General features: G+C 60.7%; 40 protein-coding genes (2 of these 40 cut by a window edge). 13 read left to right on the top strand and 27 right to left on the bottom strand.

Annotation, left to right across the window (positions count from 1 at the left end; all coding sequences use genetic code 11):
- The 6 genes in view from napA to GOX63_RS13985 are tightly spaced (at most 29 nt apart) and all read left to right on the top strand, a layout consistent with a single transcriptional unit that may run on beyond the window.
- A protein-coding gene (gene napA, locus GOX63_RS14010; protein ID WP_170326571.1) for a nitrate reductase catalytic subunit NapA crosses the window boundary here: on the top strand, window positions 1-1,860 show its 3' portion. The gene continues 633 nt to the left of window position 1, outside the view; 1,860 of the gene's 2,493 nt are visible here — the last part of the coding sequence; its start codon lies beyond the left edge, outside the window; the stop codon is at window positions 1,858-1,860.
- A gap of 27 nt (window positions 1,861-1,887) precedes the next feature.
- The gene (napG, locus tag GOX63_RS14005) at window positions 1,888-2,706 is read left to right on the top strand and encodes a ferredoxin-type protein NapG (protein WP_170326572.1); all 819 of its coding nucleotides are present in this window, start codon (window positions 1,888-1,890) and stop codon (window positions 2,704-2,706) included.
- Window positions 2,703-3,620 (top strand): quinol dehydrogenase ferredoxin subunit NapH, encoded by a 918-nt coding sequence (gene napH / locus GOX63_RS14000; RefSeq protein WP_170326573.1) that lies wholly within the window; start codon window positions 2,703-2,705, stop codon window positions 3,618-3,620. The genes napG and napH overlap by 4 nt, the downstream gene beginning before the upstream one ends.
- Before the next feature lie 12 nt (window positions 3,621-3,632).
- Complete coding sequence (locus GOX63_RS13995) at window positions 3,633-4,070, top strand: nitrate reductase cytochrome c-type subunit (protein ID WP_170326574.1); 438 nt, start codon at window positions 3,633-3,635, stop codon at window positions 4,068-4,070.
- Between the two features lie 29 nt (window positions 4,071-4,099).
- A complete protein-coding gene (locus tag GOX63_RS13990) occupies window positions 4,100-4,801 on the top strand; it encodes a NapC/NirT family cytochrome c (protein ID WP_170326575.1) in 702 nt (233 codons plus the stop codon).
- A 12-nt stretch (window positions 4,802-4,813) separates the two neighbouring features.
- On the top strand, window positions 4,814-5,071 hold the full coding sequence (locus GOX63_RS13985; protein WP_170326576.1) for a hypothetical protein: 258 nt from the start codon (window positions 4,814-4,816) through the stop codon (window positions 5,069-5,071).
- Between the two features lie 67 nt (window positions 5,072-5,138).
- Here the strand turns inward: GOX63_RS13985 and GOX63_RS13980 are convergent, their stop codons facing one another.
- Together GOX63_RS13980 and GOX63_RS13975 are read right to left on the bottom strand one after the other, a co-directional pair.
- Window positions 5,139-6,173 carry an NADP-dependent oxidoreductase gene (locus tag GOX63_RS13980; RefSeq protein WP_170326577.1) on the bottom strand — a complete coding sequence of 345 codons (1,035 nt, stop codon included), beginning with the start codon at window positions 6,171-6,173 and terminating at the stop codon, window positions 5,139-5,141.
- A gap of 103 nt (window positions 6,174-6,276) precedes the next feature.
- Window positions 6,277-7,194, bottom strand: coding sequence for a GlxA family transcriptional regulator (locus GOX63_RS13975; RefSeq protein WP_254435959.1), 918 nt, complete (start codon window positions 7,192-7,194; stop codon window positions 6,277-6,279).
- A 98-nt stretch (window positions 7,195-7,292) separates the two neighbouring features.
- Between GOX63_RS13975 and GOX63_RS13970 the strand changes: the two genes are divergently transcribed.
- From GOX63_RS13970 to GOX63_RS13960, 3 genes are all read left to right on the top strand, one after another.
- A complete protein-coding gene (locus tag GOX63_RS13970) occupies window positions 7,293-8,453 on the top strand; it encodes an acyl-CoA dehydrogenase family protein (protein WP_170326578.1) in 1,161 nt (386 codons plus the stop codon).
- A 103-nt stretch (window positions 8,454-8,556) separates the two neighbouring features.
- Window positions 8,557-10,572, top strand: a complete 2,016-nt coding sequence (locus GOX63_RS13965; protein ID WP_170326579.1) for an acetate--CoA ligase family protein — start codon at window positions 8,557-8,559, stop codon at window positions 10,570-10,572.
- 3 nt (window positions 10,573-10,575) lie between these two features.
- Window positions 10,576-11,355 carry a carnitinyl-CoA dehydratase gene (locus GOX63_RS13960; RefSeq protein WP_170326580.1) on the top strand — a complete coding sequence of 260 codons (780 nt, stop codon included), beginning with the start codon at window positions 10,576-10,578 and terminating at the stop codon, window positions 11,353-11,355.
- A 4-nt stretch (window positions 11,356-11,359) separates the two neighbouring features.
- Here GOX63_RS13960 and GOX63_RS13955 read toward each other — a convergent pair whose 3' ends face one another.
- Window positions 11,360-12,601, bottom strand: a complete 1,242-nt coding sequence (locus GOX63_RS13955; RefSeq protein ID WP_170326581.1) for an acyl-CoA dehydrogenase family protein — start codon at window positions 12,599-12,601, stop codon at window positions 11,360-11,362.
- A 209-nt stretch (window positions 12,602-12,810) separates the two neighbouring features.
- Between GOX63_RS13955 and GOX63_RS24120 the strand changes: the two genes are divergently transcribed.
- Window positions 12,811-13,419 carry a GntR family transcriptional regulator gene (locus GOX63_RS24120; RefSeq protein ID WP_170326582.1) on the top strand — a complete coding sequence of 203 codons (609 nt, stop codon included), beginning with the start codon at window positions 12,811-12,813 and terminating at the stop codon, window positions 13,417-13,419.
- 6 nt (window positions 13,420-13,425) lie between these two features.
- Here GOX63_RS24120 and GOX63_RS13945 read toward each other — a convergent pair whose 3' ends face one another.
- The 13 genes from GOX63_RS13945 to GOX63_RS13885 form a co-directional block, all read right to left on the bottom strand.
- On the bottom strand, window positions 13,426-14,184 hold the full coding sequence (locus GOX63_RS13945; protein ID WP_170326583.1) for a methyltransferase domain-containing protein: 759 nt from the start codon (window positions 14,182-14,184) through the stop codon (window positions 13,426-13,428).
- Window positions 14,181-14,801 carry a pimeloyl-ACP methyl esterase BioG family protein gene (locus tag GOX63_RS13940; protein ID WP_170326584.1) on the bottom strand — a complete coding sequence of 207 codons (621 nt, stop codon included), beginning with the start codon at window positions 14,799-14,801 and terminating at the stop codon, window positions 14,181-14,183. The genes GOX63_RS13945 and GOX63_RS13940 overlap by 4 nt, the downstream gene beginning before the upstream one ends.
- A complete protein-coding gene (bioA, locus tag GOX63_RS13935) occupies window positions 14,798-16,084 on the bottom strand; it encodes an adenosylmethionine--8-amino-7-oxononanoate transaminase (RefSeq protein WP_170326585.1) in 1,287 nt (428 codons plus the stop codon). Before bioA ends, GOX63_RS13940 begins: the two co-directional genes overlap by 4 nt.
- A complete protein-coding gene (gene bioD, locus GOX63_RS13930; RefSeq protein ID WP_170546075.1) occupies window positions 16,081-16,701 on the bottom strand; it encodes a dethiobiotin synthase in 621 nt (206 codons plus the stop codon). Before bioD ends, bioA begins: the two co-directional genes overlap by 4 nt.
- On the bottom strand, window positions 16,698-17,831 hold the full coding sequence (locus GOX63_RS13925; RefSeq protein WP_170326587.1) for an 8-amino-7-oxononanoate synthase: 1,134 nt from the start codon (window positions 17,829-17,831) through the stop codon (window positions 16,698-16,700). Before GOX63_RS13925 ends, bioD begins: the two co-directional genes overlap by 4 nt.
- A complete protein-coding gene (gene bioB / locus GOX63_RS13920; protein ID WP_170326588.1) occupies window positions 17,828-18,808 on the bottom strand; it encodes a biotin synthase BioB in 981 nt (326 codons plus the stop codon). Before bioB ends, GOX63_RS13925 begins: the two co-directional genes overlap by 4 nt.
- Window positions 18,809-18,931: 123 nt before the next feature.
- On the bottom strand, window positions 18,932-19,933 hold the full coding sequence (locus tag GOX63_RS13915) for a sterol desaturase family protein (protein ID WP_170326589.1): 1,002 nt from the start codon (window positions 19,931-19,933) through the stop codon (window positions 18,932-18,934).
- A 62-nt stretch (window positions 19,934-19,995) separates the two neighbouring features.
- On the bottom strand, window positions 19,996-21,396 hold the full coding sequence (locus tag GOX63_RS13910; RefSeq protein ID WP_170546073.1) for a DUF4856 domain-containing protein: 1,401 nt from the start codon (window positions 21,394-21,396) through the stop codon (window positions 19,996-19,998).
- Window positions 21,397-21,601: 205 nt separating this feature from the next.
- Window positions 21,602-22,270, bottom strand: coding sequence for a PAQR family membrane homeostasis protein TrhA (gene trhA / locus GOX63_RS13905; protein ID WP_170546070.1), 669 nt, complete (start codon window positions 22,268-22,270; stop codon window positions 21,602-21,604).
- Between the two features lie 91 nt (window positions 22,271-22,361).
- Window positions 22,362-24,668, bottom strand: coding sequence for a fatty acid cis/trans isomerase (locus GOX63_RS13900; RefSeq protein WP_254435958.1), 2,307 nt, complete (start codon window positions 24,666-24,668; stop codon window positions 22,362-22,364).
- A gap of 112 nt (window positions 24,669-24,780) precedes the next feature.
- A complete protein-coding gene (locus GOX63_RS13895) occupies window positions 24,781-25,860 on the bottom strand; it encodes a PLP-dependent cysteine synthase family protein (RefSeq protein ID WP_170326592.1) in 1,080 nt (359 codons plus the stop codon).
- Between the two features lie 87 nt (window positions 25,861-25,947).
- Window positions 25,948-28,002 (bottom strand): FAD-binding oxidoreductase, encoded by a 2,055-nt coding sequence (locus tag GOX63_RS13890; protein WP_170546068.1) that lies wholly within the window; start codon window positions 28,000-28,002, stop codon window positions 25,948-25,950.
- A gap of 60 nt (window positions 28,003-28,062) precedes the next feature.
- Window positions 28,063-28,686 (bottom strand): glutathione S-transferase family protein, encoded by a 624-nt coding sequence (locus tag GOX63_RS13885; protein ID WP_170546064.1) that lies wholly within the window; start codon window positions 28,684-28,686, stop codon window positions 28,063-28,065.
- A gap of 126 nt (window positions 28,687-28,812) precedes the next feature.
- Between GOX63_RS13885 and GOX63_RS13880 the strand changes: the two genes are divergently transcribed.
- Both GOX63_RS13880 and GOX63_RS13875 read left to right on the top strand, forming a co-directional pair.
- The gene (locus tag GOX63_RS13880) at window positions 28,813-29,700 is read left to right on the top strand and encodes a LysR family transcriptional regulator (protein WP_170546062.1); all 888 of its coding nucleotides are present in this window, start codon (window positions 28,813-28,815) and stop codon (window positions 29,698-29,700) included.
- Between the two features lie 127 nt (window positions 29,701-29,827).
- Entirely contained in the window at window positions 29,828-30,496 is a 669-nt protein-coding gene (locus tag GOX63_RS13875) for a cupin domain-containing protein (RefSeq protein WP_170326596.1), read from the top strand.
- Between the two features lie 40 nt (window positions 30,497-30,536).
- Here the strand turns inward: GOX63_RS13875 and dld are convergent, their stop codons facing one another.
- From dld to GOX63_RS13855, 4 genes are all read right to left on the bottom strand, one after another.
- Entirely contained in the window at window positions 30,537-32,231 is a 1,695-nt protein-coding gene (gene dld, locus GOX63_RS13870) for a D-lactate dehydrogenase (RefSeq protein WP_170546059.1), read from the bottom strand.
- A gap of 18 nt (window positions 32,232-32,249) precedes the next feature.
- A complete protein-coding gene (locus GOX63_RS13865) occupies window positions 32,250-33,401 on the bottom strand; it encodes an alpha-hydroxy acid oxidase (RefSeq protein ID WP_170546057.1) in 1,152 nt (383 codons plus the stop codon).
- 12 nt (window positions 33,402-33,413) lie between these two features.
- Entirely contained in the window at window positions 33,414-35,477 is a 2,064-nt protein-coding gene (locus tag GOX63_RS13860) for a TRAP transporter large permease subunit (RefSeq protein ID WP_170546054.1), read from the bottom strand.
- A gap of 117 nt (window positions 35,478-35,594) precedes the next feature.
- Window positions 35,595-36,644, bottom strand: coding sequence for a TRAP transporter substrate-binding protein (locus tag GOX63_RS13855; RefSeq protein ID WP_170326600.1), 1,050 nt, complete (start codon window positions 36,642-36,644; stop codon window positions 35,595-35,597).
- 334 nt (window positions 36,645-36,978) lie between these two features.
- On the opposite strand from GOX63_RS13855, the gene GOX63_RS13850 reads away from it, so the two are divergent.
- The gene (locus tag GOX63_RS13850; RefSeq protein ID WP_170326601.1) at window positions 36,979-37,755 is read left to right on the top strand and encodes a FadR/GntR family transcriptional regulator; all 777 of its coding nucleotides are present in this window, start codon (window positions 36,979-36,981) and stop codon (window positions 37,753-37,755) included.
- A 32-nt stretch (window positions 37,756-37,787) separates the two neighbouring features.
- Here GOX63_RS13850 and GOX63_RS13845 read toward each other — a convergent pair whose 3' ends face one another.
- The 7 genes from GOX63_RS13845 to gntH form a co-directional block, all read right to left on the bottom strand.
- Window positions 37,788-38,954 carry an adenylate/guanylate cyclase domain-containing protein gene (locus tag GOX63_RS13845; RefSeq protein ID WP_170326602.1) on the bottom strand — a complete coding sequence of 389 codons (1,167 nt, stop codon included), beginning with the start codon at window positions 38,952-38,954 and terminating at the stop codon, window positions 37,788-37,790.
- 59 nt (window positions 38,955-39,013) lie between these two features.
- On the bottom strand, window positions 39,014-39,493 hold the full coding sequence (locus GOX63_RS13840) for an invasion associated locus B family protein (protein WP_170326603.1): 480 nt from the start codon (window positions 39,491-39,493) through the stop codon (window positions 39,014-39,016).
- Window positions 39,494-39,511: 18 nt separating this feature from the next.
- Window positions 39,512-52,825: an autotransporter outer membrane beta-barrel domain-containing protein gene (locus GOX63_RS13835; RefSeq protein WP_170546053.1), complete on the bottom strand. Its 13,314-nt coding sequence runs from the start codon at window positions 52,823-52,825 to the stop codon at window positions 39,512-39,514.
- 277 nt (window positions 52,826-53,102) lie between these two features.
- Window positions 53,103-54,380: a HupE/UreJ family protein gene (locus GOX63_RS13830; RefSeq protein ID WP_170546050.1), complete on the bottom strand. Its 1,278-nt coding sequence runs from the start codon at window positions 54,378-54,380 to the stop codon at window positions 53,103-53,105.
- Entirely contained in the window at window positions 54,373-56,034 is a 1,662-nt protein-coding gene (locus GOX63_RS13825) for a hypothetical protein (RefSeq protein WP_170546047.1), read from the bottom strand. The genes GOX63_RS13830 and GOX63_RS13825 overlap by 8 nt, the downstream gene beginning before the upstream one ends.
- Before the next feature lie 157 nt (window positions 56,035-56,191).
- Window positions 56,192-57,001, bottom strand: coding sequence for a transporter (locus GOX63_RS23810; protein WP_254435957.1), 810 nt, complete (start codon window positions 56,999-57,001; stop codon window positions 56,192-56,194).
- Between the two features lie 114 nt (window positions 57,002-57,115).
- On the bottom strand, window positions 57,116-57,671 hold the final stretch of the coding sequence (gene gntH / locus GOX63_RS13815) for a guanitoxin biosynthesis MBL fold metallo-hydrolase GntH (RefSeq protein WP_170546044.1). The gene runs 653 nt beyond the window's last position; the window shows 556 of its 1,209 coding nt (coding positions 654-1,209); its start codon lies beyond the right edge, outside the window; the stop codon is at window positions 57,116-57,118.

Genomic DNA, 57,671 nt, shown 5'->3' with positions numbered 1-57,671 from the left:
GTGCTGTGGGGCTCGAACATGGCCGAGATGCACCCGATCCTGTGGTCGCGCCTGACCGACACCCGCCTGACCAAGCCGGGCTGTGAGGTGCACGTCCTATCCACCTTCGAACACCGCTCGTTCGAGCTGGCCGACAATGGCATGGTTTTCGAGCCGCAGACCGACCTGGCGATCCTGAACTACATCGCCAACTACATCATCCAGACTGGCGCGGTGAACGAAGAGTTCGTCAAGAACCACGTCAACATCACCAAGACCGCCACCGATATCGGCTATGGCCTGCGCGACAGCCACCCGCTGCAGCAAGAGGCCGCCAACCCCAATGTCGGCAAGATGGAACCGATCAGCTTTGAAGAATACGCCAAAGCGGTCGAACCATACACACTGGAATACACTGCAGAGCTTTCGGGCGTGCCCGCCGACCGGCTGGAAAAACTGGCCAAGCAATATGCCGACCCGAACCGCAAAGTCATGAGCCTGTGGACCATGGGCTTCAACCAGCACACCCGCGGGTCGTGGGTGAACTCGCTGATGTACAACGTGCACCTGCTGGTTGGTAAGATTTCGGAACCGGGCAACTCGCCCTTCTCGCTGACCGGTCAGCCGTCAGCCTGTGGTACTGCACGTGAGGTCGGCACCTTTGCCCACCGTCTGCCCGCCGACATGGTCGTGATGAACGACAAACACCGCGAAATCTGCGAAACCGCCTGGAACGTGCCCGCTGGCACCATCCCGGCTAAGCCCGGCTTCCACGCCGTTCTGCAGCACCGCAAGCTGAAAGACGGCGATCTGAACGCCTATTGGGTCCAGTGCAACAACAACATGCAGGCCGCGCCCAACATCAACGAAGAGGGCTATCCCGGCTATCGCAACCCGGAAAACTTCATCACCGTGTCCGACCCCTATCCGACGGTCACGGCGGTATCTGCCGACCTGATCCTGCCCACCGCCATGTGGGTCGAAAAGGAAGGCGCCTACGGCAACGCCGAACGCCGCACCCAATTCTGGCGGCAGCAGGTGAAAGCGCCGGGCGAGGCCAAGTCGGACCTGTGGCAGGTGATGGAATTCTCGAAACGCTTCACCGTCGAAGAGGTCTGGGGCGAAGAGCTGCTGGCCACCATGCCGGAACATCGCGGCAAGACCATGTATGATGTGCTCTTTGCCAACGGCAAGATCGACCAGTTCCCGCTGTCCGAGACGGCAGAAGGCTTCGACAACGACGATGCGGAACACTTCGGCTATTACGTCCAGAAAGGTCTGTTCGAGGAATATGCCGACTTCGGTCGCGGCCACGCGCACGATCTGGCACCGTTCGAAATGTACCATGAGGCACGCGGTATGCGCTGGCCGGTCGTCGATGGCAAGGAAACGCTCTATCGCTTCCGCGAAGGCTATGACCCCTATGTGTCCGAAGGCGCAGGCGTAGAGTTCTATGGTCACAAGGATGGTAAGGCCAAGATCATCTTTGCCCCCTACGAACCCGCCGCCGAGGAGCCGGATGAAGAATATGATCTGTGGCTGTCCACGGGCCGCGTGCTGGAGCACTGGCACTCGGGTTCGATGACCCGCCGGGTGCCGGAACTGCACCGCGCCTATCCGAACGCTGTCGTCTACATGCACCCGCAGGACGCCAAGGATCGGGGTCTGCGTCGCGGGCAGGAGATCATCCTCTCAACCCGCCGCGGCGAGGTCACAAGCCGGGTCGAAACCCGCGGGCGCAACAAGGTACCGCGTGGTTTGGTCTTCATGCCCTGGTTCGACGAGCATCAGCTGACCAACAAGCTGACGCTGGACGCAACCTGCCCGCTGTCGAAAGAGACCGACTTCAAGAAATGCGCGTGTAAGGTCGAACGCGCGTAACCGGGAAGGATCGCAAAGGTAGTCCCCATGTCCCTGACCGGTACTCCTCTCTCGCCGCAACGGCGCCGATTCCTGCAGGATTCGGCGCGCACGGCAGGCGGCTGCGTGGTCGCCGGGTCATTGCTGGCCTGGTTGGCCCGCGATGCCCGCGCGCTGCCGGCCGAAGCATTGCGCCCGCCCGGCGCGTTGCCGGAAGAGGAGTTCCTGTCGGCTTGCATCCGCTGCGGGCTCTGCGTGCGGGACTGCCCTTACGACACCTTGAAACTGGCTGAACTTGGGGTCGATGCCGTTGCAACCGGCACGCCCTATTTCACGGCACGCGATGTGCCGTGCGAGATGTGCGACGACATTCCGTGCGTCGCCGCCTGCCCCACCGGTGCGTTGGACCCGGGGCTGGACAATATCGACGATGCTAAAATGGGCGTTGCGGTTCTGGTCGATCAGGAAAACTGCCTGAATTTCCTCGGCCTGCGCTGCGATGTCTGTTACCGCGTCTGCCCCGTCATTGACGAGGCGATCACGCTGGAAACCGCGCATAACGACCGCTCCGGTCACCATGCGATGTTCATCCCGACCGTCCATGCCGACCGCTGCACAGGCTGCGGCGTGTGCGAGAAAAGCTGCGTTCTGCCCGAAGCCGCGATCAAGGTGCTGCCCACGCGACTGGCGCGCGGCAGCAGCGCAGATCACTACCGCAAAGGCTGGGAAGAAAAAGAAAGCCATGGCGGTCCTCTTGTGGACGGCCTGATCGACCTGCCCGACCGCCTTCCAGGACCGGGCACGGACAATCTGGCCACTCCGGGCGGTTTCGCGCCGTCTTATGACCTACCGGGGGTAGGACAATGAGCGCCCGCACCCATCTGCCGGTCGGACAAGAGGCCGTTGCAACCAAAGGCTGGATCGGCGCGCACCGTTTCTTGCTGCTGCGCCGCATAAGTCAGGCGTTCTTTCTGGCCCTGTTCCTGCTGGGCCCTTGGTTCGGCATCTGGATCGTGCAAGGCACGCTGGCGGGGTCGCTGACCCTAGGTGTGTTGCCTCTGACAGATCCTCTGGTTCTGTTGCAAAGTCTCGTCGCCGGGCATTGGCCCGAACTGACCGCGCTGATCGGTGGGGTGATCGTTCTGGTCGCCTATGCGCTGATCGGCGGCCGTGTCTATTGTTCCTGGGTCTGTCCGATCAACCCGGTGACCGATGCGGCAAACTGGCTGCACCGCAAGCTGGACCTGCCAAAGGGCTGGCAGCCGAAACGCAATACCCGCCTCTGGGTGTTGGCAACGGTGCTGATCGTCTCGGGCCTGACCGGGGTGATCGCGTGGGAGTTGGTCAACCCCATCACCATGCTGCACCGCGGGCTGATCTTTGGTGCCGGTTTCGTCTGGGCTCTGATCGTTGCGATCTTCGTTTTTGACCTGGTCGTCGCACGCCACGGCTGGTGCGGCCATATCTGCCCGGTTGGCGCCTTCTATGGCCTGATCGGCAGCAAAAGCCTGCTGCGTGTCAGCGCCGCCAACCGGACAGCCTGCGATGATTGCATGGATTGCTACGCGGTCTGCCCCGAAAACCAGATCATTTCGCCCGCATTGAAGGGCAAGCCCGGCACGACCCCTCTGATCCTGTCGACGGACTGCACCAATTGCGGCCGCTGCATCGATGTCTGCGCCGTCGATGTCTTCAATTTTACTCACCGGTTCGACGATCATGTCGTCGCACCTTCCGATCCAGTTCCCGCGCCTGAGCCGCGCGAAGCCAGACCTATCTAAGGGAGTGCCAAGATGAAAAAATCAATCCTGACAGGCGGAATTGCCCTGATCCCCGTTTTGCTCCTGAGCGGGTTCGCCCTTGCCCAGTCAGCCGAGGTGGAAACCCTGCGTGGGGCAGATGTAGATGAGCCCATCCCCCTGCATCAGATCCACAAGGATGTCGAAGGACGGATGCAGCGTAACTATCGCCAGCAACCGCCGCTGATCCCACACTCGGTCGAGCAGTACCAGATCGACGTGCGCACCAATCAATGCCTGTCCTGCCATGACTGGACCAAAGCCGGTGACCGCAACGCGCCGACCCTGTCGATGACTCACTATCTGGATCGCGACGGCAACGAGCTGGACCGCATCGCAGGCACCCGGTATTTCTGTAACCAGTGCCACGTGCCTCAGGCGGATGCTCCTGCGTTGGTCGACAACGTGTTTGAACCCTCGCACAACAACTGATCCAACGCTTTACTGAAAGGAGCACCAATATGGCAGACTCCCCCGAAAATCGCGGTTGGATTGGCCGCATCTGGAACGCAATCTGGACACCGGCTGTCATGTTCAGTTCGGGCTTTCTGGTCCTGGCTGGATTTCTGGCCGGTATCCTGTTCTGGGGCGGGTTCCACTGGACATTGGAACTGACCAATACAGAAGAATTCTGTACCTCGTGCCACACGATGGAAACCAATCTGGGCGAATATCGCGAGACGATCCACTACAACAACCACTCGGGCGTGCGCGCGATCTGTTCCGATTGCCACGTGCCGCATGAGTGGAACCACAAGATCAAGGCCAAGATCATGGCCGTTAAGGACGTCTATCACGAGATGGTCGGCACCATCAGCACGCCAGAGAAATACGAAGAGCATCGGCTGAGCATGGCATCGGCCGTCTGGAAGAAGATGAAGGCGTCGGACAGCCGCGAATGCCGCAACTGTCACAACTTTGACTATATGGACTTCACCATCCAGGAAACCCGCGCCGCATCCGAACACCAGCGCGCGATCGACAACAACATGACCTGCATCGACTGTCACCAGGGTATCGCGCACACCCTGCCACCGAACTACCTTGAGACATATCAGGAAATCACCGAAGAGCTGGCTGGCGAACCCTCGGGCAAGCTGCAGCATCAGGTGGCGGATGGCAGTGCCGAGATTCGGTCATTCCTGACCGATCGCGCGGAATAAGAGGGGCAAGACATGCTGGAACTTCTGGGAACAATCGGGGCCAACATCATCAGCCTGCCGGGTATTCTGGGTCTTGCGCTGGGGATGATGACACGGCGCGTGTGGCTTGGTGCTCTGATGGGTGGCGTAGTCGGCGTGATAGAAACCTTGCTCTTTGCCCATTGGAGCTTTGCCAATATCGAAACAATCGAGATTTTGATTGCGGTAGTCGTTGGGCTGTGCGCGGGGTCGCTGGGCTCGGCCATCCGCATCAAGGGCACGACGGCGTAAATTTTCCAACTAGATCAATGTTCACCCGGTGCCAGGCATCGGGTGAACGTGCTTTTTGGGGACGACGTTACGCCCCTACATTGACCACCATTTTGCCGAAGTTGCCGCCGCTCAGCAGTTGGTTCAGGGCCTCGGGTGCGTTTTCCAGCCCATCGACCATGTGTTCCTTGTACTGGATCGATCCATCGGCAATCCATTCGGTCATGTCGCGGCGGAACTCCTCGTACACCTCACGCGTGAAGCTGTCGAAAATAATGAAACCCTGCATTTTCACCTTCATGCGCAGCAAGGTGCCCATGATTGCTGGACCCATGTCCGGCCCTTCGGGCAGACCCGGCAGGTTGTACCACGCGACAACACCGCAGACCGGCATCCGCGCAAAGGGGTTCAGCAGCGGAAGCACGGCATACAGCACCTTGCCGCCGACATTTTCAAAATAAACATCGATCCCGTCCGGGCAGGTCTGCTTCAACTGCTCGGCAAAGTCCGGTGCATTGTGGTCGATACAGGCATCAAACCCGAGATTATCGACAACATGCGCGCATTTTTCTGCGCCACCAGCAACGCCCACAACCCGACACCCTTTGATCTTTGCGATCTGCCCAACGGTCGCGCCGACCGGCCCTGCGGCGGCCGCAACCACCACTGTTTCGCCGGGCTTCGGCTCACCGATTTTCAACAGGCCTGCATAGGCGGTATAGCCGGGCATCCCGAGTATACCCAAAGCCCAGGACGGGTTTTGCGGGGATTTGCCAAGATTCATCACCTCGGTTCCATCAGAGATCGCATAGTCCTGCCAACCGCTGCCGGACAGGACATAATCCCCAGCCTCAAACCCTTCGAGGTTCGACGCCACAACCTGTCCCACGACCTGAGCGGTCATGACGCCGCCGATTGCCACGGGTTCGGCATAAGATTTGGCGTCGTTCATACGCCCGCGCATATAGGGGTCCAGAGACAGGTAGACGGTACGCACCAGCATCTCATTCGGTCCGGGGGTCGGAACCTCGGTCGTGGTCAGGCGCAGAGTATTTTCGTCCGGTTGGCCGCTGGGGCGTTCGTTCAGAACGATCTGTCGGTTGACGTCCGGGGATTGGGCCATGTCGTGACTCCTTTAATTGCAGGTCTCGTCCTGCGACTTGGGGTTGCTTTGCTACTGTGCAGAAAGCTTTCTGGTCCGCAATGTATTAAACCCTGCCCGTGCCTCAACTGCCGCTGCGGAACGCGGTCGGTGTTTGCCCGAACTCGGCCTTGAATGCCCGGGTCATGGCGCTGGCATTTTCATAACCGCAGCGCCCGGCGATTTCCGCAATGGACTGTTCCGTCTCTTCCGCCAGCTTGCGGGCAAGGTTCAGGCGCAGACGCCGGTACAGCGCTTGCGGCGTGGTTTTCAACTCGGCCTGTATCCGCCCTTCAAGCCGCTTTTGCGAGCACCCGATTTTGCGGGCAATCTCTTTGATCGGTAGTGGTGTTTCCAAATTCGCCTGCATCAAGGTCAGCGCCCGGTTGACCAGAGTGTCTTCGGACTTGAGCGGTAGCGTGTAATGATCCGCGCCGCCCCGGCTCATCAACAGATGCGCGACCTCCATCGACAGCAGCGGCCCGTGATCGCGGCGAATAAGCGCCGAGGCCAGATCAAAAGCCGCCATCGCTCCGGAACAAGTCAGCCTATTGCCGTCGATCACATAGCGCTCCTGCACAGCGTTGACCAAGGGAAAGGTCTCTTCAAACCGGGCCAGCTCATCCCAGTGAATCGTCGCGCGGTGATCGTTCAGCAACCCGGCCCGGGCCAACAGCCAGCTGCCGGTATCCAAACCGGCCAGTTGCGAGTGCTTTCCCGCGGCCGTCAGAATCGCACGAATGGTTTCGCGCGTATCCAGCCTGAGATACCCATAAGACGGCATGACCACTAGCACGTCTCCGCATTGTTCGTTCAGGGCCCCATCCGGCGTCACAGCAAGCCCACTTGAGCTTTGAACCGCCCCACCATCAATCGAACAGAATCGCCACGAATACAGACGCTGACGCGCCAGAGTGTTAGCCGCACGCAACGGCTCGACCATGTTGGCAAGGCAATGGTTCGAGAATCCGTCGAAAATCAGAATGTTATATTGGCGGGTCAAATTTTTTCCAATCCTGCACAAACCAGCACCAATTCTGCATGTCGCGACACTGCGCAATGCCGTTTCCTGCGTCAATCACCTATCTAAGGATACGCGCCATGCAGTTTGGTCTGTCAGAAGAACAGGAAATGATCGTTTCGACTGTTCGCAGCTTCGTCGAAAACGAAATCTACCCGCACGAGGCCGAGGTTGAACGCACCGGTCAGGTCCCACATGAGTTGGGCGAGCAGATCAAGCAGAAGTGCATCGATCTCGGCTTTTACGCCTGTAACTTCCCCGAAGAAGTCGGCGGCGCCGGTCTGTCCCATTTCGATTTCACGCTGGTCGAGCGGGAACTCGGTCGTGGTTCAATGGCGCTGACGCATTTCTTTGGCCGCCCACAGAACATCCTGATGGCCTGCAATGACGAGCAGCGTGAGCGTTACCTGCTGCCCGCCGTGCGTGGTGAGAAAATGGACGCGCTGGCAATGACCGAACCGGACGCAGGGTCCGACGTGCGTGGCATGAAATGTCAGGCGGTGCGCGATGGTGGTGATTGGGTCGTCAACGGATCGAAACACTTCATCTCGGGGGCGGAACACGCAGATTTCTTCATCGTCTTCATTGCCACCGGTGTGGATGAGACCCCAAAAGGCCCTAAAAAGCGTATCACCACCTTCTTGGTGGATCGCGGCACCCCGGGTTTTGAAGTCAAGGAAGGCTATAACTCGGTCAGCCACAAGGGCTACAAGAACTACATCCTGTATTTCGACAATTGCCGCCTGCCCGACGCACAAGTTCTGGGAGAGGTTGATGGCGGTTTTGCCGTGATGAACGAATGGCTCTACGCGACCCGTCTGACGGTTGCGGCCTTCTCGGTCGGTCGCGCGCGCCGTTGTTTTGACTACGCTCTGAACTATGCCGCCGAGCGCAAACAGTTCGGTCAGCCTATCGGCAAGTTCCAGGGCATCGGCTTCCAGATCGCCGACATGATCACCGAGATCGACGCCGCAGATTGGCTGACCCTATCCGCTGCGTGGCGCCTGGACGAGAACCTGCCCTCGAACCGCGAAATCGCCTCGGCCAAGCTGTACGCATCCGAGATGCTGGCGCGGGTCACCGACACAACGCTGCAAATCTATGGTGGCATGGGTCTGATGGATGACTTCCCGATCGAGCGTTTCTGGCGCGATGCCCGCGTTGAGCGCATCTGGGACGGCACCAGCGAGATTCAGCGTCACATCATCAGCCGCGATCTTCTGCGTCCCCTCGGCGCATAAGACCACGTCCCGGCGGTAAGTGGGTTCTGGCAGGTTACGCTCTCATCCTGTCCTGACCCGCTTGCCGCCGGGGGCATTTCCAACGACTCGATCAGGACTGTCGATGAACAAAGATCTTACCCGGCTGCTGCGCCCGAAAACCATTGCCGTCATTGGAGGCGGCGCTTGGTGCCAACAGGTTATTCTGCAATCGGAACGCATGGGCTATGCGGGTCAAATCTGGCCGGTGCACCCCAAGGCCACGGAAATCGCGGGCCATTCGGTCTATGGGCACCTCGAAGACCTTCCCGAAGCCCCTGACGCTGTGTTCATAGGCATTAACCGCCACGCCACGATCGAGGCGGTTCATATCCTGTCCAGCATGGGTGCCGGTGGCGCCGTCTGCTTTGCCTCGGGCTTTTCCGAGGCTTTGGCCGAGGATGACACGGGCGCAGACCTGCAGGACCAGTTGATCGCAGCCGCCGGGGACATGCCCATTCTGGGGCCTAACTGCTATGGGTTCATCAATGCGCTGGACGGCGCGCTGCTGTGGCCAGATCAGCATGGGGCGACCCCGGTCGAAAAAGGCGTTGCGATCCTGACGCAAAGCTCGAACATCTCGATCAACCTAACCATGCAGAGACGTGGCCTGCCGATTGCTTACATGGTGACCTGCGGGAACATGGCGCAGACCAGCCAGGCCGAGATCGCCTCGGCCCTGATCGACGATCCGCGTGTAACCGCTGTGGGCCTGCACATTGAAGGCTTCAAAGACATCCGCGAGTGGGAAGCGCTGGCCGCCAAGGCGCACAGCAAAGGTATCCCGCTGGTTGCGCTTAAAGTTGGCGCATCTGAACAGGCGCAAGCGGCAACCGTGTCGCACACCGCGTCTTTGGCCGGCAGTGATGCCGGGGCGCAGGCCTTGTCGGAGCGTCTGGGCATCCCGCGCCTGTCCGCCCTGCCCGATTTCCTTGAAACGCTGAAACTGCTGCATTGCTATGGTCCGCTGCCGGGCTGCAACATCGCCTCGATCAGCTGTTCTGGGGGTGAAGCCAGCCTGATCGCGGATATGGCTGTGGGCACGGGTCTGACCTTCCCGCGACTGACCGACGACAAAAAAGCCCACCTGCGCGATGCGCTCGGGCCCATGGTCGCGCTGAATAACCCGCTGGATTATCACACCTATATCTGGCGCGACGAAGACGCGATGGCCAAAGCGTGGTCCGGCATGACCGGCGACGACATCAACCTGACCTTCTCGATCGTCGACTACCCAACCACTGATGCGACCGACTGGACCTGCGCCTCGCGCGCGGCGATGAAAGTCCGCGCTGAAACCGGCGCGCGGTTTGCCATTGCCGCGACATTACCGGAACTGCTGCCCGAAGACGTCGCGCAAGAACTGATGGCCGGCGGCGTTGTGCCCTTCATGGGTCTGCGCGAAGCTCTGGCCGCCACCCGCGCGGCGGCTCAGGTCACGGCACCGTCCACGCATCCGGTCTGGCTGCCGGGCACCGCTGAGGCCAACCGGACCCTGACCGAGGGCGAATCCAAACAGGCGCTGGCCGATTGCGGTCTGCGCATCCCGCAAAACCGTACGGTGCGCGGCCCAGAGGAAGCCCAAGCCGCAGCAGAGGAAATGGACGCGCCCTTCGCCGTCAAAGGTGTTGGTCTTGCGCATAAATCCGAGCATTCCGCCGTTCGGCTGGGCGTTCAGGCCGAAGACGTGGCAGATGTTGCCGCCGATATCGGCACCGACGAGATTCTGATCGAAGAGATGATCACCGGAACCGTTGCAGAATTGCTGGTCGGTGTGGTCCGCGATCCGGCACACGGTTTCGTGCTGACCCTGGGCGCAGGCGGTGTGCTGACCGAGGTTCTGCGCGATACAGCATCCTTGCTGGTGCCCAGCACGCCCGACGATATCCGCGCCGCCCTTGGCAAGCTGAAGATTGCGCCGCTGCTGGCAGGCTATCGTGGCCAACCGGCGACTGATATGGATGCGATCATCACCGCGATTGAGGCCGTTCAGGCCTATGTCATGCAAAATGCCGACACGCTTGGCGAGGTCGAGATTAACCCGCTCCTCTGCACGCCCGACAAGGCCGTTGCGGTGGATGCCCTCATCAGAAAGGCCTGAGATATGGACCCGATCAAAACCCGCCGCGAAGGGGCGATCCTTGAGGTGACACTGGACCGGCCCAAGGCCAATGCCATTGACCTGGCCACCAGCCGCAGAATGGGCGAGGTCTTTGCCGAATTCCGCGATGACCCGGAGCTGCGCGTGGCCATCCTGACCGGCGCGGGCGAAAAATTCTTTTGCCCCGGCTGGGACCTGAAAGCTGCCGCCGATGGCGATGCCGTTGACGGTGACTATGGCGTCGGTGGTTTCGGCGGCCTGCAGGAACTGCGCGATCTGAACAAGCCGGTGATTGCGGCGGTAAACGGCATCGCCTGCGGTGGCGGGCTGGAATTGGCGATCTCGGCCGACATGATCATCGCCGCAGAACACGCCACCTTTGCCCTGCCGGAAATCCGCTCGGGCACCGTGGCCGATGCGGCCAGCGTTAAACTGCCCAAGCGCATCCCCTATCACATCGCCATGGAGCTGCTGTTGACCGGTCGCTGGTTCGATGCCGAGGAAGCCAACCGTTGGGGTCTGGTGAACGAGATCGTCGCTGCCGATCAGCTGATGGACCGCGCGTGGGAGCTGGCCCGCCTGCTGGCCTCGGGTCCCCCTCTGGTCTACGCCGCGATCAAAGAGGTCGTGCGCGACGCCGAGGACAGCAAGTTCCAGGACGCGATGAACCGCATCACCAAACGCCAGTTGCGCACGGTGGACGTTCTTTACGCCAGCGACGACCAGCTGGAAGGCGCGCGCGCCTTTGCGGAAAAACGCGACCCGGTCTGGAAGGGCAAGTAAGCGATCAGCGCTTCGGCGGTGTCAGCCACTGTGCTGACATGCCGAAGTTCGACTCTTTCAACTCTTGCTTTGCGATGGCCTGCAGATGCACCTCATCCGGGCCATCCGCATAGCGCAGTGCCCGCGCCCAGGTGTAGCTGTCGGCCAGCGGCGTATCCGGCGTCATGCCCATGGCGCCAAAGACCTGCATCGCGCGGTCGGTCACGGTGGCGTGCACATTCGGAGCCACCACTTTGATCAGCGAAATCTCGCGCCGGGCCGCCTTTGCGCCGACCTGATCAATCTTCCATGCCGCCTGCAGGGTCAGCAACCGCGCCTGATCAATCTCAAGCCGCGATTTCGCGATCCATTCGCGGATCACACCTTGTTCTGACAGCTGCTTGCCAAAGGTCTTCCGCTCCTGCGCGCGTTCGACCATCAGCGAAAGCGCCATCTCGGCCGCGCCGACCGAGCGCATACAGTGGTGAATACGCCCCGGCCCCAGCCGCGCCTGCGCCAGAGCAAAACCGCTGCCCTCTTCCCCCAGCAGGTTACTGGCGGGTACCCGAACGTCCTTGAAGACCAGTTCCGCATGACCTTCGGGATCGTGCATGTTCAAGATCGTGGGATTGCGTACGATCTCAAGGCCCGGTGTGTCCTTGGGCACGATCACCATGCTCTGCTGTTTGTGCCGGTCCGCGTTCGGGTCGGTCTTGCCCATGACGATGAACATCTTGGTGTTCGGGTGGCAGGCATTGGTGATGAACCATTTGCGGCCGTTGATGACATAGTCATCCCCCTCACGCCGGATCGAGGTGGTGATATTGGTTGCGTCCGAGCTTGCCACATCAGGTTCGGTCATCGCAAAAGACGACCGGATTTCACCATTCAGCAGCGGCACCAGCCATTCCTCGCGCTGCTCGGGCGTGGCGAACATGTGCAACAACTCCATATTGCCGGTGTCCGGCGCGCTGCAGTTGAACACTTCGGACGACCACGTCACCTGTCCCATCAGCTCGGCCAGAGGGGCGTATTCCAGATTGGTCAGCCGCGTGCCGGGTTCGTCGTCACGCAAGGCGGGCAGGAACAGGTTCCACAACCCTTCGGACCGGGCCAACGCCTTGAGGTCCTCCATGAAAGACACCGGGAAATTGCCCGCTTCGATCTCTTCCTTGTGGTCACGGATGCGTGGATAGACATTCGCCTCCATAAAACGTTTCAGCTGGTCGCGGTATTCCACGGCGCGCGGCGATGGGGCAAAATCCATTGTTATCCCTTTTCAGACTGTTACGTCAGACCATTCCCCATACCCTAGCCGCGCGATTGGCGTTTGTGAAACCTGCTTGCAGGGTCTGAGCCTCAAGTGCCGCCAGGTCATTCCGGTTCCCGTCAAAACACACCCGATCACAGCTCTGTTGCTCAACCTTCTTCATGACGGTAAGCGTCTGTGAACACATGCAATGAACCGAGGGTCAGGTGTCCGAGCAGCAGATCAAGAAATCGGATGACATCGCCGACAAACTGTCGACGCGGATTGTCCAGGGGGCGCTGAAGCCCGGTGAGAAGCTGCGGCAGGACCTTATTGCCCGCGAGTTCGGGGTCAGCCAGGTGACTGTGCGCGAAGCCCTGCTGAACCTTGCCTCAAGGGGGCTAACGGTTGCCGTGCCGCGCCGCGGGATGTGCGTAGCGCCGATGGATCAGAACGCCATTCAGGAGTTGCGGGTGATGCGCCGCGCGCTGGAACCGGTCGCGTTGCTGCATTCTGTGCCCAACCTGACAACCAATCAGATCGCGCTGATCGAGCAAGTTCACGAAGAATGCGACAGCGCCACCACGGCCGATGACTGGGAGGACGCCAATCAGCGGTTCCACATGGCCGTCATTGCCGCCTGCAACATGCCGCGCATGATTACCGAAATCAGGAATCTGCAAGTGCTGTATGCGTGGCATTTCAACAACCTGCACACCGCCAAATGGCGACAACGCGCCGACCCGGACCATGCCGCCATTCTGGCCGCCATCAAGGATCGCGACGCGGCCAAGGCCCATTCGGTGATGCAACGCCACCTGACACGATTGGCCTAAACCGGCTCAGCCAGGTTTGCGGGCGATGATCCATGTCGGGTGATAGGTCAGCGAAACGCCGGTTTCGCCCCCGAACTGCCGGATGTATTCATTGGTAAAGGTCATCAGACTGGACTTGGTCCAGGTTTTCTGTGCCCGTCCGTTTACGCCGGTCCGACGCAGGTGCTCCAACACCTTTCGGGGCGACGAAAAGTACATCTGTCGTTCCACTTCCCCGGCAGAGACGACTTCCACTAGACCCTCAACAGCAGCGGTCAGAGCATCCGGCCCACACAGCCCGGGGGCCTTGGCCGCTGATCCGACCTGAACCAGCTCGTGGTATTGCCGCGAACCAAATCCCGAAACGGCCAGCCAGCCTCCGGGCGCCAGCGCCATCGCGGCCCGACGTAGGAAAGCGGCGGGGTCGGGAAGCCATTGGATCATCGAGGCCGACGCGATCAGATTCGGTTGCGCGGGCCACGCCACAGTCTCAGCATCGCCACACAGGAAATCGGCCCCATGGGTGGCAGCGGTCATATCGGCCTCGGGCGAGAGGTCGTTGACTGTGAGTGTGTCAAACGCGAAGTGCTTGCAAAGCTGCCGCGTCAGGTGACCGGTGCCGCAACCGAACTCCAGAGCCGAGGCGAAATGCTGCGGTGCGCCACCCTCGCGCAGATCCTGTGCCAGACGGTCGGCGATCCTTGCCTGCTGGCCGGCCGAGTCATGGTAGGTCATGAAACTGCGGCTGAAACTGCGCTGGACACGGTCGGTCAACTGGGCGTTCATGTGATCCACTCCTTCCAGCCTTGACCGGCGGCAAAGGGAACATGCGGCGTGGAAACCTCGCATACAGCATCCTGTTGCCCGGCCCATGCGGCCCGTTGCGCTTGGGTCGGAATGATCCGGTCCCGCTGTGGAATCCAGATCCGATCAAAGTTGCGATCCGGCGCCGCGCCGCGTTCGATCACCGCGAAAAGCTCGGCCTGCGCGGCATCAATATCGATGGCGGGGGCAGACCCGTCCAATCCTGCGCGGCGGCAGAACTTGGCGAAGCTGGCGGTGCTTAGTTGATCTGCGGTAGCGCGGATCATATCAGGCGCGATGCCGTGTTCAGTATCGGCTGGGGACAGAGTGCCACTGACCGCGACCAACTGATCCGGTTGCAGCCCTGTCTGCGTCAGCCAGTGCGCCGCCGAGGCCACGCCAAAGGAAAAGGCGATAAGGGTGACCCGGTCATATTGCGCAAGGTCGCTCAGCGGGTTGTCCAGCCGGGTGTAGTCATCCACGAACAGTACATCTGACTCTCCGGAAAGAACCTGAAACGGCGCAGGTCCAAGGGCCCAGCCTCCGAAGACCAACAGCACCTCTTGGGTGCCCGAACGGGACAACCATTGCTGTCTCATGACACGCCTTTCGCCAGTGACACCATGGCCGATGTCACCTGGCTTAGTTCATCCGCAGAGATGATGTAGGGCGGCATGCAATAGATGTTCCGCGCAAAGGGCCGCAGCCAGACACCGGTTTCCGGCGCCAGCCCATGCGCGACGGACGGATCGACCCAGTCCTTCATTTCTATGACGCCGATGGCACCCAGGACACGCACATCTGAAACCCCGGGCAATCCGCGTGCCGGGGCCAGTTCGTGTTCCATCTGTTCGGCGATCCCAGCAACCTCGGATCGCCAATCTCGTATGGATAGCTGCTCCAGACTGGCAACCGCAGCCGCGCAGGCCAGCGGGTTGGCCATATAGGTGGGGCCGTGCATCATCACACCGGCTTCGCTTTCGCCGATCCGGCGCGCGACGGTCTCGGTCGTGACGGTGGCGGCCAGCGTGATATGCCCGCCGGTCAGCGCCTTACCCAAACACAGGATATCCGGCACGACTCCGGCGTGGTGCAACGCAAACAGTTCTCCGGTACGGCCAAAGCCAGTGGCGATCTCATCGAAGATGACCAGCACGTCATGGGCCTTGCACAGCTCATGCGCCCGCTGCAGCCATGTCGGGTGATAGAAATACATCCCGCCCGCGCCCTGAACGACGGGTTCAAGGATCAGGCCCGCGATCTGGTCGGCCTTGGTTTCCAGCAAGTCTTCCAGTGCGTTCAACCCGTTCAGGTCGCCATCCTCGGACCAGTCCTGACCAAAGGCGATCTGCGGGCGGGGCAGGAAATGCTGAACGGACAGCGCCCCCGCGAACAGCCCATGCATCCCGTTGACCGGGTCGCAGACGCTCATCGCTTTCCAGGTGTCGCCGTGATAGCCGCCACGGATGGTGGCAAACTGCGTGCGGCCCTTACGGCCCTGCGCCATCTGGTATTGCACCGCCATTTTCAGCGCCACTTCGATGGCCACCGAGCCGCTGTCGCTGTAGAAAATACGGTCCAGCCCATCGGGCAGAAGGTCGATCATTCTGCGGCCCAGCTCGATCGCTGGGGAATGGGTCAGGCCACCGAACATAACATGCGGCATCTGATCCAACTGCGCCTGCATCGCCGCGATGATGGCCGGGTGACGATGTCCGTGCACCGCGCACCACCACGACGACATCGCATCAATCATCTGGGTCCCGTCTTCAGCCGTCAGCCAAACACCCTCGGCCCCGGTGATCAGGTGCATCGGGCCGGGTTTCAGCACATTGGTATAGGGGTGCCACAGATGGCGGGCGTCAAACTCAAGCGGGGTCACAGGGCGCTCCGGATTGTGTCGACGTCAATGGCGCCGAAGGCGTCGGTCAGAGTGTCTCGGGACAGGGTGTCGATGAAAGGCAATCGGCCCAGATGACGGGTGTTGCCCATCTGGGCGATGGTCTGCTCGACATCCGGTTCAGCATCGCCGACAAACGCCACGCCGACCACATCGCACCCGGCATTGCGTAACGCCATCAGAGACAGGGTCGTGTGGTTGATCGTCCCCAGAGCTGTTCGCGCCACCAGCACAACGGGTGCCTGCCATTGGGCAATCACGTCGAGGAAAAAGACCTGGCGATTCAGCGGCACCATCAGCCCGCCCGCGCCCTCAACCACCAGAGGGCCGGACACCTGAGGTAAGGCCAGACGGGCCGGGTCGATCTCAATCCCCATATCCTCGGCCGACAAATGCGGCGAGGCGGGCATGTTCAGGCGATAGGCCTCGGACAGCACCTCGGCCCCGGTCAGCTCTGCGACGACTTCCGAGTCCGTTGCCTCTTCCAACCCCGACTGCACTGGCTTCCAATACCGCGCGCCAAGGGCAGCGGTCAGACCCGCAGCAAAGACGGTTTTGCCAATGCCGGTATCCGTGCCGACAACAATTACGGTACTCATGCGGCCTCGCTTTGGTGCTGGGCTAGTGTTTCGAACAGGGCGCTGATATCGGCGTTGGTCACATTGCCGGTGACCGAGATCCGAAGTCGCGAGGTGCCGCGCGGAACCGTCGGCGGGCGGATACCTCGGACGTCAAAGCCCTGCGCTTGCAAGGTTGCGGCCATTTGCATCGTCCGCGCTTCGTCCCCCAGAATGACGGGAATGATCTGACTGTTCAGCACATCCTGCGGAACGCCCGTACGGCGTGCCTCGGCATGCGCGTGGTGCAGTCGGGCGGTTGCGGCGGCGGTCAGGCTCGTGTCTGCTCGCAGATAGTCCAACACCGCCCGTACGAGGGCCGCATTGAACGGCGACGGTGCGGTTGCAAAGATGAACGGCCGCGCACGGTTGATCAGCGCGTCGATCATCACCCTAGACCCACAGATCAAGCCACCCGCGACCCCCAAGCCCTTGCCGCATGTGTGCAAGGTCAGAACCTCAGCCGTCAGGCCATGTGCCAGACCTTTTCCGTTCGAACCAAAAACGCCGGTGGCGTGGGCTTCGTCCACAACCAGAATGGCCCCGTGTTCGACGGCCAGTTCGGACAGTGCGGTCAAGGGCGCGATGTCGCCCTCCATCGAGTAGACGCTTTCCACCGCGATCCAGACCTGCCCCGATCCGCCAGTGGCCTGCCAATCCACCAGAACGCGGCGGGCATCTGCTAAGTCGTTATGGGCAAAGGACCGGGTTTCGGCTCGGCCCGTGCGCATCCCCTCATGGGCGCTGGCATGGACCAGATCGTCATACAGGATCAGATCCCCCGCCGCGGGCAAGGTCGAGAATATCGCCTGATTGGCCTGAAACCCACCTCCCATGAACAAAGCGGCCTCAGCACCGAAGAAGGCAGCAGCTTCTTCTTCAAGCGCCTCATGTTCCGGGTGATTGCCGCGCAACAGCCGTGACCCGCCTGAGCCAAGCGGCACACCCCGTTCCAGCGCCTTTTGCGCAGCGCGGTGCAACAGCGGCGAGTCCGCCAGACCCAGATAGTCGTTCGAGGCGAAGTCCAACCCACGCCTCGGGGCCAGCGCCCGGCGTCGATGCCGGGCGTCCAGCGTTTCAAGCATCGAGTGCAGGCGACTCAATGCTTTCATTCAGCCGCTTCCGCACAGCTTTGCCCGGCAACGGTTTCGGCCTGCAGCCCCAGCTTGGCAAAGAGGATTGCGTCGGTGTCTTCTTCGGGGTTCTCGGCGGTCAGCAGCGTTTCCCCAACAAAGATAGAGTTCGCACCGGCGAAGAAGCACATCGCCTGCATCTCCTCGGTCATGTCGCTGCGGCCAGCGGACAAGCGCACATAGGATTTCGGCATCATGATGCGTGCGGTGGCGATCACGCGCACAAAATCGATCGGGTCGATCGGCTTGGCATCGGCCAGCGGCGTGTCTTCCTGCGGCATCAGCATGTTGATCGGCACGGATTCAGGCGCAGGGCCCATATTGGCAAGGGTGACCAGCATATCGACGCGGTCGCCGATCTCTTCACCCATGCCCAGAATACCGCCCGAACATACTTTGATCCCCGCTTCCTGCACGCGGTTCATCGTATCGATGCGATCGGCGAAGGTGCGGGTGGTGATGACCTCGGGGTAATAGCGCTCGGACGTGTCGATGTTGTGGTTGTAGTAATCCAGCCCCGCATCGCGCAAACGGAAAACCTGATTGTCGTCCAGCATCCCCAGCGTCATGCAGGTCTCCATCCCCATGTCGCGGACTCCTTCGACCATCGCAACCAGCGCGTCCATGTCGCGGTCTTTCGGCTCGCGCCAAGCTGCGCCCATGCAGAACCGGGTCGCACCGCCGTCTTTCGCTTTGCGGGCCTCGGTCAGGACACGCTGAACTTCGATCAGTTTCGAAGCCGACAGCTTTGAGCCGTTCCGGGCCGATTGCGAACAATAGGAACAATCCTCGGCACAGCCGCCCGTCTTGATCGACAGCAGCTTGGAGGTCTGGACCTTGTTGGGGTCAAAATTCTCGCGATGCACGGTCTGCGCGCGGAACAGCAGGTCCATCAGAGGAAGTTCATATACGGCCTGCGCCGCCTCGCGGGTCCATGTGGGGGTGGTGTTTTCCATTTTATCGATAATCTGTCCAAAACTCCATGCCTGCAGTTTCTAATATCGATAAACCGGAAAATTTCAACTGCTAACTGTCCGGTCGGCGCGGAACCGCCCGGCGAACCAAAGCTGTTTGAGGGGTTACGCTATGGGATCGCGCGCTTGTTTCGACCGGCTTTGCAGTGCAGCGCGCACCTTCCCGACCCGCCGCCGCAGAACATTCGCTATGTCCCGAAAGGGGCGAAAATAGATATCGAGCAGGTTCGAGGCATGGGCCTCGGACGGTTTCAACCCGAAGGTCAGCTTGCTGTCCTGCTCGGACAGGTGCAACGACCCGAACAGCCAATCCCAGAAAGCGAAGGCAACGCCAAAGTTCTTGTCATGATGTTCGCGCGCAATCGAATGATGCACCTGATGCTGCGCCGGAGAGATCAGGATGTGCTCCAGCCAGCGCCAATAGCGGATCGAAACATGCGAGTGCCGCAGGTTCGAACCCGTCACGTGAAAAATGAACGACAGGACATTGACGCCCAGCACGGTGTACAGATCGACCGCGCCGCCGAAGAAGAACAGAAACACCGCCATCACCGTGCCCTGTGCGACCGCCGCGCGCAGACCGTACAGAACGCCCTCTAGCGGGTGTACGCGATAAACGGTGATCGGAGTCATCGTCTCGGCCGAATGATGAACCTTGTGGATTGCCCACAGCATCGGCCAACGGTGCATCCAACGATGCACGAGGTATTTGGTGAAATCATCCACCAGAAAGATCACCCCGGTGAACAGCGCGACAATCACCGCCTTTGGCGTGTCCGCGAACAGGCCGCGCTGCAGGAAATCGACGTCGTGCAACGCGTAAAACAGCGCGGTTGCGATTGCCAACTGCGACACCAGCAACGGCGAGATGAACAGGGTAAAAACCCGGTTGATCACGAAAATCTTGTAATCTGCCCGCGCCGATGGGGAGAACAGGATCGTACGATCAAACACCTCTCGCACCGCCGCGCGGATCGAGGAGCGTCGCACAGCCACCAGCCACACCAGCGCCAGCAGAACGGTCAAAAACAAATACCCCACGAAGACGCGCTTCTTGGGGTTGGAAAAATCGGCAAAGACCGCGCCTATATGATCGAGAAATTCCAAGGGGTCTCTTTCGATGGAAAGCCCGGCGACCCTGAGGCCGCCGGAACAGGATCAGATGATCCTTAGTCGGTTTCGGCAGCCTCGGTGGTGCCCAGCTTTTCGGCCAGTGCGGCCAGATCGGCGGTTGCGTCATTGGCGCGGCTTTCGATGCCGAACTTGTCGATCAGCAGTTTTTGCACTTTCAACATGTTGACCTGATAGTCATCCAGCGTCATCTCGCGCTCGCGAACAAAGTTACCGTCGGCATCGATATCCGAGACCATCTTGCCATCGGGCATCGCCGGGCTGAAGCCGATCATCCAGTTCAGGTCGATCGCAGTTGCGCCCAGATTGTTCTTGCCCGACTGCAACGCCATCGAGAAGCCCTTCAGCTCACCCCAGTGCTTGACGTAGTTGCGCAGGGCCTTGTCGCTGTCCTCGCCCGATTTCAGCTTGTCGATATCCTTGTAAACCGAACCGGCATATTTGAACGTGGCCTCGGCCAGCGTTTTTTCCCAGTTGGTTTCGATGACATCGGCATAGGCTTTCAGTTCGGCGCGCTGCGCGTCGGTCAGCTTTTCACCATTGGCCGAGGCGATCAGCGCGCGGCCATCGCGGAAAGCGTTGAAGATGGTCGCCATGTATTGGGTGTTCTGGTTGCCACCCTTGTCGGCACCGGCGGCATAATAAGCCGGGCCAAAGACCATCTCGGATTTCAGATCCACCACACCGTCGCCATTGGCGTCCGCAGCGGTCAGGTCTTTCTGCTTGGCCACGGCATAAATCTGTTCGGGCGACAGGCCGGCCGAATGCGCTGCGGCACCGAAATAGCCGAATGCCTCATCCCAGACATGCTCTTTGCCGGTGTAGTAGGCGCCCTCTTTGTAGGGCTGGTCGTTGGGCTTGGTGCCGGCGTCCAGCTTTTCGTCCAGATAGTTGTCGACCGCCTGATTATAGGCCATCGCACCCAGCGTGAATTTCGAGATCAGTTGCGCCCAGTCCATGCCGTTTACCGGGTCATAGCCCTGCTCGGATGCGGCAGCCATCTTGATCATCTGCAGCGCAACGTCGACGCCCGACTGGTTGCCCGGCCACGCGGTCATGGCGCCGTTGTAGAACTTGCCCGAGATGTTCTTACCCTTGGAAACTTCATTCACGGTCGCTTGCTTGACCGGGAAGCCGTCTTTCGACGCTGGCGCGATGATTTCCAGATCGCCTTCGGAGCCGTTGAAATAGGCCAGCATCAGCGCCTCGACCTCGGCCGCGTTGTTGCCGCCATCGCCTTTGGCGGCCGCTTTCTTCAGGCTGTCATGCAACACGTGGCGCGCGATCTGACCGGAATACGAAACCGAATTGGTCTTGTCGCCTTCATAGCCTTTCACGGTGACCGGGAACGGGCCATAAGCCTGATCGGCCATGGCGGCACCGCTGATCAGGGCCGCAGCAACGAGCGCCGAAGTGAATTTGAGCGTGGGTTTGAGCATGGGGAGTCCTCGTTCTGTCCGACTTTTTTTATCGGGTATTTTTCCTGACCCTTTTAGTCGATTACTACCAAGGCAAGTCAACCCCCGAAATGCTCATTTCTTGACCCATATCTCAGAAAGAAATCCTAGCGGCCTATGACAGGGAAGACACCCACGGCTTCACGCCAGATCATGAGTGTGAGGAGGTTACCTACCGCGCAATCCGTCAGGCAACCGGGTGTGGCGCCAGCAGAATCCGGGCAGAGATTGCGATGAAGAACAGGACCGTGCCGGTCAGAACAAACACGTGCCAAATAGTGTTGTGAAAGGGCAGGTGCTCCAGAAGATAAAAGACAACACCGAGCGTATAGACCACGCCGCCCGCGATCATCAGCCAAACGACCACCGTTGGCAGTTCGTTCAGCATGGAGGGGCCGGCCCAGACAACGGCCCAGCCCATCATCAGGTAGAGGACAAGCCCAAACCAGCGAAACCGGGCCGGATCAATCAGCTTAAGAACCGAGCCCAGCGTTGCCGAAGACCACAAACCAATCAAAAGCCCCGGCCCCTGCCCGCCCGAGAGCAGAAGGAACGGCGTGTAGGTGCCAGCGATTTTCACATAGATGCCCGAGTGATCCAGACGGCGCAGCAGCTCGGACCACTTGTCGCTTTCAATCATGTTGTAGAGCGCGGAAAATGTCAGCATCAGCAACAGCGTGACGCCATAGACCGAGACCCCCAGAATGGCCTCGGGTTCGGACCTGTGAAATGCGGTGATCGTGATCAGCACCGGGACTGCAACAAGGGCCAGAGTGACGCCCAGAATGTGCACAACTCCGTCGCTCACACGCTCGGCGCGGCTATAGGCAGGACGGATATCTGCAAAGGACCACATAGATTTAACTTAGGCGCCAAGGGGATTTCGGGCAAGTTATCGCCCCTCACGGTCGATCAAGCTTTGTGTCAGACCAACAAATGCGCCGCGCCTAAGTGGGGTCGTCCCCTGACTTCGGGTCCTTGTATCGGTTCAGATCGAAAATGCCCGCCTGAATAGGTTTCTGCTGTTGGAAAAGATCGTGAATCCGGTCGCTCAATGGCCAGAATTCAGGGCTGGTCCGACGTACGCCGAATTGCTCCACAGCAGCCATGTAGTCGCTTTGCGACCGAACGCCCTTCAGCACCATGACAAAAGGAGCCAATTGGTCCTGCCGGACGTGAAAGTAGAAGTTCGGATAGCTGCCGATCAGCCCCGGAAGGATCGTCAAAACATCGGCCGCCGGGTCCCGGCGCGCCTCTTCATCGAACAGGAAGGCGACGTTGTAATGCGCCTTGTCGTGCACAAGGGTGAACAGCGCCGTCTCTCCACCGCCTTGTTCGACCGCCAGAACCGACAGATCGGGCAGGTATTTCACCCACTCGCCGGTTTGATCGGCCAGCTCACGCAGCACGTCGTCGGGCAGACCCGATTGGCACGCCTCAGCCGCGCATCTGTTGATTGGGTCCGTCACCGGCCACAACCCGTTGCCACGGTTCAACAAGGTCAGAAGGAATTCCTGTTTCGGCTGGTCTGTCTGGAAAGAAATGCCGGTGGGGAAACTATCATCGACGCGGCGTCGGTGCCAATAAGTGTGCAATTCGGCCAGAACGCCCTGATACCAATGTTTGTGTATCTGGGGTCGGACGTCCCTTGGCATGAAGGCCAGAAAGGTATCCTCGCTCTCCATCCGTAGTTCATCCATGTAAAGCCGTGTGGACAGCTGATGCTCAACCCGCCCGAACACGTCGTAGCCCGCAACGAGGTCATAGTAGATACGCTCGAAGATCGGAAAATCGATGACCCAGGAGGTTTCGGGGATACCGCCGTGAAACCCGGTCATGGCCGACGCATTGTCGAAATGCCGGAACACCGTGATCAGGGCGTTTGTGTTGGTGCCATCGCCATCCCAGATCGAATTGTAATCGAACCCCGTCTGATACACCGGAGCGGCCCGGTATCGCGCGTCCCGAAACTCGAGATACTTGACCTGGTTCTTGTGCGAAAACCCCTGCAATGAGCCGAGCACACCGGCATCGGCCTCGGACACGGGCAATTCCAGAAAGGCGGCCCCCTCCTGCAGATAGCTGGGGTCAGTGACCGACAAATCCGCCTCCGGGTCAAGGAAACTGACCCAGAACCGATCTTCGATCACGTCAACGGCGGTCTCTCCATGACAAACGGGGCCGCGGATGAAACTGCGGACAAAGAACAGCGCATCATCAAGCAGGAACTGATAACGGCTGCGCGCGGGCATTTGCATGAAGGTGCTGAAGGGATTGCCGCCTTCCGCGTCCCCAAACGGAGGCAGGTCCGTCAGCGTCCAATCGGGGTCAAGAAACAGCTGTTGGTAGCGCGCCATGCGGTCCGGCCCAAGCGCATAGACCAGATGTTCCTTGTGCACGATCGTTTCCGTGACCTGTTGCAACCGATAGTAAAACGGCGCCGCACCCGGATCGTCGAACGGCCGCCGCGTGGCGATTACGTCGATTTCAGCCCCCGGCGGTGTGGTCGAGCGCACCAGTTGGAAGAACCGCCGTGGGTCGTCACCCCGGAAATGGAGCCGGGCCAGAAACAGGTGTTCATACAGATACCGGCTCATCAATTGGCTGCGAAGGTCGCGTTCGTTCAGGAACACTTCCCAATCCGCGACCTGGGCTAGGATCGCGTCGGGAATGTCGGGCGCGGTGGGTGGCAGGACCGCACCGCTGCGCGCCCAGCCCATGAGCGCCTGAAACTCGGCCTCGGCAAGCGGTGCTGTACCATAGGGCATACCTGCAAGCGGGTGGGCCGCGCTGAATGCGTCGAACTCATTCGATGTCGGGCAGACCAGAGGGCGATTGATCGCCAAACCAAGCTCGGCTGGAAGGGGAGCGCTGGTCGGCATCGGATTCTGATGGCCCAGTTCGAGATAGCGTTCCAGCAGACCCCCATCCTGCCCGCGAAGGACGGTGTGGAACCCCAGCGCCTGCCATTCGGGAACGGTCTGCGCGTCTATCCCCAGCCGGGTGGGCTGGACATCCTCCAAACGCTCGGTGTGATAGACGGCCTCCTTGCTGGCCCCGCGCAAAACGCCCATCGGGGAGGTCAGCTTCAACTGGCACGGCGCGTCATAGCAGCTATGGCACACGACACAGCGGCGATCCATGATCGGCTTCACCTCGGCCCAAGTCTGGGTCTGCGCCCGGACCGCAAACGGGAAGGCGCAGAGCAGGGACATCAGGATTGCGGCCTGCAGAAACAGTCGAGTTTTATGCATATGCGCCCCCTGCCCGATCCCGGGCTCCATCCCCCGTAACCTGCCAATATCATTGCAGTTACGGGAGGCGTTAGGCAAGGAACGCGTTCGGGCAGTCCTAGGCGTCCCGGCGTCAGCCGATGGTGTAGCCGGGCGTCGATTGCGCGATTTCGGTTTCCTCGTCTGTCATATCCACCGAGATGTCGCCGAACAAAGGTGTGCTCAGATACCGCTCACCCGTGTCGGGCAGCATACACAGAACAGACGCGCCGGGTTCGGCCTGTTCGGCGATTTCCATGGCCACGGCAAAGGTCGCGCCGCCGGAAATACCGGTCAGAATTCCCTCTTGGCTGGCCAGTTTCTGGGCCCATTCAACACCCGTCGGGCCGGGCACTGGGATCAACTGATCGAAGTAGCTGTTGTCGATGGATTCCTGCAGAACCGAGGGGATGAAATCCGGCGTCCAACCCTGAATCACATGCGGCTCGAACGCCGGGTGGCTGGAAACGGGATCATTATCCTTGCCCCGCTCGGTCGCAATGCCACTGCCCACCAGCTGCGCGTTAGCAGGCTCGGACAGGATGATTTTCGTATCCGGCCACTCGGCGCGTAGAACACGCGAGACACCAGTGATCGTGCCGCCGGTCCCATAGCCAGTCACAAAGTAGTCCAGCGGTTCCCCGTTGAAATCGCCCAGAATTTCCCGCGCGGTCGTGGCTGCGTGAATTTCGGCATTAGCCGGTGTTTCAAACTGGCGCGCCAGGAACCAGCCATGCTTTTCGGCCAGTTCGGCGGCTTTGCGATACATGCCGAAGCCTTTTGCCTCTTTGGGCGTCAGCACAACCTTGGCCCCCAGCATCCGCATCAGCTGGCGGCGTTCAGTAGAAAAGCTCTCGGCCATTGTGACTACCAGTGGGTAGCCCTTTTGCGCGCAGACCATGGCCAGACCGATACCGGTATTGCCGCTGGTCGCCTCGACCACGGTTTGCCCGGGCTTCAAGGCCCCGCTGCGTTCGGCGGCTTCGATGATATTCACCGCAAGGCGATCCTTGACCGAACCGGCCGGGTTGAACGCCTCGAACTTCACGAACAAGTTGACGCCTTCGGGCCCCAGATTGTTGATACGGATCGTGGGCGTGTTGCCAATCGTGTCGAGCACGCTGTCATAAATTCGGCCATTGCCCGAGGTGGTTCTGAGTTTTGGGTCGGTCATCGGAAATCCTCACTTGATCGCAGGTGCAATCTTATCTTTCTAACCCGCGTCCGCGCCAATGTCTCGAACCCTTTCTGCCAGGTCATGCTACAGATCCAGTATCACCTCAGCTGTCCCTTCGGCAGGTACGGCACAACAGATCAGCACCTCATCTTCGGAATGATCTGCCGACGGCTCAGTACGATAGGTGACTTTACCAGCGATTTTTCGTGTCAGGCAGCTGCCACATGAGCCCGAGCGGCACGAGAAGGACGGCTCCAGCCCCTGCGCCTCAGCCGTTTCCAACAGGGTCGGTCCACCATGTTCCCACTTCGCCTTGCGACTGCTGGCCTCAAATGTGACCCGCGCCACTTCGGCCTCGGGCTTTGGTTTGGGCTTGGCGCCATCGGATTGCCGTTTCAGAGCGGCGGGGCCGAAGCTTTCGGCAAAAATCCGACCGTCCCGTACGCCCAGCTCGCGCAGCATGTCGTAGATGGCCTGCATGAAGGACGGTGGGCCGCACAGGAAGAAATCATAGTCATCCAAGGGCAGCGTGTCTCGGATCAGCGCGGGCGTGATATAGCCCGTGGCATCAAAATCCACACCCACGCGCGCATCCTGTTCGGGCCGCGAGATAACCGAGACATAACGGATCTTGCCGTCGCCAGAGACTTCAGCCCGGCGCAAATCCGCATGGAAGGCCCGCTGCGCCAAGGTTTGCGCCGCGTGGAAAACGGTCAGCCTGCGGGTATGACGGGTGCGCAGGCCTTCGTTCAGGACGTGGCGAACCATCGAGATCATCGGTGTGATGCCGACCCCTCCGGCGAACAAAACGGCGGGGCGGGTCTCGTCCGGGTTCAGGAAGAACTGGCCCTTGGGCGCCTGGACCTCAATAAGATCTCCGACCGAAAGCGCGTCGTGCAGATGGTTCGACACCGCACCGCCGGGCTCACGCTTGACTGAAATCCTGTAACTGGACTCCCCCGGTGCCGAGGATACCGTGTAGGTCCGGGTCACTGGCGTCCCGCCTTCGGGCTGTACGCGCAGCGACAGAAACTGACCCGCTTCGAACGGCAGCAGGGGCAACTCGTCCGACGGCTCAAAGGTAAAAGACCGTATCAGCTCGCTTTCATCGCGCACCGAGGCGACCCGCAGGGTGCGCCACTGGTTTCGTTGCATTTCCGCCTTTTGTCGGGCTTCAACCGTTTTCCAGTCATCGCCCATCAAACTGTTGGGCGAGAATTCCAGAAACTCAGTCCGAAACGGCAAGGCGTCATGGATGCGCAGCCCATGATGCAGATGAAACAGCCAGCCGCGGTTTGCGCCTTGGAACGCAGCGATTTCGGGATGATCTTCGTCCAGAACCTCTACCGTTCCGGTCAGCATCAACAGATCACCGGTCCGGTAGTCCGGAAACAACAGGCCTGCCCGGGGGTTCACAAGGAAATTGCCCAGCGTGTTGAAGAAGTTGTTGCCGGCAAAGTCTGGGACCAGCAGGCTGTTGCCATCAACCTTGACGAAACCCGAACGCCCGCCCCTGTGTGAAACGTCTACACCTGTGTGTTCAGCCGTATTCACAGAACTGGCGACGTAAAAGGAATTGGCAGTCGCAATCATTTCCCGGGCCTGCGCGTCCAGTTCAGAGAACCGGTCGCTGCGGGGGCGCACAACATCGGCCTCAGGCTCGCGAACAAAGGTCACATCATGGGTTTGTATATACTGGGGGCAGTTGCCAAAGGACTGCACCACATCCAGCGAAAATCCGTCTTCGTCGACACGACGCACGGTCGCATTCATCCGGTTGCGGCGACGCGTGGACAGTTCGATGCCCACGACGCCGATAGGCGCGCCGATTTTCAAGGCAGCACCCAGTGGGTCGTCCTGCAGCGGTCGGATAGCGACGTCCAGTTGCCGGTCATTGGGCGAGCCGACAAACCCCGGTCTGCCCGAGATCATTGACGCCCAGGGCCACCCGTTGGAATCCACGCTGCCCAGAACGATGAAAGGCAGCTTGCCAAAGAACTCCCGATGCTGGTCGGGCATGTAAGGGCGGATAAAGTCCCAACCCATTTTCTCGACCTTTTCCCGTTTCCCCACGCGGGCCTGCATGGCGTGTTCGCCAACATGAAACGGTGATTTTTCGACGGTGACAGGAACATTCATGGCGGACCTCATGTGTCGAAGGGGCCGGTTGCGCAGATGCGCAACCGGACAGGTTTGGCTTCAGGCGGCGTCCAGACCAACCGCCGTGCTGGGCATCGGGACAAAGCCGTCCAGCACCTCAATATTGCCCAGCAGGCGGCGCACATTTGCGTAAGGCTCCAGCGAAACACCGCCTTCGGGGGCGTGCGCGGTGTAGCTGTAGATCGCGACATCCGCGATGGTAGGCGCAGCGCCGACCAGCCAGTCGCGCCCCTCAAGGTGTGCGTCCAGCTTGCCCAGAACCTTGGCGGCGGTGGCATGGGTAAACTCCACGTCCAGCGGCGCGTTGAACACGGTGATCAGCCGCGCGGCGGCGGGACCAAAGGCGATCTCGCCCGCGGCGAGGGTCAGGAATTTCTGCACCTCGGCCTCAAGCACCGGATCTGTCGGCAGGTAGGACGGAGCATATTTCCGGGCCAGATAAACCAGGATAGCGTTGCTGTCGCTGACGACCACGTCACCGTCTTCCAGCACCGGCACCTGGCCTGCGGGGTTCAGCGCCAGAAAAGCGTCGCCCTTGTGTTCGCCCCCGGCCAGATCAACGTCGATGACGTCATGTTTGATGCCGGCAAGGCTGGCAAACAGAACTGCGCGGTGGGCATGGCCGGACAGTGGGAAACTGTGAATTCGGATAGCGTTGGACATCTGTTGGGTCTTTCTCTGATTGGTAGGGTTCCGCTGAGGATCAGCAACTGAGCACCAGACTTAGTTTGAATTTCAGAAGGCGATAATATATCCATTTGGTGACTTACTATGAACACGGCGTAGACAATGGATACTGTTCAGGGCATGAGGGCCTTTGCGGCCGTGGCAGCGCATTCTTCCTTCACTGAAGGCGCGCGGCAGGTTGGCATCAGTACCAAGCTGGCCAGCAAATATGTCAGCCAGCTCGAAGACCGCCTAAACGCCCAGTTGTTCAACCGCACCACCCGCAGCGTCACCCTGACCGATACCGGACGCGCCTATTACGAACGCTGCCTGCCCCTGCTGGAGCAGTTCGATGAGCTTGAGGGCCTGGTTCAGCAACGCCAGTCCGAACTGGCAGGCCGCATCCGGATCACCGCGCCAACCGGGTTTGGCTCTGCGGAACTGATCCACCTGCTGAAACCATTTCAGACCGAGCATCCCAAGGTATCGATCGAGCTGCACCTGTCGGATCACCATGTCCCGATGGTCGAGGAGGGTTATGACCTGGCCATTCGGTTCGGCGTCCTGAAAGACTCGAACCTCGTAGCGCGCAAGCTCATGAACATGCGGATCGTGTGCTGTGTGTCGCCGGAATATCTGGCGGAGTTTGGAACCCCAAAAGACCCCGCAGCGCTGGCCTCTCACAACTGCTTGTTGCAGACCACCGGTAACACCGCCGATCACTGGACCTTCAAGGGACCGGACGGAGAATACTCGGTTCCGGTTTCCGGCAATTTCCGGGCCAACTCGCCACGCGCCGTGGCCCATATGGCAGCTGACGGGTTGGGGATCGGACGCATTCCCCTGTACACCGCGCAGCCGTTTCTGGACGCGGGACAGCTGCAACTGATTTTTGAGCCGCAGGAGGCGGTTTCCGTCGGCCTCTATGCAGCCTACCCGCAAAACCGCCATCTGACCGCGCGGATAAGAACATTGATCGACTATCTGGCGGCACAGTTGCGCGGGGCCTGAGGGTCCATCTCAGCACCTCTACCGATTTCGCAAGGTGGAAATCCTCAAACGTCCGCCCCATCTTCAAATGTGGTGTAAAAAAACGGCGCGCAGATCGCAGCCCCTTAGGTCGAAAGGAACCCGCCTCATGGAACTCAACTCGGACTTCTCTTCCCGCGTCGTTGTTCACTCTGATCAGCTTGAGTGGCAAGCCTCGCCCATGAAAGGTGTCGACCGGCGCATGTTGGACCGGATCGGGGGTGAGGTTGCACGCGCAACTACCATCGTGCGCTATGCACCGGGCAGCAAGTTCTCGGCGCACACCCATACGGGTGGTGAGGAGTTCATCGTGCTGGACGGCGTGTTTCAGGACGAACACGGCGATTTCCCCGCTGGGACCTATGTGCGAAACCCGCCGACATCGCAGCATACGCCGGGATCGGAGCCCGGCTGCACCATCTTCGTCAAGCTCTGGCAGTTCGACATGGATGACCGCACCCAGTTCCGCAAAACCATGGCCGATGAGCTGTCCGCGCCGGTAAACGGCGTCGCCACCGCGACCTTGCACAAGGACGACCGCGAAGTGGTCACCTATAGCCACCTCGACGCGGGCGCGACCCTCACATCCGGCGCGTCTGGCGGGATCGAAATCCTTATCATAGACGGATCGATCAAAACCGGCGGAGACTTTCTGAACAAAAACGACTGGCTGCGTCTGCCCGAAGGCCAAGCCTTGTCCGCCACTGCCGGCCCAGACGGCGCCAAGATCTGGATGAAAACAGGACATCTGCCCTATGCCCGGGCCCCGCAGACCTAGCCTATGCCCGCTTTGACCAGGCCGCTCACCGCAAGATCGATTAGACGGCGCTGTCCTCGCCGTAATTACGCGCCTTGGACATCTTGCCAATGCCCGGATTGAATGAGTTGGTCGGATCACAACACTTGTAGTGCGCCGCCAGATCGGGCTTGGCCTTGTAGAGGTGTCCGACATTGTGCTCGGCCGGGTATTCGGCACCGCGCTGATCAAACAGCGCTAGCATTGCGGCTTTCAACGCCTTGGGGTCGGCGCCTTTCTTGACCACGTAGTCCTGATGCATCACGTGGCACATGAAATGGCCGTAATAGAGCTTGTGAACCAGTTGGCTCTCGATCTCGGGTGGCAGTTTCTCAAGCCAGTCCTGATCGTTGCGGCGCAGTGCAACGTCCAAAGCGATGATGTCTTCGACCTCATTCGCATGGATCGCCATGTAACGCACGGCGGCTCCGGCGGCAGCAAAGCGGTGCAGACCTGCGATTTTCGCCTCGCGCGCGGTGCATTCGAAGAAATCCGCGTCGCGATCTCTTAGGAATTCGGGCAGCCAGTCACTGGCCTCGGCAATACCGTCATCCTTCATTTTCAGGATCAGGTGATGTTCGTAGCGATCGCGAAACGCGACCATCCGTTTCGGCAGAACCCGCGGCCAGACCGAGACCGCCGCCTGCATGAACCGGTCGGTGAAATTGCGCAGGAACGGGATGCGTCGCAGTCTCGCATCGACCGCGCCTTTCATGGCAAAGAACATCGGCAGCCGGTCGGTTCCCAGCTTGTTGATCATCACAACCGTGTCCTTGCCGTATTTTGCAGTGATGTCGAACACCTCGCGCTGCATGTATTCGGCAGAGACCGGCAGGGATTTGAAATCAGACAGGATATGACGGCGCAGTGCGGCCAGATCATCCGGGCTGTTGCTGCCGATATAGAAAACCTTCTCGGCCTGGTTCTTGGGAAAGGTATCCAGCCGCACGGCAAACACGGCCATCTTGCCAGCTGACCCAGCGGATTCGAAAAGCTTGGCCTTGTCCGCATTGAACCGCGCCGGAGTTTCCGCATCCACATCTCGCACGATCTGCGCATAGTCACTGGCCGAGGCGCGCTTGTTCGTGGCTCCCGGATTGCGGTCGAATTTTCCGGCGTCCAGACTGGAGAGGATTTCTTCGGGCGTGTTGCCCAGATCGATGCCCAGATGGTTCACCAGCTCCAGATCACCTGTCTCGGTGATCTGCGCATAGACCGACAGTTCGGTATAGACCGGCCCGCGTTCAACCAGCGATCCGCCCGAGTTGTTGCACACGCCGCCCACAATCGAGGCGCCAATGCACGAAGACCCGATCACCGAATGCGGCTCACGCCCCAACGGGGCCAGCATCTTTTCCAGCGCAAACAGCGTGGCGCCGGGAAAACTGACGATCTGCTCGCCATTGTTCAACGGCACCAGCGTATCCATCCGGCGGGTGTTGATCAGAACCACGTCGCGGTCATAGCTGCCCGAAGGGGTCGAGCCCTCGGTCAGGCCGGTATTTGCGGCCTGCATGATGACGATCTTGTCGGCCGCAACGCAAGCCTGCAGCACTTTCCACTGTTCCAGCAGGCTGCCGGGCTGGAGGACACACAGCGCCTCACCCTCGCCCGAGCGAAAACCGCGACGAAACCGCTCTGTCGCGCGTTCTCCGGTCAGGACATGGCGCGACCCAACGATGGAACGGAAATGTTTGATCAGCTCATCATTGGTCATGGCAACCCCCGTAGTGGTTTATGCGGCGCGGATCCGAATATTCTCGCGGCTCAGCTGGTCGACGCTGGTGACGCCCATCAGTTTCATGTCACGCTCGATCTCGGCCCGCATCAGACCCAGAGCACGCTCGACACCGGCCTGCCCTGCGGCGGCCAGCGGATACAGATAGTGCCGCCCGACACCGACAGCCTTGGCACCCAGCGACAGCGCTTTCAGGACATGGGTGCCGCGCTGGATACCGCTGTCCATCATCACGTCCAGCTTGTCGCCGACCGCGTCCACGATCTCGGACAATTGATCGAAAGGCGTGCGCGAGCCGTCCAACTGGCGTCCACCGTGGTTCGACAGGATAATGCCGGTGCAGCCGATCTCAGCCGCGCGCTTGGCATCTTCGACGGTCATGATCCCTTTGAGGCAGAACTGACCGTCCCAATCCCGCACCATCTGCGCCACGTCATCCCAATTCATCGACGGGTCCAGCATATCGGTGAAATACCCACCGATCGAGCTGGCACCGCCACCCATATCCACATGCTCTTCCAGTTGCGGCAAGCGGAACTTTTCGTGGGTGACATAGTTGATCCCCCACATCGGCTTAATCGCAAATTGGATCATGCCGCCCAGCGTCAGCCGAAACGGGATCGAGAAACCGGTGCGCAGGTCGCGTTCGCGGTTGCCGCCGGTGATGCTGTCGACGGTCAGCATCATCACCTCGACACCCGCTTCTTTTGCGCGCTGCATCATGGCGGCGTTCAGGCCGCGATCCTTGTGGAAATAGAACTGATAGACCTGCGGGTTCTTGTGCTTCTGCCGTAGCTCTTCCAACGAGACAGTGCCCAGCGAGGACACGCCGAACATAGTCCCGTATTTCTCGGCCGCCGCTGCAACGGCGCGTTCGCCCTGATGATGAAACAAGCGTTGCAAGGCAGTAGGCGAACAATAGACCGGCATATCCAGCTTTTGCCCCATCACCGTGACGGACATATCCACGTCCTTCACCCCACACAGAACCGAAGGAAGCAGATCACATCGGTCGAACGCATGGGTGTTCTCCCGATAGGTCACCTCATCATCCGCGCCACCGTCGATATAGTTGAAGATGGGCCCCGGCAGCCGCTGTTTGGCCAGCTGCCGGAAATCGTGGAAGTTATGGCATTGGTTCAGACGCATTGGGGCAGCTCCTTAGTAAGCGACCGAAGGGAGCCAGGTGGCGAGGGTCGGCCACAGGAAGACCAGCGCCAGACCAGTCAGCTGCAACAGTACGAAGGGGATGATGCCCTTGTAGATGTGCATCAGCTTGATCTCGGGCGGGCAGACGCCTTTCAGGTAGAACAGGGCGAAGCCCACCGGCGGTGTCAGGAAGCTGGTTTGCAGCGTCACCGCGACCAGGATCACAAACCACACCAGCGCCGGTTCATCCAGAACGCCAAAGCCCGGAATGTCGATGCCCAACCCGTTCACGATGGGGCGCATCAGCGGCAGTACGATCAGCGTGATCTCGATCCAGTCCAGAACGAAGCCCAGCAGGAAGACGATGAACAGGATGAAGAGAACGGTGCCGTTGGCGCCGAAGCCGGTGGATTGCACCACGTGTTCGATCAGCTCGTCCCCACCCAGTTCCCGCAGGACATACGAGAACACGGTCGCGCCCAGGAAAATCGCGAAGATGTAAGCGGTGGTGTTGAAGGTCGACACCAGCACGTTCCACAGCTTCTTGAAGGTCAGCTTGCGATAGCCCAAGGCCAGCAGGGTCGCACCCAGCGCACCGATGCCCGAGGCTTCGGTCGGTGTGGTCAGACCTGCAAAGATCGAACCCAAAACCGCAAGGATCAGCATCAGGGTCGGGATGACCGCGATCAGCACGTCCTTGACCGCAGCCCAGTCGGGGGCCGTGGCACCTTCGGGCACCGGGGCCGCGTCGCGTTTTACCAGTGCAAGGATGAAGATGTAGGTCAGGTAGAGGCCACCGATGATCACACCGGGGAAGACCGCAGCCATGAACAGGTCACCCACAGACAGGGCCATCTGGTCGGCCATGATCACCAGCATGATCGACGGCGGGATCAGAATGCCCAGCGTGCCCGAGGCCGAAACTACGCCGGCAGCCAACGTCGGCTGGTACTTTTGCTGCATCATCGAGGGCAGCGACAGTACACCCAGCAGAACAACGGACGCACCGATGATGCCGGTCGAGGCTGCCAGAATGATCCCGATCAGAGTCACTGTGATCGCCAGACCACCACGCACAGTGCCAAAAAGGCGCTGCATCGAGGACATCAGACGTTCGGCCACACCGGATTCGTCCAGCATCAGACCCATGAAAATGAACATCGGCAGGGCGACCAGAACCGCGTTGGACATGGTCGCATAGACCCGGTTTACCACCGCGCCAAGGGTCAGGTAGTCGAGCCCGGTAAAGGTGCTCTCCAACCCGGTCCACAGCATCAGGTCGTTGTCGAACAGATAGGCCAGACCGCAATAGGCCACACCGACACCGGCCAGCACCCAGGCCACCGGGTAACCGGTGAACAGCAGCGCGATGAAGGTCAGGAACATCGCGATGACCAGCTTTTCCTCGGTCGTTTCAACCAGGAAAGTCAGGCCGACGCAGACGGCGGCAAATACGGCCAGCACCAGCAAGATACGGCGCAGCGGTGCGCCTTCGCGCTCGGATTCCGGTCCGTACAGCAACGCGTGCCCGTCGTGGATCAACCGCGCCAGCGCGGCCAGTGCCAGCAGGATGAAGCTGATCGGAATGACCGCCTTGAAGGCCCAGCGTGCAGGCAGGCCGGTGGGGCTGTCCGACCGTTCGTTGACGCGGAAACTTTCGTAGAAATAGTCATATCCCTGATCCACCATCAGATAGATGAACGGGGTCAGCAGGGTCAGGATACCGATCACCTCGATAACCCGCTGCGCGCGGCGCGACAGCTGCATATGCAGCACGTCAACACGCACATGGCTGTCCGTGATCAAGGCATAGGAAATGCCGATCATCGTGACGATGCCGTAGAAATGCCACTGGATTTCATCCAGCTTGGGATAGTTCTGGCTGAACAGGTAACGCAGCGAGACCTGAGCGAAAATCGCGCCCATCAGCAGCACGTTTGCCCACATGACCACATGGCCGACGGCCTTTACGCCAGAGTCGATGGCGACAGCAATCTTCTGACGGTCTGTCTCGGGGTGCTCCAGGATGCCTTCATAGGCTTCGACCGGATCATTGAAGTTCTTTTGGCTGGCCATGGTCATTCCTCGCTCAGCAGCCCGGAGTACGGGCAGTGATTGGTTAGAAATTCCGAGTAGTAAGGATAAGGGCCGGAGCGGCAGTCAAAGCCGCCCCGGCATCGTCAGTGAGGGAGATTACTGACGAGGGAGGAAAGCGTTCGTTTTCCAGAGGTTATAGCCGTCCCGGAACTCGGTCATGTCGGCCAGAACCTGTGCGAAGAATGCGTCATTGGCGGCTTCTTCAGCAGCAACCTCTTCCCAGGTTGCACGGAACGTATCCAGCATCTCGGGCGACCACTGCTTGATGGTGACACCGTTGTTTTCAACGTTGTCGATCAGAGCCGCGTGCTGAATGGCTTCGCCCTCGGCAAAGCTATCCGCCATCGAGGCCTTACAGGCGTTTTCGATGATCGCTTTGTGCTGATCGGTGGCTTCGTTCCAGACGTCCTTGTTGATCAGCAGTTCGAACACGGTCGCTTGCTGGTGCCAGCCGGGGAAGTAGTTGAATTTCACCAGCTTGTGGAAGCCCAGACGCGCGTCGATGGCAGGCATCGAGAACTCGGTCGCGTCGATCGCGCCTTTTTCCAGCGCAGGGAAGATTTCACCACCCGGCAGCAGCGAGGTTGCAACGCCCAGTTTCTGCATCACTTTGCCGCCCAGACCAAAGAAACGCATCTTCAGACCGTTCAGGTCTTCGGGCGAGTTGATCTCGGTTGCGAACCAGCCCGAGGTTTCGGGGGCGATGATGGCACAAGGCAGAACTTTGACGTTGTAGCCCGCCTGATCATACATCTCTTGATACAGCGTCAGGCCGTTGCCGTAATACATCCACGCCATGTATTCGCCGGCCTCAGGGCCGAACGGAACGGCCGAAAACAGCGGCGCGGCCGGGATTTTACCCGCCCAGTAACCGGCAGTGGTGTAGCCCGAATTGATCTTGCCGGTGGAAACGGCATCCAGAATCTCGAACGGGGGAACCAGTTTGCCCGGCTCGTAGACTTTCATCTTCAGCGTGCCGCCCGACATCAGGTCCAGCTGATCGGCCACGCGCGGGATCGGCGAACCCAGGCCCGGCAGTTCGGTCGAGAATGCGATCGGGGTTTTCAGCAGCAGCTTGTCAGCGGCAACCGCGGGCGCGGCCAGCAGGCTGGCGGCCACGGCGAGGCTCGTCAGGGTCTTTTTCATAAAATCTCCTCCAGGTTGGTCAGGGCGTCTACCCCAATCAGTGGCGCAGGCTCTTCCAGCGCCTCTCCGGTGGTAAACTAACTTTACCAGTCTTGACCAGTCAACAATTTAATTTACCACTGGTCTAACCACCCTCGTCCACGTCTGCGCAAAATTCGCGTCATCTTGGGACATTTCTACGACCTCTAGTTTTGAGATTTGCCCATTAATCGTTCGAATACATAAGGCTGTGCCCAATTTTCCCGCCCAATACGGTCGCTTGAATTTTCGCCTGACATGGTTATATTTATTTACCAGTAAATCCTAATCTGACACTTAGCGGAGGCGCAGCGCCATGAGCCCCACGGCGATTTTTGAACCGGTCGGACACGAATCGCTGGCCGAAGCCGTTGTTGCCCAGATCGAGGATCTGATCGCGTCCGGCATCCTGAAACAGGGCCGCAAACTTCCGTCGGAACGGGATCTTGCCGAGATGCTGCGGGTATCGCGGCCAAAACTGCGCGAGGCTCTGGCGGTTCTGGAAGAGCGCGGTCTGGTCACCACGCAACATGGTGAGGGCACATTTGTGGCTGCTCTGACCGGGCAGGCAATGATGCCCGCGCTGCTGGCATTGTACGAACGGCACGAACCCGCCTTTTTTGATTATCTCGAATACCGGCGCGAACAAGAGGCCTTTGCCGCCCGCCTTGCGGCACGACGTGCGACCAAGGCGGATAAAGAGCGGATCGCAGACATTCTGACCGAGAATGAACGGGCCTGGCAGGCAAAAGACACCAAGGCCTCGCAAGAAGCGGATTTTGCGCTGCATTCCGCAATCGTGGATGCAAGCCAGAATGCGACCCTGATCCACATGATGGCTTCGATCTACGAACTCACGCGCAAGGGTGTATTTTATAACCGCGATTTTCTGAAAACGATTGACGGCACCGGAGAGAAATTGCTGGCCCAGCATCTGGAACTGGGCAAGGCCGTGATCGACGGGGATGAGGCGCGCGCCGCAAAAGCCGCAACAGACCATATCGATTTTGTCGAAGCGTCCTTCAGATTGGGGATCGAACGCAATCGCCGAGAGGCAATGGCCGAAAAACGCAGGATGCTGTCAGGGCAGTAACGGCCATACGTGTGCGGGACCGTTTCTGGTCGTTATCCGGGTTGCGAACTGACGCGGAATATCTCGATCTCCTGCCCCAACCCTTTGACCTGATGTTCTCCGATTGTCTGGACCAGCGGCCGGACATGTCCTGCCACGTTTGACGACACCAGAAGGGACTCGCCCAGTTCTTTGCACAAACCCTGCACGCGGCTGGCGATGTTGACGGCCGGGCCGACAACGGTGAAGTCCAGACGGTCGGGGCTGCCGATATTGCCAAAAGTCACAGCGCCATAGTCGATACCGATGACAAACTCGATCGCGTCCTCGCCCCTGCGGCCAGCCGCAGCATTGTAATCCCGCAAATTGTCCAGCGACTCTGTTGCCGCCTTCACCGCGGCCGCGCAGGCGATCTGAGCGTCGTCACTGGCCTCGAAAATCGCTAGAACGCCATCGCCCATGAATTTCAACACGTCGCCACCCTGCTGGTGAATCGGAGTGACGACCATTTCAAAGTAATCCCCCATCATTGCCAGCAGTTCGGTCTCGGGCCAGGTTTCCGACTTCGCCGTGAACCCCCGGAGGTCGGCGAACAGAATAGCGGCCGACACCGCTCTGTGTTCCCCACGTTTGAAATGGCGGTTGCCTATTTCCCGTGCGGGTCCGTCGCCCAGATAGGTCCGCAGCAAACTTTGCTGGCTTTCCCGCATCGCAATCGGTTCCAGAGCCGCCGCCAGCGCATGGCGTGTGGATTCGATCGCGGCCAGATGCGCATCGGAGAACCCTCCCGCATCATCCGTGCAGAAACTTGAACCCTGAACCGAGCCGTCACCATATTCCAGCGGTATGGCGAAGAAATCGGTGACGCCGCCCTCGGCAAGCTCGGCGTAAACCTCATGCTGCACCGTCAGATCCAGATCCAGAATCCGCTTGCGCAGGCAGGTTCGGGTATCGACAACATGTTGAAACGGACTGCCTTGCCAGGAGCTTGTGGCCAAAACCCCAGAAGGCACGGTGTATTTCCGCGCCCTGTCCGGTGTCCAGATCATCCCCCAAGCGCTGATCAAAGGGTTGGCATAACTTTGCCCGATCCGAACCCTGGACAAGGGCACGCCCAGTTCCGTCAAGGCGTGGCAATAGCGTGAGATGATCTGGGTTTCATCACCCAACATCCTTCCGTCCGAAACCAACCACGCGTTCAGCTGCGCGACATTCTGCATGGGTTACCCTCCGGCAAAGACACTAGCCCGGATCATGCGCTTCGCAATTGATCGGCTGATCAGGGCAAAAGATCGGACACCTTGCTGAATCCTGCCAGATCAAACCCGAAAGAAATCGGATCTCCGACCCTGTTTTTGCCTTCGACCGTCAACTGATCACCGGCCCGCATCGCTGACATCCAGTCCGATGAAACGGGGGAACGGGCAAAGCAACCCTGCGCTTCGCAGGTCAGAAATTCGAGGCGCGCGACCTCGGCGCCATCAACCTTGGCAGTCAGTCCCTCAGAGAACAGCAGACCAAACGGCAGTGTCAGCACGGTTTCGGTCTCGTCTTTCCCCGCCGGTTTCACGAACGCGATCGAAGTAAGCCTTTGGTTGTTCTCGGTCAGAACGATGCTTTGGGTCATTTCGCAGATCAGTTCGGTGCCGTTGACCAGATTGCTGCAATTAACCGACCACAACGGCGCGTCGTTTTCCTGCGCGGCAAGAGGAATTGCCAGGCCCAGTGCGGCCCCCATTGCGCAAATCCAAGTTTTCATACTGCTGTCCCTCATTGATTAGAATTGTACGCCCAAACCAAGACCGACCTGTAGGGCCTCGGTCGAGTCTCCGAACATATGATCAAGGCTCAGGTTGATAAAGCTGCTGTCGTCCAGCGCGAACAACCCCAACCGGGCCGAGATCACCCCATGAGTATCGCCGATATAGCTGGTGTTCGAGAACCCTCCGTCCGTGGCACTGGCCCCTGCGAAACCGGCACTGACCGATACGGTGTCATCGGATGAGATGATGGCACCGGCCCGCAAGCTTGCGCGCAGTTTCTGCGAGGCGCTCAGGACCTGTTCCGTTCCGATCTCCAGCGACGGGGTCAACGCATAGATCATTTCGCTGTCGTCCTGCAGGACAACCCCCGACAGGGTCGCGTCGCCGTTGGCGTCGGTTGCCAGACGCATGGCGTCTACCGCGATCTCGGGCCGCAGATAAGAGCTGCCACCGGCGAACCTGTGGTCATAAGCAAAGCTCAGCCGCAGGTTCTGGTGGTTCATCTTATGCTTGATCGCGCTGACGCCAACGGTGTCCACAATGCCGCCGCCGGGCAGCATACCGATGATCCCGCCCGCCCTGAGCGTGTCATAGTCGGACCATCCGGCGGACAGCATGGCGGCAAACTCCCACGCGCCGGTGTATTTGGTCAGCGACGCGCCCAGATTGAACCGGTCACCGGTCGCATTGTACTGCGATCCGTTGCGCAGGCTGATCCGGTCATGGCCCACCGCGAACCCGGCATAAAGCTCATCCCCGACCGGCAGACGGACACCGGCCGTGAGGTTTGTGGTGTTGATGTCCAGCTCATCGTAGATGCCGGTCTGATCCCGGTCATAGAAGGACCTTCCGCCGGTAAACCAGATACAATTGCGCGGATCATCACCCGCCTGATAGTCGGTGAAGCGCTCGCAATTATGCAGAGTGTCCGCGAACACCCGGGTGCCGTAATAGGCGTCCACCGCGTCCGAGGCGTAATCACCCACGGTGAGGCCGTCAATTGCGGCGATGACGTCCGCCTCAGACATCATGTTGCCGATCAGCGCGAACAGCTCGCCTTGCGCGGCCGATCCCTGCCCGTTCAACACCTGGTTGATGTAATCCCCAACAGCCGCCTGGTTCGCGTTCATATTGGTGGTCGAGTAATCCGGCGTGATCACCAGATCGATCGAGCTGCCGTCCGAGGTCGCACCGTTCAGACCAATCGAGTAGTCCAGCACCACGGTGTCCTGAATCGCTGTACCTGCATCCGCCGCCGCACCATCGGGGTTGACGATAACCAGCGGTACGGCCCGTTCCAGCGTGTTCAGCTGCGGCAACAAGGTGCCGCCCATCGTGGCATCGCCGGTGACATTGATCAGGTCGCTGTCACCACCCGACGCCCCCGAGGTCAGGAAGTACACGTCAAAGACCGAACTTGCCGTGGCGCCAAAGGCCAAGCTGCCGGTCAGGTTCGTGGTTTGGCTGACGTTGCCGGCAAAGACGAAATCGCCCGCCTGAACATTCGAAGTAAATTCCGTGTTCAGGCCCCAATTAGCGCCCAGAACGAAGTCGCCGTTGACTTGCATCACCCCGGCATCGCCAAGGTTGATCGTATCCAGCGCGTAGAAGGCGCCGCCATCCTCGACGGTCAGGCCGTTGGTACCCGCGCCCAGATCGATATTGCCAAGGGCTGCACCGGCAAGCGAGACCTGGTCATTGCCGTCACCGCCGTTCACCAGCTGGTTGTTCCCCGCAAGCAGCACCGTGTTCTCGGACAAGGTCAACGCATTGTTCGCGCCACCGTCCACGACGATTGAGGCTACAGAGTCCGCCTGCCCCGTGCCGCCCATGACGATACCATCGAAGCCCAGCGTGATGGCCCCTGCCCCGTCGCGCCCTTCGGATTGCGCCAGAACGCCGATGCCGCCTTCGCCGACCGACAGGATATTGCCGGTCAAGGCCATGTCGATGGCGCCGCCGGACCCCGCGCCACCCGCAGTCCCGCGGAAGACCGCATCCACCATGCCGCCACCGCCACCCAGCGACTGCGCGACAACACCAATCGTGTTCTCTCCGGTCGTGACGATCGTCCCGGTCTGGGTAAACCCAATATCGCCGCCGTCACCACCATTGTTGGTCGACAGGTCCACGGTGACCCGGCTGGCCTCCATGTCGGTCGAGACCAGACCGCCGCCGCCGCCGATGCTCTGAATGACGAAGCCGTGCGATCCGGTGCCGCTGGTGGTCACATCACCGATATTGGCGAAATCGACATCGCCACCGTCACCGGTCGATCCGTCCTGCGCGCCCAACGTCACGTCCGCCTGTCCCAGACCCGAGATGACGACCTCGCCGCCGCCCGCGCCGATGCTCTGGATGCTCTGGCCGAAGGAGCGGTCACCGCTGGTGAACACGTCGCCGTCCAGCGACAGGGTGATATTGCCGCCGTCATTATCAAAGCTGGGGTCCGACCCCAGGATCACCGACGCGACCTTGTTCGTATCGACCGCTCCGGTGCTGTTCAGCGCCAGCTTCCCTCCCCCGCCGCCAATGGATTGCGCCGCGCCAGCGGATGAGAACGCGCCATCCGTGCCCACATCGCCGATGCGGCTGCCGTCCACGTCGCCGCCACCGGCGTCATCAGTGTCAATCGCACCCAGACGCGCGGTGATGTCGATGCCGTCACCGTCCTGCACGACGACATCGGTAGCCGCAGTCCCGCCGCCGCCGCCGATGCTTTGCAGCATCATGGCCGTCGATCTGTCGCTGGTCGTTGCGATATTACCGGTATGCGATTGCGCAACCTGACTGCCCGCCATGCCCGAAACGTCGTCACCACCCAGGGCAATATCACTGCTGACAACGCTGCCGGTTGTCCCACTGGTCGTAGTGGTAAAATCGACAGAGGTATTGGTATTGCCACCGCCACCGTTCACGGATTGCGCAAAGACGGCCTGGCTGCCTTCGCCGTTCACAAGGATGTCCCCGGTCGTGTTGACCGTCACGCTGCCCACCGCCCCGGTGGACCCATCGCGCGCGCCAAGCACCTGCGAAATCGTGTAATCGAGTGCCGAGACCAGCGGAGAGGATACCGAATACCCGGCATTGCCGCCGCCACCGCCGACAGATTGCGCATAGATGCCAAACCCGTTTGTGGCATTCACGACAATTGCACCAGTGTGGTTGACCGTGACGTCACCGCCATCCGCGCCATCGCCTCCGGAACCGCCAATGGCGATCTTGGAATAGGATTTGCCGGTCATGGTGTTCTTGAGGTCATTCACATCCATCGCAACAGCCAGACCGCCATTGCCGCCGCCACCACCAACGGATTGCGCATAGATGCCATAGGCCCCCGCACCATCCACCTGGATGTCGCCGCTATTGGTGACAACCACGTTGCCCGCAACGTTGCCGCTGCCGCCAAAGCCTCCGATGTTCAGCTGCGCAGTCGGAGAACTGCTGTCCCCTGTCTTGAGCCGCACCGTCCCCGTGATCGAGCTGCCGCCGTTACCGCCGCCGCCGCCAATGGACTGCGCAAAGATACCGTGCGCTCCGGCGCCGGTGGTTACGATGGTCCCGGCATTGGTCACCGACACGGTGCCACCGATACCACCGGTGCCGCCCGAGCCGCCCAGACCGAATTGCAGCGCCCGCCGCGTGCTGGCCTCGGCCCCGCCATAGCGCCCATCGACCGAGATCGTCGAGCCGCCATTGCCGCCGCCACCGCCAACGGATTGCGCAAAGATACCGTGGCTTTCCGCACCGGTGGTCAGGATCGTGCCATCGGTTTCGTTGACTACGGTCACGGTGCTGCCGGCCCCGCCTGTGCCGCCAGTGCCTCCGATCAGGATGGCGTTGGTTGTGGACCCGTCTGAAGACCGGCCCAGAATGATGTTGCGCACCTGTTGTGCGTCACCGCCGCCGCCGCCAACCGACTGCGCATAGATACCAACGGATTTGTCGCCCGTGGTCTGGATCAGGTCACGGTTGGTCACGGAAACCGCGGCCGACGTTGCACCCGTGCCGCCATTGCCGCCAATGGACAGGGTTGCCGTATTGCCGATTTCCTTACGCAGGCTGATGATGCGGTTTTCGACCACACCCCCCATGCCGCCACCACCGCCAACGGACTGGGCGTAGATACCGTGCGACATGGTGCCTTCGGTCGTGATGATCCCGTCGCTGACAACGGTTACGGTGTCCGAGGTCATGCCGTCGCCGCCAGTGCCGCCGATATTGATCGACGCAGTCGTGCCCACAGTCGAGGGATTGACCACCGCTTTGATTGTGTCGAGGTTCGACTGACCGGCCTGCACCATCCCGCCGGTACCACCTGCCCCGCCGATGGACTGCGCCATCAGACCAACCGAGCGGTCTCCGAACGTGGCGATCTGTGCAGTGTTGGTCACATCAACCTTGCCGCCCACACCACCGGTTCCGCCGGTACCGCCGATGGACAGTGCCACCGAGATACCCTTGCCAGCCGAGTTGCTGGCCTTGCCACCGGTACCGCCACCACCGCCGACAGACTGCGCAAACACGCCATGCGCGTCGGTGCCTTGCGTGACCACCGTGCCCGCAACCACAGATGTCACATCGCCCGCAGCACCCCCGGTGCCGCCCTCCAAGCCGACCGAAAGGCTGGCTTTGTTGCCTTTGCTGTCTCCGGTTTTTGGTGTGCCAATGCTGACCGACGTCGAAGACGAGTTACCGCCGCCATTGCCGATGGACTGCGCGAAGAACCCGTAAGAGCCGTTGCCCGATGTGCTGATGATCCCGTTCGAGCTGGCATAGACATCACCGCCGCTGCCGCCAGTGCCACCGGTTCGGCCGATCTGAATGTTGACGTTGCCACCATCCACCGAAGTCGAGGCCGAGTTGTAACCCGCGTTACCGCCGCCTCCGCCAACGGATTGCGCGAACAGGCCATGAGAATTCGCCCCGACAGTGGTGATGTTCCCGGTATTGCGGACATCGACCGAGCCGCCGATGCCGCCTTCACCCGTGCCGCCGCCTATGGCCAGACCAAAGCCCTTGTTGGTGGCATCCGAGGCCAGCTCATAGGTCATGCCAAGGTTCAGGGCCGCGTTACCGCCGCCGCCGCCGATGGACTGACCAAAGACGCCATGGCTGCTGTCCTGCAGCGTCACGATATCGCCGTAGTGGTCGATATCGACAGTGCCACCATCCCCGGCAGTTCCGGCATCGCCGCCAATTGCGACCACTGCCGACACGCCGGTTTTTTGACCAGAAGAATCCGCCGGATTGGTTTTGCCTTCCAGCTCGTCCAGCACCTTGTTGTAGTTGGCGATCACCGAGTCATCGACGCCCGAATTTGTCGGCGTCTTGCGATCGGTTGAGTCGCCGGTGCCGCCATTGCTCTGGCTGCCGGTCGTCTTGCTGATGCCCACCACCGCGTTGATGCCAGCATCGCCGCCACCGCCGCCAATACTTGACGCCTCGATCCCATGCGAGCCAACACCGTCGGTCACGATGGTGCCCGCCGCCAGTGCAGCCGTGCCGCGCGCGACAGTCACATCGCCTGCATCTCCACCACCGCCGCCAAAGCCACCAATGCCCATGGCAATGGGTGAGCTGTCCTTGGTGCCGACAAATGTCGCATTGATGCCGCCGGTGCCACCACCGCCGCCGATGCTTTGGGCAAAGATGCCGCGGGCGTGATAGCCATTGGTCGAAATATTGCCGGTTTGCGTGACCGACACGTTGCCCGCGTCCGCCCCGGTGCCGCCATGACCACCCAGGCCGCCCACGATGCTCAGATCGGTCTTGCCGTCAGAATTGTTGGAGTCGCCATAGTTCAGCTGCCCGGTCACGTTCAGCGCGCCATTGCCGCCGCCACCCGCGATGGATTGGGCCAGAACACCGTGTTTCCAGTTGCCCGCAACCGATACGGTGCCGGCATGATCCACGGTCACATCGCCCGAGATATTGCCGTCACCGCCAAAACCGCCGACCCCGAACGTGACCGACGGGATCTTGCCATCCTTGCTGAGTGCAATACCGCCCGAGACGTTCAGGCCGCCATTGCCGCCACCGCCGCCGATGGACTGCGCCATCAGACCGGCCGAACCATCGGTGTCCGGTTTCTCTTCGTTGAAGACACCCATGTCGATGAACAGACGCTCCAACCCGAAGGTCGAAGCCAGTTCCTCGGTCTCATCTACAATCGTATCACCCAGGAAGTCGCGCAGCTTGTCCTCGAACGTGGTGTTGTTGGGGATCGAGATATCGTCGGGGTTTGTCGTCACCGTGATATCCGCCTGCGACGTGACCGTGACGTTGCCCGCCTTGCCACCGTCGCCCGCGAACCCTCCGACGCCCACGATCAGAGAGCTGTCGGACACGATCCCACCGGATACGTTCAGGCCACCATTGCCGCCACCGCCGCCCAGCGATTGCGCCAGCAGGCCGGATTGCCCGGTACCATGCGCCATGATCGTGCTGCCCGCACCGATGTTCACATCGACATTCCCGGCATCACCGCCGCCGCCGCCAAAACCACCGACACCTACGACCACGGCATAGGACTTGCTGCTGTCTGTCTGGCCCGCTCCGGGTTTGCCGCTGATCGCGATACCGCCGGACACATTGGTGCCGCCATTGCCGCCGCCGCCACCCAGCGATTGCGCGATAATTCCGCTCGCGCCTTTGCTTTCATCCACGGCGAACGAACCGTCGGATTGCTGCACCATCGGCACCGCCTGCAGGTTGCCCGTGTAATCCAGATCAACGTCGCTGGCGTCACCGCCCGACCCGCCAAAGCCGCCAACACCCGCCGCGACCGAGAAGATCGTGTCCGAGCCGGATGGCTTGGTCAGCGCCAGAGACCCCGAGATATTCACGCCACCGGTGCCGCCACCGCCGCCAAGGCTTTGGGCGAACAGGCCGTGCGAACCGTCGCCCGCCGTCACAACGTCGCTTTGAACATCCAGCGTCACCGCCCCAGCGTCACCACCGCCGCCACCAAAGCCACCAAGGCCCAAAGCGACCGCCGCGCCAGACTTACCCGTCAGGTTGACCGCACCCGAGACATTCAGGCCGCCATTACCGCCGCCACCGCCAACGGACTGCGCCATGACGCCGATACTGTCCGTGCCCGTTGTCACCACCGAGGTCGTGCCACTGCTATTCGTTGCGGCCCGCAACGTGCTAACCACCTCACCCGCATTGCCCGCACCGCCGCCGAAACCGCCAACGCCCAAGCTGACCGATCCGCCGTTTTGCTGACTGATGCCAAGCGAGGCCGAGATATTGGTACCGCCATTGCCGCCACCTCCGCCAAGGCTCTGCGTCAGAATGGCAGTACTGTTATTGCCACTGGTCGAGACACCGCCCGTGACGGTCGATTGCACCAGCGCCCCGGCATCGGCACCGCCGCCGCCGAACCCGCCAACACCGATTGCCACCGCCGCGTTGGCTGACCGGGACAGGGAGAGGGCGGCCGAAATGTTGGTACCGCCGTTACCGCCGCCGCCACCAAGGCTCTGGGTCAGAATGCCGACCGAGTCGTCGCCCGTCGTGGTTACGTTGCCGGTGACCTGCTGCGTGACAGTGTCGGCCGCGCCGCCATCGCCGCCGAAACCACCAACACCAATCCCCAACGCGCCCGAATAGCTGCTGGCCACCGAAATCGCGCCAGAGATATTCGTGGCACCATTGCCGCCGCCGCCGCCAAGGCTCTGCGCGATGATCCCGGCCGAGCGTGCGCCCGAGGTGCTGACATTGCCGTCGAAAGTATTGTCGACCACGCCGCTGGTGCCGCCATCGCCACCAAAACCGCCCACACCAATACCCGCCGCGCCCGACCCGGTGCGCGCAATGCTCAGCGCGCCCGAGATGTTGACGCCGCCATTGCCGCCACCACCGCCGACGGACTGAACCAGAACGCCGGTCGCATTGTCGCCGCTCGTGGTGACGTCGCCGGTTACCGAACCCGTGGCCGTACTTGCATTGCCGCCATCGCCACCGGACCCACCGATGCCAACGCCAATTGCGCCGCCGCCGGTGCCCGAGATGTTCACGGCGGCCGAGACATTCAGCCCACCGTTACCGCCGCCGCCTGCAGCGGATTGTACGAGGACACCGCCTGAGTTATCGCCTGCCGTGGTGACATTGCCCACAACCGTACCGGAGGCCGTGCTCGCGTTGCCGCCGTTACCGCCACTTCCACCGAGCCCGACAGAGGCACCGCCGCTGCCTTTTCCGGCAACCGTCACCGTGGCCGAGACGTTCATGCCGCCATTGCCACCGCCGCCGCCAAGGCTCTGTACGATGACGCCACCGGACTCGTCGCCCTGGGTCGATACATTGCCGTTCAGAGTGGCCTCCGCCGTACCGCCATTGCCACCGGTGCCGGATGCGCCGCCAAGGCCAACGGATGCGCCGCCCGCGCCGGTACCCGCTGCGGCAATTGCGACCGAGATATTCATGCCGCCGTTACCGCCGCCGCCTCCGACGGACTGCGCCAGCAAACCGGTTGAGGTATCGCCCAGCGTCACAAGGTTGCCGGTGACATCTGCGGTGACTGCCGAGGCGCTGCCGCCACCGGTTCCACGGCCACCCAGACCCACGGCGACTGCACCCGAACCTGTTCCCGCACCACCGACCGAGGCCGAGACGTTGAAACCGCCATTACCGCCACCACCGCCAATAGATTGCGCAACAACCGCGCTGGATTGCGCGCCTTCAGTCCTCACGCTGTTGGCAACGGTCAGATTGACGATACCGCCCGTACCGCCACTACCGCCGGCCCCGCCAAGACCCACGCTGATTGCGCCCGAGCCCGTTCCCGCCGCCGCAAGTGCGGGCGAGACGTTAAAGCCCCCATTGCCGCCGCCGCCGCCAACGGATTGCGCCAGAATGCCTACCGAAGCATCCCCCTTGGTCACCACATTCGCCGTGGTGTTGGCCGTGACCAGATTGCCGTCACCGCCAGCGTCGCCCGAACCGCCCAACCCGACAGACACTGACCCCGCGCCGGTGCCCGCGCCTGATACGGTTGGCGAGACGTTAAAGCCGCCATTGCCACCGCCGCCACCGAGGGACTGCGCGACAAACCCGCTTGAGGCGAAGCCATCGGTCAGAATGGTTCCGTTCGAGGTCAGTGTGACGTTGCCGCCATTGCCGCCGGTGTCACCGGACCCGCCAAGCCCAACGCTGACGGCACCGCTGGCCGTGCCCGCACCCGACAGAACTGGGGCCACGTTAAAGCCGCCGTTGCCGCCCCCGCCGCCGATAGATTGTGCCACGACACCCGAGGAGCTGTCGCCGTGGGTTTCAATCGCATTGTTCGACGTGGCAATAACGGTGTTGCCGTCGCCTCCACCCGCGCCATTGCCGCCAAGGCCAACCGAAACGCCGCCCCCGGCTGTGCCCGACCCCTGCACCGATGCGCTGACGTTGAAGCCACCGTTACCGCCACCACCGCCGATGGATTGCGCAAGGAAAGCCGTGGCCGAGTCGCCCTGGGTCAGGATCGTGCCGTTCGAAGTCAGAGTAACCGCGCCGCCATTTCCGCCCCCCGCGCCGGTGCCGCCCAGCCCGACGCTGACCGCGCCGCTGGCCGTACCCGCGCCTGCCCCGGTACCCGAGACGTTGAAGCCACCGTTGCCGCCACCGCCGCCGATGGACTGTGCAACCACGCCCGAAGACCGGTCGCCCGCGGTCACAATCGAATTCGTTGTTGTCAGGTTGACGGTCCCACCCGCCGCACCGGTTCCGCCGTCACCGCCAAGGCCAACCGAGACCGCACCACTTGCCACGCCCGCGCCCGCCAGCGATGCGCTGACGTTGAAGCCGCCATTGCCGCCGCCACCTCCGACGGATTGTGCCAGAACGGCGGTCGAATCCGCTCCGCCTGTGGTGACGGTTCCGGTCACGCGACCAGTGACGGAATTCCCGATACCGCCGCCCGAAGCGTCGCCGCCAAGGCCCACCGTGACAGCGCCGCCGCCCGCACCAGCGCCTGCGATCCCAGCGGTGACGTTGAAGCCGCCATTGCCGCCGCCGCCGCCGATGGACTGGAACACCACACCGCTGGAACTGTCGGACAGCGTTGTGACATTGCCCGCAACCTGTCCTTCGACCACACCGCCGTCGCCACCTGTGGCCCCGCTGCCACCAAGGCCGACGCCGATGGACCCCGCCCCGGCGCCCGCTGCCGCAACCCCTGCGGTGACGTTGAAGCCGCCGTTGCCGCCGCCGCCACCAATGGATTGAATCACAATGCCTGTCGACCGCGCGCCCTCGGTCCGGACGTCTCCATTGACTCGCACGCCGGTCACCGTCCCGCCAATGCCACCGCTGCCACCGTCGCCACCAAGGCCCACATCGACAGTCCCCGCACCGGCACCGCCAGCCGCCAGACCAGCCGCGACACTAAAGCCGCCGTTGCCGCCTCCACCGCCGATGGACTGAACGACGACCGCTCCGGAATCGTCGCCGCGCGTGGTGACATCCGCGTCGACCTGAGCGGTGACAGTTCCCCCTGCGCCGCCGCCGCCAGCTTTGCCACCAAGGCCCACACTGACCGACCCGGCCGCCGCGCCGCCGATATCGGCGCTGGCCCCGACGGCATAGCCACCATTGCCACCACCACCACCGACGGACTGCGCCACGACACCGCTGGAAAACGCGCCACTGGTCTGGATCGAACTGCCACCCGCGATCAGAGTGACCTTGCCGCCGATACCGGCACCGCCACCGTCTCCGCCGACACCCACATTGATACCTACCGCGGCCCCGCCGCTTGCGCTGATCCCGGCCGCGATGCTACCGCCGCCGTTACCACCGCCACCGCCGACCGACTGCGCGATGATCCCGCTGGAGCTTGTCCCCGTCGTGGTGACATCCGCATTAGTATAGACCTGCACAAGACCGCCATTCCCGGCACTGCCCGCCTGACCACCGATTCCGACCGAGACATTGCCGGAAAACAGCGCCGAGGCCCCTCCGGTCGCGGCCACAGCCAGACCGCCATTGCCGCCGCCGCCTCCAACGGACTGGAACAGCATACCGGTCGAGCGGTTGCCGGTTGTCACAACCGTACCTTCAAAACCTGCAGCCGTCGCAACGCCACTACTGTTAAACTGACCGACTGTCACCGGACCGCCCGTGCCGCCCGAACTGCCGCTGCCGCCAACGCCTACGGCCAGCGAACCGGACACCGGGCCACCAGACACGGCAACAGACACGGCATAGCCGCCGTTACCGCCGCCGCCGCCAACCGATTGCAACATGACCCCAATCGCGTCGTCGCCGCCAGTTTGCACCGAGGCCGAACCGCTGCCGCTGAGCGTCACCGCTCCACCGTTGCCGCCGCTGCCTGCCTTGCCGCCGACCGATACCGACGCCGCACCAAAGGCCCCCACGGCAACCGAGACCGCTCCGCCCCCATTGCCGCCGCCGCCACCAACGGATTGTGCAAACACACCGGTCGAGCGGGCGCCCGAGGTCTGAATCGCCGAAGGCTGGCTGCTGTCCGTATTCGAAAGCGTCACGTTGACGTCTCCGCCTGTTCCCCCGGCCCCGCCGTTGCCACCAATGGCCACGCCCACGAACGCACCAACCGAACCGGACGAGCCGCCATTACCACCGCCACCACCGATGGATTGGGCCAGGATGCCCATCGCATCGTCTCCGGATGTGGTGATGATGCCGTCATTCACGATGGTCACGGTCGAACCACTGCCGCCACCGCTACCGCTGCCGCCTACAGACACCATGCCTCCGGACGAGCCGCCGTCACCGCCACCCCCGCCAATGGATTGTGCGATGATGCCGCGTGCCCCGTCTTCGCCGGTCACGATGCGGCCATAGTTGCTGACACTGACCGCAGCACCCGTGCCGCCCTTGGACCCGGTGCCGCCGACAGCGACCAGACCGTACGAGTTCGCCCCCGTTCCACCACTGCCACCGATGGATTGCGCCATGACACCGTCGGCGCCTACGCCCGAGGTCAGGATGCTGCCGCTGCCCAGGACCGCGACACTGACCGTATCGCCGCTGCCACCGTTCGAGCCGACCCCGCCCAGCGACAACGACACCAAACCGCCCGCAGTACCGCCAGAGCCACCACCGCCGCCTATGGACTGCGCGACAATCCCGCGTGCGAAATCGCCTTGCGTTTCGATCTTACCACCATGCGAAACAGAAACCTGGCCGCCATTGCCGCCGTTATCCGCGCCACCGATCAAGGAAACCAACAGGTTGCCACTGGTCCCTGCTGATCCTCCCGAACCGCCAATGGACTGAGCATAGATGCCGTTTGCAAAATCGCCGGTTGTCAGGATGCTGCCGGTCGACGCCGTGTTGACGGTCACCGTACCGCCACTGCCGCCGTAACCCCCATCACCGGAGGACCCGACCAATCCCCATTGCGATCCGCCATTGCCGCCGTTGTTCGACACACTCAGCGCATAAATACCGTCGGCAGCATCTCCGGTCGTCGATATGGTGCCTTGTTGGTATACGGTTACGTTGCCGCCATCGGCCGAGTGCCCACCGGTTCCGCCGCCCGGCGCCGCAAAGCCGCTACCGCCATCCCCAGCCTTACCGCTGCGGCTGAAAGCAAAGATACCGTCATTGCCATCGCCCGACGTCTGGATCGTGCTGGTCGTGGTTTGCGTCGCGGTGACCGTGCCACCCTTGCCGCCATCGCCACCGTCGCGCCCGCTCCAGAAGCTCAGATACGAGTCGCCACCCTGCCCGCCATTGCCGCCGACACTGCCGACCTGCCAACCGATATTGCTGGTGGCATTGACGTCGGTGGACAGGGTCTTTGTCTGAGTTGGGCCGTCCTCCCCATCACCGCCCGAGCTTGGCGGCACAACCAGCGCGCCGTCGCGACCGTTGCTGCCATTCCGACCGTAAACAACCTGGCTCACGCCGTTCGGCCCGGAGACATCTTCGGGCGGGGTCACGGTGCCCGTTGTGCCGGAACTGTTGAAGTTGCTGTCGTATTGGGAAACGGTCATCTGCGTCGACAAACTGGCCGTGCCAGTCGCGCCGGAATTGCTGATTTGGGCCGTCGTTCCAGTAATGGAAACAATATTAAAAGCTAGCGGGGGATTGTCTGAATTATAAATCGTATCGCCCGCGTCTTTGACCAGAAAAACATAGCCGTCCGCCGTTTCGACAAAGGCAGTTGTCCCTGCTGTAGGCGTCGAAGCCGGGTCCACAATCAGCGCGCTTACGGTGGTATCCTCACCGGTTACAGGGTTGGTAACCGTATCGCCAACTTTCGAGTCGGACGTGGGTGCAGCAAACGATGGTGTTGAAATCAAAACGAAAAAGGAAACCGCCAACAGCAGATTTGATTTCATTTTCACTCTCGAACCTCGCACCCGACTCAGCCAATACACATGGCAATCGTGTGCAAACCCGAAGAGCACCACCCTGCACTTCGACAAAACCCCATCGCCATCACAGGCAGGGTATTCGCAAGCTATAGGCGATTGGCTTTTAAGTTTTACCCGTTAACAGTTTCGTAACCATTATTGCTCAAATGCAACATTTTTAATGCAAATATTGTCTAACATTGAGATTTCGTCCGTGCCGCCGCACGCAGTTGCAGCGTGACCTCTTCGGTTGGTCAGACACTTAAAGCAACTCCAAAAAGGACTTTCCGCGTTCGAAAGCCCACCAGCTGGCGACCGCACCGCATCCAATCGCAACCGAGACCCTCAACGACATTTCCGGGGTCGGGCCGAGCCTTGCGAACAAGGACAAGAGCGGCCAGGTCACCAGGACAATTGCAAGTTGCCCAACTTCAACGCCGACATTGAAGGCCAGAAGGCTCTGCCAAATATTGGGCGACGTCACCTGCAGAATTTCATGCAAAACGAAACTGAAACCGAGGCCGTGAAGAAGGCCCATCAGGACAGTTATGACAAAAACCTTTTTACCGGAACTGGCCTCGGCACTGTCTGCCAGCACCGCCAGAAAAGCCGCATAGATGATGGACAGCGCAATGCCCGTTTCCACGAACGGGACAAACCACGCGCCGGATGGAACGTAGCCAAAGAACCCAAGCGACAGCGTGACGCTGTGGCCGACCGTAAAGCCGGTGACCCGCCAAATGAGGGAATGCAATCCGCGTGCGCCGATGACGAGGCAAATAACGAATAGCACGTGATCAATGCCCTCCAGAATGTGGCGCACGCCCTCCCAGACGAAGGTTGTGATCCCTGCTAATCTGGATCGGGAAACCGCGACGGGTTCCTTCATCAACCCACGCGTCCGGAAAACCAGAGGGTCACCGGACCCGTAGTCCAGAATGAGGTTCGCGGTCATTTCCTGATCCGGCAGACCGGGGTCCAGCAGGCTTGTGAGGGTATAGGCGTCGGGCGCGTATCCGAGCGGGTAGTACACGACCACATCCACAACGACATCGCCGACATAAGCGGGCGGGCTAACCTGCAGGGTTGAGCCTTGGGTTACGGACTGTTGGGCTTCTTTCAAGGTTGCAAACCCGGGTTCTTCACCCACCCGATGGACCGAAACAGATTCAACGACACCGGGGAAGCGCGTGTCCTGAGCTGTTAAAACAGTTCCGGTTTCAACGATTTGCCCAAGCCCTAGCGGGTCAGTGACAAACTCAGAAAGGTCAATAAAGTGAACGACCTGACCGTCCTCAATGGCGTTTGTGGTAAAGGGTGCCGCTGACGGAAGGCCGTCTTCACCTGGTGCGCCGGTCTTGTCCGCAACAAGATAGGGCATCGGCACGCGCAGAAAGATGCGGAGCCCGTCGCTTGTGTGTTCAATATGAAAGACGCGCACGTTTAGGTTCAAAAGGAAATGCGCCTGACCTGCAACCGCAGAGACGACAAGAAACGCAGTTGCACAAACCAACAGGATTTTTCGCATACGATCAGACATCGGGTGAACGTGCCTCCAGCACTGTGATGGCGGAGAGAAGCCAGTTTCCCCGGTCAGGTCGGAACTCTACCCGGGCGCGATAGTCCACGCGGCGGCGGTGATCATGCCCCCAATGTCCGGCCCGCGCGTCGACACGCCACTGTACGACACCTTCGAACCGTCCTTTGCCGGTCATTTCTCCTTGGACGATGACAACATCCGAGACATCTGTGATCTGCGCCCGGCCGCCACCGGGCACCCGGATCGTCAGGCTGGTTTCCAGCTCAGCGGCCACATCGGTCAGCGAGGCATCAAAGACGATTGGTTCGAGTGCTTTTTTCCGCTCTTCGGGGAACACTTCAAGCGCAGCTACATATGTGTTGGTCAGAAGCCGGGATAGTGCACCCGTCGCAATCTGGGTGTCGGATTGGCCGGAGATCGGGATCAGGACAGGAGTTGTGTGTTTCCCTGAAAAAGCGATCCCCGCAAAAAGTGACATCATCGAGAGCGCCGCTATGCCAATCGCTAATTTCCTGGAGGACAGCAACGCGATCACGCCTGCGGCAGCGGACAGGACAACAACCAACACCGCCCACACCGGCATGACAAAGATCCCCGCCGCCTGAACCGGCGCAACTTTGGGATCGTCATATCGCTTCAGATGGTTGGTCCATGTAACAACAGGTTCGTCCGGCGATGCCCAGGCAAAAAACGGGCCGGCAATATCGGTCAGAGTCACCGGGACTGTCTGGATCGCGTTATCAAACATATCCCAGTTGATTGACGCTGTGGCTGGCAACTCGGATATCGGATAGGTCAGTATCACACCGACAAATGTCGTATCGGTCACAAGAGTTGGGGCGCCTTCAACGACCTGAAACCCTCGTTCTCCTAACGTCAAAAAGGTTCCACGGGCTGCAGCAGGTACGATAGCCTCACCAGAGATACTCATTGGATTGCGGTCTTTGAGTTCATCCAGAGCAGCGGCCAAAATCTGTGACTGATGCGCGGGATCCAGCTTGGTGCCCGTCGTCAACTCCTGGTCGATCCACGGCGCAAGATCCCGAACCCGGATGAGGATTTCATGCCGAAGTTCACGCGGTGCCACGTACAGGAATGACGAAGTGCCGTCTTGTGCCGAGCGGTTGAGATTGGGGTTTGTGAAAGCTGAAAACCACGGATCGGTCCAATCAATCGTCAGTTGCATATCTGTTTTCAGAAAACTGAACCGCGAAACCGGGACCGAACGGTCGAATACCATAAACCCAATTGAGGCTGCGGGCGCTCCATCCTCGGCATAGGGCGGGCTCAGGATCAGAGTTTCAGGTCGCGCGCCCTCGAAACTGTAGAAAACCTCAAGATACACAACGTCCGGATTTTCAGGCGGACCCGGGATCGGCCTTCCGGTGAGGGGGTCGGTCATTCCGGCAAAAGGCGAGGCCCGGTCGATTCTTTGCCGACGTTCCACGGTCAGCAGATCAAACGGCAGCGGTTTCCCGTCAGCCCGCACAATTCGAAAGCTATCCAAACCCTCGCCGGATGACTGATGAAATTTGGCCGGGGTCGTAAGCGATGCAGACGCAAGCCTTGATTGAAATGCGCGTTCGAATTCAGCCAAGTCCTCGGGGTAGATTTCCAGCTCAAGGCGAACGCCCTCGTCCTCTATCCGGAACACCGCAATATTCCTGGCGACTTCCGCCCCGCTGTAGGGGATCACGTCACCCCTTGTGGCGGTCGCAAAGACGGAAACCGCCAATACTACCAGCAGGCATCTGATCTGTATCGATACTCTCGTCATAGGCCGTAGAAACGCTGTCACGTCCTCCCTTCAGTTATCTCGGATACACAAGCGTCGCGGACAGCCTAGCCCCCCACCCGTCGGGGCCGGAATCCGGAGACGCCAGGTAGTAGCGCGCGCCAGCTTGCAAAGACACGCGCTGCTCCCCAAACCTGACCAGCTTTGAAATCATGAGGTTCACCGGGGCGGTCCACTCGTCTGTGGTCCAGTCATAGGTGGATTCGGAATTCACCGTGTATGTCCAGGCCTCTTTGGTGGTGTGCGCCAAGAATGGCTGAAGATACGTCGAATTGATGTTGTCGCTTTCGACGGACCAGATGTGGTTACCCAAACCGCCGATGGTCCAGGGCCCCTCCTGAACCAGGACGACACCAGTGATACCTCCACCCCATTCGCCGACGCCCAGATCACGGTCACTGGATGTCGGCAAATAGAAGATGGGTCCGACCCCCCACGTAAATGACGATTTGGTCGGGCTGAACCAAAGGCTTACTGTAGTATCTCCGAACCCCTGGTTGCTTCCGGACGTGCCCGAGACATCGTTCTGCCATTTGTAGGGAATGATCGTCCGGGTAATCAGGTTCAGGTTGGCGTTCAGCGAAAAGGGTATGACGGGCTGTATGTTCAGCGTTGTCTGATCGCCATCGGCGCTGCCATAGCCGGTGTCATAATTGAACTGGAACGGAACAGAGATCAGCGACGCCAGCGGGTTCGACAATTGTTTGGCCAGTTCCGAGTCATCTGCCGCCGCTGCGGGACACGATGCCAGGGCGGTAAGCGCAACCGATACTGGCACGCCCAATCGGGCCGGTTTGGACATCAGGGATTTGGCAAGGGCTGTCATCAATCCGTTCTTTCCTTGGAACACTTTCCCTCATGCAATCGGACAGAGGTGTATCGACCTGTAACAACAGGGTTCAAAGGCGCGCCCGGTGGGGGCGCGCCTTCCAAAAGCGGTCTACTTGTCATCCGGCATCTTCGGCGGGGTGTACCCTTTCCATTTCCCGGCCAGAACTTTGTCGGACGGTTCCTTTTCCTTGGATCGCGGCGCGTCGATGTATGCCTGGGACACGGAAGGGGGCAGTGCGTATTCGTCAACGGACGCCTCGCGCACGACGATCTTGTCCTTGGTCACATTGATGACCGTCAGGTCTCGGGCCAGTGTCAGCTCGCCATCATAGGTCGAACGGATGCCTTCCAGGATCGCCTGGTAATTTTCCGGCGACAGTACCGAGTGGTATCCCATGGCGTGGCGCGGTTTGACCTCGGCCATGACCTTGCCAAATGCCGCCGGTTCGGTGTGGACGCGCGTTGCAACATAAGTCGCTTGCCCTAAGCTCCAACCGAAATAGGGGGCCAGTGCCTTAGGCGGCAGGAATGCTTCATGAGTGGCGAGATCGGCACCCTTGGCATACTTCACATACCATTTGTTCGGATACGTATCGCCACCGAAAACATATTTCAGCCCGTTCCATTCCAGAGAGTAACTCACCGATCCATCCAGACTGTGAATC

Origin of the sequence: Ruegeria arenilitoris (genome assembly GCF_013031355.1) — a bacterium.
Taxonomy (GTDB): domain Bacteria; phylum Pseudomonadota; class Alphaproteobacteria; order Rhodobacterales; family Rhodobacteraceae; genus Ruegeria; species Ruegeria arenilitoris_C.
This window is presented reverse-complemented; position numbering and strand designations above follow the sequence as displayed.

Bases quoted from the DNA above. Each gene is read 5' to 3' on its own strand.
- napG (WP_170326572.1), top strand. From the start codon at position 1,888: ATGTCCCTGACCGGTACTCCTCTCTCGCCGCAACGGCGCCGATTCCTG.
- napH (WP_170326573.1), top strand. From the start codon at position 2,703: ATGAGCGCCCGCACCCATCTGCCGGTCGGACAAGAGGCCGTTGCAACC.
- GOX63_RS13995 (WP_170326574.1), top strand. From the start codon at position 3,633: ATGAAAAAATCAATCCTGACAGGCGGAATTGCCCTGATCCCCGTTTTG.
- GOX63_RS13990 (WP_170326575.1), top strand. From the start codon at position 4,100: ATGGCAGACTCCCCCGAAAATCGCGGTTGGATTGGCCGCATCTGGAAC.
- GOX63_RS13985 (WP_170326576.1), top strand. From the start codon at position 4,814: ATGCTGGAACTTCTGGGAACAATCGGGGCCAACATCATCAGCCTGCCG.
- GOX63_RS13980 (WP_170326577.1), bottom strand. From the start codon at position 6,173: ATGGCCCAATCCCCGGACGTCAACCGACAGATCGTTCTGAACGAACGC.
- GOX63_RS13970 (WP_170326578.1), top strand. From the start codon at position 7,293: ATGCAGTTTGGTCTGTCAGAAGAACAGGAAATGATCGTTTCGACTGTT.
- GOX63_RS13965 (WP_170326579.1), top strand. From the start codon at position 8,557: ATGAACAAAGATCTTACCCGGCTGCTGCGCCCGAAAACCATTGCCGTC.
- GOX63_RS13960 (WP_170326580.1), top strand. From the start codon at position 10,576: ATGGACCCGATCAAAACCCGCCGCGAAGGGGCGATCCTTGAGGTGACA.
- GOX63_RS13955 (WP_170326581.1), bottom strand. From the start codon at position 12,601: ATGGATTTTGCCCCATCGCCGCGCGCCGTGGAATACCGCGACCAGCTG.
- GOX63_RS13945 (WP_170326583.1), bottom strand. From the start codon at position 14,184: ATGAACGCCCAGTTGACCGACCGTGTCCAGCGCAGTTTCAGCCGCAGT.
- GOX63_RS13940 (WP_170326584.1), bottom strand. From the start codon at position 14,801: ATGAGACAGCAATGGTTGTCCCGTTCGGGCACCCAAGAGGTGCTGTTG.
- bioD (WP_170546075.1), bottom strand. From the start codon at position 16,701: ATGAGTACCGTAATTGTTGTCGGCACGGATACCGGCATTGGCAAAACC.
- GOX63_RS13925 (WP_170326587.1), bottom strand. From the start codon at position 17,831: ATGAAAGCATTGAGTCGCCTGCACTCGATGCTTGAAACGCTGGACGCC.
- bioB (WP_170326588.1), bottom strand. From the start codon at position 18,808: ATGGAAAACACCACCCCCACATGGACCCGCGAGGCGGCGCAGGCCGTA.
- GOX63_RS13910 (WP_170546073.1), bottom strand. From the start codon at position 21,396: ATGCTCAAACCCACGCTCAAATTCACTTCGGCGCTCGTTGCTGCGGCC.
- trhA (WP_170546070.1), bottom strand. From the start codon at position 22,270: ATGTGGTCCTTTGCAGATATCCGTCCTGCCTATAGCCGCGCCGAGCGT.
- GOX63_RS13900 (WP_254435958.1), bottom strand. From the start codon at position 24,668: ATGCATAAAACTCGACTGTTTCTGCAGGCCGCAATCCTGATGTCCCTG.
- GOX63_RS13895 (WP_170326592.1), bottom strand. From the start codon at position 25,860: ATGACCGACCCAAAACTCAGAACCACCTCGGGCAATGGCCGAATTTAT.
- GOX63_RS13890 (WP_170546068.1), bottom strand. From the start codon at position 28,002: ATGAATGTTCCTGTCACCGTCGAAAAATCACCGTTTCATGTTGGCGAA.
- GOX63_RS13885 (WP_170546064.1), bottom strand. From the start codon at position 28,686: ATGTCCAACGCTATCCGAATTCACAGTTTCCCACTGTCCGGCCATGCC.
- GOX63_RS13880 (WP_170546062.1), top strand. From the start codon at position 28,813: ATGGATACTGTTCAGGGCATGAGGGCCTTTGCGGCCGTGGCAGCGCAT.
- GOX63_RS13875 (WP_170326596.1), top strand. From the start codon at position 29,828: ATGGAACTCAACTCGGACTTCTCTTCCCGCGTCGTTGTTCACTCTGAT.
- dld (WP_170546059.1), bottom strand. From the start codon at position 32,231: ATGACCAATGATGAGCTGATCAAACATTTCCGTTCCATCGTTGGGTCG.
- GOX63_RS13865 (WP_170546057.1), bottom strand. From the start codon at position 33,401: ATGCGTCTGAACCAATGCCATAACTTCCACGATTTCCGGCAGCTGGCC.
- GOX63_RS13860 (WP_170546054.1), bottom strand. From the start codon at position 35,477: ATGGCCAGCCAAAAGAACTTCAATGATCCGGTCGAAGCCTATGAAGGC.
- GOX63_RS13855 (WP_170326600.1), bottom strand. From the start codon at position 36,644: ATGAAAAAGACCCTGACGAGCCTCGCCGTGGCCGCCAGCCTGCTGGCC.
- GOX63_RS13850 (WP_170326601.1), top strand. From the start codon at position 36,979: ATGAGCCCCACGGCGATTTTTGAACCGGTCGGACACGAATCGCTGGCC.
- GOX63_RS13845 (WP_170326602.1), bottom strand. From the start codon at position 38,954: ATGCAGAATGTCGCGCAGCTGAACGCGTGGTTGGTTTCGGACGGAAGG.
- GOX63_RS13840 (WP_170326603.1), bottom strand. From the start codon at position 39,493: ATGAAAACTTGGATTTGCGCAATGGGGGCCGCACTGGGCCTGGCAATT.
- GOX63_RS13835 (WP_170546053.1), bottom strand. From the start codon at position 52,825: ATGAAATCAAATCTGCTGTTGGCGGTTTCCTTTTTCGTTTTGATTTCA.
- GOX63_RS13830 (WP_170546050.1), bottom strand. From the start codon at position 54,380: ATGTCTGATCGTATGCGAAAAATCCTGTTGGTTTGTGCAACTGCGTTT.
- GOX63_RS23810 (WP_254435957.1), bottom strand. From the start codon at position 57,001: ATGACAGCCCTTGCCAAATCCCTGATGTCCAAACCGGCCCGATTGGGC.